A 55331-nucleotide genomic window follows, 5' to 3' on the forward strand; every position below is an offset into this window, starting at 1 on the left:
GACCACCGGCCCGGCGTCCCGGATGCTGGTCGGCCAGATAGAGATATCTGGGATCGCTGGTAAGCTCCCTGCTCATGGGGACGCTCCTCACCAAACGGCGCGCGGTCGACCTGTGCCGCGTGGCCACCTGCCTGTGTCGCCCCGTCATCTGACGGCGGGGCTGTCTCGGGCCGCTTAGCGGCCAAGGCACTCGGGGTACGCGTACCTAGTTCCCGGTGCACCCCACCAAACGCCCGGCAGCGGCGCCGTCGCACGAACCCGTGATCCGTTCCTAGCTATGGGTCCCGCGCGTGGTGCGACATCTTCACATCCCACGACCTCCGCGCGCTGGCTCACCATCCATCCTCACCAGGGAGTGATCTGATGAGTCGCGACACCGCACTCGTCTCGGCCGAGTGGGCCGAGAAGAACCTCGACGCCCCGGGCGTCGTCTTCGTCGAGGTCGACGAGGACACCTCGGCCTACGACTCCGGCCACATCGCCGGTGCCATCAAGCTGGACTGGAAGACCGACCTGCAGGACCCGGTCCGCCGGGACTTCGTCAACAAGACCCAGTTCGAGGCGCTGCTCTCCGAGCGGGGCATCAGCAACGACGACACCGTGATCCTCTACGGCGGCAACAACAACTGGTTCGCCGCCTACGCGTACTGGTACTTCAAGCTCTACGGCCACCGCGACGTCAAGCTGCTCGACGGCGGTCGCAAGAAGTGGGAGCTCGACGCCCGCCCGCTGGTCAAGGACACGGTGACCCGCCCGGCCACCGAGTACGCCGCCAGCGAGCCGGACACCAGCATCCGGGCCTTCCGTGACGAGGTCGTCGACGCCATCGGCACCAAGAACCTGGTCGACGTGCGCAGCCCCGACGAGTACGCCGGTCGCCTGCTCGCCCCCGCCCACCTGCCGCAGGAGCAGGCGCAGCGCGGCGGCCACATTCCGACCGCGATCAGCGTTCCGTGGTCGAAGGCGGCAAACGAGGACGGCACCTTCAAGTCCGACGACGAACTGCGCAAGATCTACGGCGAGGCCGGGCTGGACGACAGCAAGGAGACCATCGCCTACTGCCGGATCGGCGAGCGCTCCTCGCACACCTGGTTCGTTCTCCAGGAGCTGCTCGGCCACCGCAACGTGAAGAACTACGACGGATCGTGGACCGAGTACGGCTCGCTCGTCGGTGTGCCGGTGGCGCTCGGCGATGAGCCGGGGGAGGCCTGAGATGACCGCACCCACCGCCGCAAGCACCGCCGCCGGCTGCGCCGCCCCGGACCAGGCCGCCCCGCTGCCGGCCGGCCTCGACCTGGAGCGGGAGACCGTCATCACAGGTGTCGTCCGCTCCGCCGAGGGCGAGGCGGTGCCGGGCGCGTACGTCCGTCTGCTCGACTCGACGGGTGAGTTCACCGCCGAGGTGGTGACCTCGCCGGCTGGTCAGTTCCGCTTCTTCGCCGCGCCGGGCGCCTGGACGTTGCGGGCGCTCTCCCGCCAGGGCAACGGGGACACCACGGTGACCGCCGGTCGCGGCATCAACGAGGTGGCCGTCACCGTCACCGACTGACCCACGCTCTGATCGGCCTCGTGGCCCGCGTTCCCACAGGAGGAACGCGGGCCACGAGCCGTCTGCGGGTGGCCGGCGGTGGTGACCTGACCCCGCAACGTCGCTGATGTTGCTGCCTTGACGATGGCCGCAGTGTCCCCGGGACTGCGGGAAGTGCCGGGCGGGGCGCCGGCCCGGGAAGGGTCGGCGCCCCGTCGTGCGGGAGGGTCAGATGCCGGTGGCTCTGGTGCAGGTGGAGGCGGGCTGCAGGGCGAAGTCGAGGGCGCCGACGATGCCGGCCTCGACCCGGTGGCGCTGCACCTGCGGCACCCAGCCGTCCTTGGCCACGATCACCTCGTAGCGGCCCTTCGGCAGCCACCAGGCGTAGCGGCCGTTGGCATCGGCCGTCAGCGTGGTGCCGGTGCCGGCCGAGATCAGGTTCACCCGTACCGTCGCCGGGATGCCGACCGTCACACCGCCGCAGGTGGTTCCCGTGACGGTGCCCCGGATCTTGCCCCAGCTGGCCGGCGGCGACACGTTCATCTCCACCGCGACCGGGGTGACCGGGTAGGGGCTGTCCGAGGCGATGGCGACCTCGCCCGCGTACCGGCCGGGTTGGGCGACGCCCGCCGCCTCGGTGGCGGTCAGGGTGACTGTCACCGTCCTCGACGCGCCCGGCGCGAGGGTGAACGTGGTCGGGGACGTGTCCAGCCAGGGCAGGTCCGCCTCGGCTGCGCAGAGTTCCAGGCCACCGAGCCGCTCACTGTCCGCGCTGCCCACGAAGGACGTGGGCGAACCACCGATCTTGTACGCGCCGCAGGTGGCGGCCCCCCGGTACCGGCTGAACCGGACGTTGGGCAGGTCCCGCCAGGCCCCGGTGGCCGGATCGAAGCCGACGGTGCGGTTGGTGACCGCCGTCGATCCGTCGGTCACCCCGCCGGCCAGCACCAGCAGCCCGCCGGCCGCCGCGTACTGCGAGCCCCACAGCTCCAGCGGCAGTGCCGGCAGCGGACTCCAGTTGTCGGCAGCGGGGTCGTACCGGTAGGCGTCGGTGTACTCGGTGCTGCCCGTGCCGCCGGCACAGTAGACCGAAGCGCCGATGCCGCCGCAGGCCAGCCAGGACACCGGATGCGGGTAGGCGGCACCGGTGCTGAACGTGCCGGAGGCCGCGTCGAAGACCACCAGCCCGTCGCTGTCGGTGCAGGTGGCGTCCGCGCAGCCACCCACGAGGTAGACCTTCCCACCGACCACTGCCGCACCGGCCGCCGCGACCGGGGCCGGGTTTGTCACCCCCGGCAGGGTGCTCCAGGTGCCGGCGGCCGGGTCGAAGACGTCGACGGTGGCGACGGTGGCGTCGTCAGCGCCCCAACCGCCGATCACGTAGAGCTTGCCGCCGACCGCCGCCGCGGCGGGCTTGGACCGCACCGTCGGCAGGTCGGGCAGCGCGGTCCAGGCGCCGGGCCCAGGGTCGTACGCCCATGCCTTGCGCTCGGTGCCGGTGCCACCGCCGCCACCGACCGAGTAGATCTTTCCGTCCAGCCACGCGGCGGCGTTGTCGTAGATCGACGCCGGCAGCTTGGCGATCTCGCTCCACGCCTCGTCCTCGGCGGTGGCGACCTCCGGTGCCGCCCCGCCGTACGCGGTGCCGGTGCGGGCCTTGCTGATTCCCTTCACCTTCTGCTCCCGCAGTGGCGCACCGTCACGGCTGAGCAGTTCGAACCGGCCCGCGCGCTCCAACAGGTCCACGCTTGCCGGTGCGGTGCCGGTGTTGCGCACCGTCACCCGGGTGGTCCGGGTGCTGCCGTACGGCTGATGCGACTCGACAGTCGTCGGGCTGACCGTCAGCCGGCCGGCGGCGAGAGCGAAATCCGCCCGCTTGACCCGGTCGGCGGTGACCGTCACGTCCTTGGTGACCGGCGCGTACGGGGTGCGGGTGGCGGTGAACGGGTGGCTGCCGGTGAGCCCGGAGAAGAGCCAGTAGAAGCCGTCCGGCTCGGCCCTGTCCTCCGGGGTGGCCGCTGAGACGGCCCGGTCCTCGGGGCGGTCGTCGCTGACCACCGTCACACCGTTGAGCGGGTCACCGGTGTTGCGGTCGGTGGTGGTGCCGACCACCAGTCCACCGGGCACCGGCGAGCACTCACGGTTGACCACCGCCACGTCGTCCACCTGCCACCACCAGGCGAAGGTGCCCTTGAACCGGAAGCGGACGAGCGCGGACGCGGCGTTCGCGGCCGGGTCGAGCGGTACCTCCTCGACCCGGGGGCCACGCCGGCTGGCGGTCTGGTGCCAGACGTTGGTCCAGGTCGCCCCGCCGTCAGTGGAGACGTCGATGTCTGCGGTGTCGCTGATGCCGACGGCTCGCCAGTCGCTGCGGAACCGCAGCACCGGTGCCGCAGTGGTGGAGAGGTCGATCGGTGGGGCGATCAGGTCGGTGTCCTGCGTGTTGCCGGAGCCGAGGGCGTCGCTGTCGATGATGGCGAAGCCACCGGTGCCGCCGGTGAGGTTGCCCCGGGAGCGGGGATCGTTGAAGACCCAGCCGCCGGAGGCGGTGCGGTTCGTCACCGCCCACCCGGGCGGTGCGCTCGTCCCGTCGAAGCTCTGGGTGAGCAGCGGCGTGCCGAACTGTGCGGTGTATCCGGCGGCGGTGCAGGCGGCGTCGACGGGTACCGCCACGTTGAGCGTGGTGGCTTCGCCGCCCACGGCCACCTCGCGGGTGACGGTGCGGTAGCCCGGGTACCGGGCGGTCACGGTCAGTCGGTACGAGGTGTTGCCGGGCAGGGTGAAGGAGTAGCGGCCGGTGACCGGGTCGGTGAAGACCGGGTCGCCGGGCCGGCCGGTCACCTCGATCCTGGCGTACAACGGCCAGCCGTGACCGGAACCGTCGGTGACCTTGCCGCTCACCGTGACCGTCGGGGTGGCCAGCAGGGCGAAGTCGTGGCTGACGCTGCCGCCGTCGGGCACCGTGACGGTCGCCGACTGGTCGGCGTAGCCGTAGGCGCTGACCGAGAGCGTGGTCTCGCCGGCCGGCACGCTGAGCGTGTACCGCCCGTCGGCGCCGGTGGTGGTGCTGCGGGTGCCGTCGGTCACCGTCGCGCCGGACACCGGGTCGTCGTCACCGGAGTCGGTGACCACTCCGGTGACCCGGCCGACCGGTCCACGGGGTGCGTCCCGCACCGCCGCGTACGCGTCGAGCCGGCCCTCGCCGAAGACGTTGTTGTCGGCGGGGGTACCGCCACAGGTGGTGGCGTCGACGTCGCGGGCCGTACGGTCCAGCAACTCCTCGGTGGCGGCGATGTCGCCGCGCAGACCGGGTGCCGCCGCCCAGAGCAGCGCCACGGTGCCGGCCACGTGCGGGGCGGCCATCGAGGTGCCGCTGAACGAGGCGTAGCCACCGTTACGGACGCTGGACCGGATGCCGCTGCCGGGCGCGGCGATGTTCGGCTTCAGTGGGTCGGCGCCGGAGCCGCGCCCGGAGAACCCGGCGATCGTGTTGTTCACGTCGTACGCGCCGACCGCGTACGCGTTGGCATAGTCACCCGGTGAGCCGGCGCTGCCACAGGCCGGACCGTCGTTGCCGGAAGAGAAGACGGGAAACATCCCGGCGGCCCGCCAGGCGGCGACCGTCTGCTGGTACCAGGGGTCACCCCCGTCCCCGCCCCAGGAGTTGTTCACGATGTCCGGGCGGAGGTCGGGTCGGGGGTTCTGGCCGGCGGCGTCGGTGGGGGCGAGCACCCACTGCCCGGCGGCGAGCAGCGAGGCGTCCGAGCAGTTGTTCGACTCGCAGCCCTTGGCGGCGATCCACCTGGCGCCGGGGGCGACGCCGATCTGGTTACCGGCACCGTCGTCACCGACCATGGTGCCCATCGTGTGGGTGCCGTGGTCGTTGTTGTCGCAGGGCGCGGCGCTGGTGCACACCCCGGCCGGGTCGAACCAGTTGTACGCGTGGTCGAAGCTGCCGCCGCCGAGGTTGCCCCGGTAGGAGGCGACGAGGGCGGCGTGGTCGTAGCGCACGCCGCTGTCGATGTTGGCCACCACGACGCCCTCGCCGCGGGCACCGAACTCGTCCCACACCCGGGGTGCGCCGATGTTCGTCAGTCCCCATTCGACCGCGGCGGTGCGGGCCCGGGTCGCCTCGGTCGTGCTGGGCTGGATCAGCGGGTAGCTGCGGCTCGGCGTGATCCGAGCCACCTCCGGCCGGCGGGCGATCTCGTCGAGCAGTGCCTTGTCGCCCTCGACCCGGAGCGCGTTGGCGATCCAGTAAGCGGTGTGCGGCACCTTGCGCTCGTCGAGCAGCGTGCGCAGGTCCCGTTGGGTACGGGTGGCCGTGCCGGTGAGCAACCGGTGCACCTCACCGGCCCGGGCGTCGGGGTCGCGCAGCCGGCCGGCCTGCGCCAGCGGCGCGGTCTCGGCCAGATAGACCAGGAACGGTGCGGTCGACGTGGTGCCGAGCTGGTCCAGCAGCGCCGCATCGACGGCGGCCCGGTGCGGTGCCGGCGGTTGGGCCGGCGCGGCGATCGCGGGCTGGCCGGTGACGCCCAGCATGGCGGCGGTCAGCACCGCCACCGCCCGCCATCGTGGCGACCGGGTGGATGGTCGTGTGAACAATGTTCCTCCCCACGTCGTCGGTCCCGATCCGTTCGGGCCCGCACACCGCGCGCCGCGACGCGGCGGCGCGGAGCGGCCGGGGCGATGTGGGTGGCCGGTGGTGGTGCCTCCGCCCGCTGAAAGTCATGCTCTTGCGCGGACCGTCGGTGATCAATGGACGGCGTCGGTCAGTACTCGGTCAGTGACGAGGCGCGATCCTGACCGTTAGGCTGAAACCGGGCGTCATCGGTGACCGTCATTGGCGATCGGTGGAAGTCGCAGGTCAGGGGGGTGCGCTCGGGGGAGGCGTCGTGTCCGGTAAAGAGTTTCCGATAGTGGTATGCGTCAGCTCCGATGCCACTGTCCGGCAGCGGGTGGTGCAGCGGCTGGACGGTGTCGGGCCGGTGGTGATCTGCGCCGACCTCGCCCAACTGCGGGCGATGTTCCCCGCCCCACCGCCGGAACCGGGCGGGCCGGACGACGATCCCCCCGAACGCCTCCCGGAACGGCCGGCGACCTGGGGAGATCTGGTGGTCGACCGGACGGGGCACCTGGTCACCTGGCGCGGCGTGGCACTGGGGCTGACCCGTACCGAGCGGGAGCTGTTGGCCCGGCTGGTCAGTCCACCGGTCACGTTGTGGAGTTACGAGCGGCTGTTCGCCTCCGTCTGGGGCGGTGCCTACCTCGGCGACACCGCGATCCTGCACTCGGCGGTCAAGCGGCTGCGCCGCAAGCTGCGGGCACTGCCAGACGGGCCACAGGTGCAGACCGTGCGCGGCGTCGGCTACCGCCTGTGCGCACCGCCGGAGGTCGGCGACGGGCGTCCCGACGGACGGTTGCACCAGGCGTGACACGATGACCGGGTGAGCAGCGCCGTCCACACCGGGTACCCCCCACCGACCGGTCCCCGCCCACCGGCCACCGGCTCCCGGTGGCCCCGCTGGCTGATCGCGGCGACTGTGGTCTGGGCGGTGCTGCTGGCCGGCCTCACCTGGGTCTCGTCGGTGGAGGATCCGCCGACCGTCCGGGAACAACGCACCCTCACCCAGGCCGGGTCGGTGGTCGACGGTGCCATCGGTGAACTGGTCGCGGCAGCCGGCGGTGGTGTGCCGGCGTTGATCCCACCCGAGGTCGACAGGGGTTGTCGGATCAGCCCGCTGGCCGACGGTGCGACGTTGACCCGCGCGGTCGATCTCGCCGCGCCGGTGGGTGAGGAGCGGGCCCTGCTGGAGCAGGTCGCCGACCGGCTGCCGGCGCGGTGGCGGGCCGGTGTCCGGCTCACCCCCGACGGTCCCCGCCTGCGCGGTGACGCGGGCGAGTTCGTCACGGTCACCGGGCGGCCGGCGACTGACGGCCGGATCCGGTTCACCGTCGACACCGGGTGTCGTCCGGTGGGCGACGACTACGACGGGGCCGGGACCGCACCGGTCGGCCCCGAGATCGGCGCGCTGGCCGAGGCGGTGCGTGCCCTGAGTGGCCGGGCCGGCGACCCGGAGTCGGCGGTGAGCGCCCCCTGCCCCGGCGGCGGCGTGGCCCGTACCGTCCGGTCCGTCGTCGACCAGGTGGCGACGGCGCCGCAGGCCGCGCTCGCGCCGTTGGCCGGCGGCACGCCGGTGGTGGGAACCCCCGAGGTGTACGCCTACCGGCGCGACGGCGTCGCGGTGCTTGCCGACTTCCAGCCGGACCGGGTCGTGGTCTCCGCGACGACGGGCTGCACCGGCTGAGCCGTGCCGACTCGCTGGTGGAGCGGGCCGCCGCTCACCCCTGCCGGCTCGGCCCCTCGTCGCGGCTGCGGCCCAGCGCGTCCACCCGGCCCCACCGGCCGGGGATGTCCAGCAGTTCCACCCGACCCATCCCGGGCGGCACGTACGGGTCGATGATCAGGTGCTCGCCCTGCGGTTCGAGTCCGAGCATGACCCGCAGCAGCAGCAGCGGTGTGCCCGCCGACCAGGCCTGCGGGCTGCACGCCGTCGGGTACTCCACCGGGTAGTCGGTCAGGTCACGTTCGTAGCCGGCGAAAGCCTCCGGTAGCCGGCCGGCGAAGTAGCGGGACGCTGCCAACATCGACTCGCAGATCCGTCCCGCCTCCTCCCGGAGGCCGTACTTCCACAGACCCCAGGCGATTATCGAATTGTCGAACGGCCAGACGGTGCCGACGTGGTAGCCGATCGGGTTGTATCGGCCCTGGTCGTCGGCGAGGGTACGGACGCCCCAGCCGGAGAAGAGCCGGGGACCGAGCAGGTGTTCGGCGACCCGCCGGGCCCGGGATTCGTCGACGATGCCGCTCCAGAGCAGGTGCCCGTTGTTGCTGCTGAGCGCGTCGACCGGGCTGCCGTCGGAGTCCAGGGCCAGCGCGTAGTACTCCTTGTCCGGCAGCCAGAAGTCCCTGTTGAAACGCTCCTTCAGCTCGGCGGCCTCCCGTTCCAGCCGGTCGGCGTAGAGCGGGTCGTTCCAGTGCAACCGGGCCATCCGCGCGCCGCGCAACTTGGCGTCGTAGGCGTAGCCCTGCAACTCACAGGTGGCCCGGGGGAAGCTCGGTAGCCGGCCGTCGGAGTAGCAGATCGCGTCCCAGGAGTCCTTCCAGCACTGGTTCTCCAGGCCGACCTGGGGGCTGCGGGTCTGGTACCAGACGTACCCGGTGCCGAGCAGGTCGCCGTAGGTGTCGATCCAGGTCAGCGCGGCCCGCACCGAGGCCTCCAACCGTTTGACCAACGCGACGTCGCCGGTCCACCGCTCGTACTCGTCGAGCAGGATCACGAACAGGGCTGTCGAGTCCGCCGCGCCGTAGTAGGGCGTGTGGGGCTGCTCCTCGAAGCCGGCGGTCTCGCCGTAGCGCAACTCGTGCAGGATCTTGCCCGGCTCCTCGTCGCGGAAGTCGTCCACCCGGTGGCCCTGGAGCCCCGCCAGCATGGTCAACGTCGGTGGGATCAGCTCCGGCACGAACGGCAGCACCTGAAGCGAGGTGAAGATGCTGTCCCGGCCGAACAGGGTCATGAACCAGGGCAGGCCGGCGGCCATCAGGCGAACGCCGAGCGCGATCGACTCGTACCGCAGCGCGGCCAGGTCGTTCAGACTGCGCCGGTACGCCCCGGCCAGCGGCTCGCAGTCGCAACCCAGCTTCGGTGCCCGGGCGACGAACTCGGCGTGTTCGGTCTCGATGGCGGCCGTCGTCCGGCTGCCCGCGAAGGGCAGCAGGGCGCGGACGTCCTGACCACGGGCGCCGTAGATCACGGTGGTGACGGTCAACCGGGTGGTCCACTCGCCGTGCGGCCCGATCCGGATCGGAAACGTCATGCCCCGGCGGTCCACCTGGGCGGCGGCGCTGCTGTGGATCGTCGTCTCCCGGTGGAAGGCCTCCCGCCGGTAGCTCAGCCGCAACGAGTTGTCGCCCGGCGCTGCGGTGTTGTGCCCCTTCTTGCGCTGGGTGTCCTTGATCTCGAAGATGTCCGCGAAATCGGCGGCCATCTCCATCCGGACGGTGAAGCTCATCTCCTGCCCGGAGTGGTTGAGCACGGTCAACTCTTCGGACATGTCGCCGCTGACCGCCCGACTCCTGATCACCGAGACCTTCGCGTCCAGGAAATGGGTCGGTTCGCCGGGCACCAGGAAGTAACGGGTCCGGTGGGACTCGGTGTCGTCGATGGAGAGGGCGTGCAGCCGCTCACCGTCGATCAGCAGCAGCCAGGTGGACAGGAAACGGGTGTCGAAGGAGAACAGGCCGGTGGGGAAGTCCAGCGACGGCTCGACGTCCCCATGACGGTCGCTGACCAGGAAGGTGTTGCCGTCGAGGATGCTCACGAGTTCCTTCACCGGGTCCACCTGGCGTGCTCGCGGGCCACCTCGCGCGGGTCGCGGGTGCCGGGTGCGGACGGGAAGAAGCGGCGGAAGGCGAGGAACAGCACCACGTCTCCACGGAAGGTGCTCTCGTTGCGGAACGTCGTGGCGATGGCCTGCGCCCGTCCGGTGACCAGCCGGTCGAAGAGTTCCACGCCGCAGTACCAGGTCGCATCCCCCGGCTCCGCACCCTGGTCGACCTCGGCGGCGCCCGGCCGCATCCGGACCAGCCAGTGCTCGGTGCGGTGCCCTTCGGTCAGGTCGATCCGCAGCGTTCCCGCGGCCGGACCGCGCAGGACCTCCGGGGCGCGGGCCGGCAGGCTCGCGAAGAACTGCTGGGTGGCCTCGGTCACATCCGAATCGTAGGCATTCGCCCGCCTTGTCGGGCGAGTTCCGTCGCCTTCCCAGGTGCTGCCCGGTGTGGCCTTCCGGACACTGTCCGGTGAGTCAGTAGATGAGCGCCTGCGCGCCCTCGGCCATCGTCTCCTCGACGAAGACGGCCGCCCCGGCGATCCGTACCCCGGGGATCACGTCGCCGGAGTCGATGTCCCGCCGAGCGGCGCACTGGGTACAGGCCGTCACGGTGCCGCTGGCGAGGATCACGTGCAGCAGTTCGCCCAGCGGGGCCGAGTGCGGCAGCTCGAAATTCTGCGCCCGGCCGGGCAGCGCGAACCAGGTCGACTCCCCGGTCAGCCAGAGCGAGACGGGTACCCCGGCGGCGGCCGCGGTGGCCGCCACGGTGAAGGCCTGGGCGCACCGTTCCGGCGCGTCGGCGCCGGCGGTGGCCTTGACGACGAGAGTACGGGCCATGCCCGCCAGCATAGGATGACCCGGATGGTCACCGAGATCGGGTTCGTCAGCCTGCTGGTTGCTGGCCTGGGCGCGCTCGCCGGTGGCCTGGTCTACCTGGCTGTACGCATATCGAGAGGCAAGTGGTGATCCGGTGAGTGCGGTTCTGCGAGCCCCGCAGTCGCGAACGAAGGTGGCCCGGTGACTGACGACAACCCGTTGGCGCCGCCGCCCTGGCTGAACGCGCCGCCGGTCGAGGCGTACCCCTTCGAGGAGAGTCACGACCTGCGGGTCGGCCCGAAGCTGCACCCCACGCTCGACGGCCTGCTGCCGTACATCGGCGTGTGGCGCGGGCGGGGGCGAGGTGGCTTCCCCACCATCGAGGACTTCGACTTCGCCCAGGAGATCCGGATCAGTCACGACGGGCGGCCGTTCCTGCACTACGAGTCGCGGGCGTGGATTCTCGACGAGCAGAGCCGCCCGGTCCGGCCGGCCGGCCGCGAGGTCGGCTGGTGGCGGCCGGTGCTGGCCGGCGACCGGGCGACCGACGAGCTGGAGGCCCTGCTGACCACCCCGACCGGGGTGATGGAGCTGCACGTCGGCCGGCGCAAGGGCACCCAGGTGGAGTTCGTCACCGACGCGGTCGTGCGTACCTCCACCGCCAAGGAGGTCACCGCCGGGCACCGCCTCTTCGGCATCGTCGACGGTGCCCTGCTCTACGCGCAGGACATGGCCGCTGTCGGGCAGCCGCTCTCCCCGCACCTGTCGGCCCGACTCATCCGGGTCGCCGGCTGACCCGCTCCCGACCTGGGCCACCCGGCCAGGAGACCCGGAACGGGAGTCCCGGCCGCCAGTCCAGGGTCAGGGCAGCGGAAAGCCGAGCAGCTCCTGCAACGCCCTGGTACGCGGACTGCGGGGCAGCGGCTCACCGTCGAGGGTGTGCACCGCGACCAGGCCGCGTACCGACGAGGTGAGCCAGATTCCGTCGGCGTCGCGCAGGCCCGCCGGGGTGATCATGCGTTCGGCGGCCGCGCAGCCGACCTCGGCGGCGTGGGCGAGCAGCCAGGCGACTGTGGTGCCGGGCAGGATGCCGGTGCGTCGGGCGGGCACCGTGCAGAGCGTCTCCCCGGCCAGCCAGACGAGGTTGGCTGTCGGTCCTTCCAGTGCGTACCCGTCGGAGGAGATCCAGAGCACGTCGTCCACGCCGGCCCGGGCGGCCCAGCGTCGGGCGGCGCTGCTCGCCCCGTACGACGTGGACTTGATGCCCACCGGGAGCCAGTCCAGTTCCGGGCGGGCCTCGGCGGGCACCCCCAGGGAGAGGGTTGCCACGCTCACCCCGTCGTGCCGGGCCCGCCGCGCCGCGGGGGCGACCTCCGACAGGGTGGCGTAGACGGTGGGCGGACCGCCGTTCTCCGGCCCTCGGGTACAGACCAGCCGCAGCGCGCCCTCCACCTCGGCCGGCCAGCCGGCGGCGACCTCGTCCAACAGATCGACCAGGGCGGCGTCCGCCGGCAGGGTCAGTTCGACGGCCGCCGCGCCGGTCCGCAGCCGAGCCAGGTGCTCGCGCCTCAGCCAGGCCCGCCCGTCGCGCAGGTGCATGGTCTCGAAGAGCCCGTCACCTCGCAGTACGCCGAGATCATCGCCGCGCAGCACCGGCTCACCGGCCGGCAGTCGTCCCCGCCCCAGCACACCGATCCGCGAGGTCACCACGGGGGCCGAGCATAGTGCCGTGCTGGTCGCGCCGGGAGGTACGCGCACGGCCGAACTATGATCGGGGGGTGTCCGAATCATCCCTCGCGGAACTGCTCCGCGCCCGTGGGCTGCGGCTGACGGCGCAGCGACAGCTGATCCTCCAGGCGGTGCTGGATCTGGGGCACGCCACCCCCGAGCAGGTGCACACCGCAGTACGCGAGGTCGCCGCCGGGGTCAACATCACCACCATCTACCGCACGCTGGAGCTGCTGGAACGGCTCGGCCTGGTCACCCACACCCACCTCTCACACGGGTCGCCGACCTACCACGCCGCCGGCGAGGACCAGCACGTACACCTGGTCTGCCGCGAGTGCGGCGCGATCGACGAGATGGATCCGGAGCTGATGCGTCCGCTCTCCGACCAACTGGCCGGGGAACGGGGCTTCCGGGTGGACATCGGCCACGTCTCCTTCTTCGGCTTGTGCGCGCGGTGCGGAAACGGGGAACAGACATGATCGACATTGCGGGCGCGGTGGCCGTGGAGAGCATCGACGAGGCCAGCCGGGACCAGCCGGAGCCGGCACACGCCGCAGCCGGGGTACGGGGCGTGGCCGCGCACTACGGCGACCCGCTGCGCGAGCAGCGCCAGCTGAGCACCGAGGTCGGCCTGGTGGACCGTTCCCACCGGGGTGTCATCGCGGTGCCTGGTGCGGAGCGCATCTCCTGGCTGCACACCCTCACCACCCAGCACCTGGCCGAGCTGGGCCCCTGGCAGGGCACGGAACTGCTCGTGCTCTCGCCGCACGGCCATGTCGAGCAGCACGCCATGGTGGCCGAGGACGGTGACACCACCTGGCTCGACACCGAGCCGGGGGCGACCGGGGGGCTGCTGACCTACCTGGAGAAGATGCGGTTCTTCAGCCAGGTCGACCCGCGGGACGCCACCGCCGAGCACGCACTGCTGTCGCTTGTCGGCCCGAAGGCCGCGGAGGTGGTGGCCCTGCTCGACGTGCCGCCGCTCGCCGAGCCGGACGTGGTGGGGCTGCCCGGCCCGAAGTTCCGGTCGGGCGAGCTGCCGCCCCGCCCGACCGCCCGCTACGACGTGCAGCCGCTGCCGCAGGGTGGCTGGGCCCGGCGCGGTCCGCTCGGCGTGGACCTGCTGGTTCCCCGGCCCGCGATGGACCAGGTGGTCGCGCGGCTGCGCGACAACGGGGTTCCCCCGGTCGGGCTGTGGGCGTACGAGGCGGTGCGGGTGGCCGCCCGGCAGGCCCGGGTCGGCGTCGACACCGACCACCGGACGATTCCCGCCGAGGTGAACCTGATCGCCCCGGCCGTGCACCTGGACAAGGGCTGCTACCGGGGCCAGGAGACGGTCGCCCGGGTGCACAACATGGGCCGCCCGCCGCGCCGACTGGTGCTGCTGCACCTCGACGGGGTGGCCACCGACCAGCTGCCGGTCGCCGGTACCCCGGTGACCCTGGACGGCCGCACGGTCGGCTTCGTCGGCACCGCTGTGCTTCATCACGAGCTGGGCCAGGTCGCGCTCGCGGTGGTCAAGCGCTCGGTGTCCGACGATGCCGCACTCCGCGTCGGCGAGAGCGCCGCCGCCATCGACGCCTCGTAGGGCGTTTCCCGGATCCGGCCGACCAGTCGGCGAGGATCCGGGCCCCGCGCCCGGTCCCCTGATCCGGCGGTCGCCCGGTGTGGCTACCCCGCCGACCCCGCGGCTGGCCGGGGGCGCTCTAGGATCGCCGGCATGACAACAGGGACGTTGATCACGGTTGCCCCCACCGGCGCGGAGTCGGCGAAGACCGAGGTGCCGGCGCTGCCGGTCACCCTCGACGAGCTGCTGCTCACCGCCAAGGAGTGCGAAGCGCTGGGTGCCTCCGTGATCCACGTGCACATCCGGGACGACGAGGCACGGCCGACCCTGGACCAGGGCCGGCTCCGCGCCACCGTGGCGGCGCTCCGGGAGGGCACCGACCTGATCGTGCAGCTGTCCACCGGGGGCGCGGTCACCGACCCGGAGGCCGACCGGCTCGCCGTGCTCGACGCCGGGCCGGACATGGCCTCCTGCACCATGGGCACCGTCAACTTCGGCGACGAGGTCTTCCTCAACCGCTGGGAGTTCATCGTCGACCTGCACACCCGGATGCAGGAACGGGGCATCGTGCCGGAGTACGAGATCTTCGATCTCGGCCACCTCAGCGCGCTCCAGCGCCTGCTGGGCAGGTACGGCCTGCCGCACGGCGGCCACGTCCACGTCGACTTCGTGATGGGCGTACCGGGAGGCATGCCGGGCACCACCGCGACGCTCGTCGCGGCCCAGCAGATGCTCCGGGACCTGCCGGAGGGCACCACGTTCTCGGCGACAGGCATCGGCCGTACCAGCCTTCCGGTGCTGCTCGCCGCGCTCTCGGCCGGCGGTCACCTGCGCGTCGGTATGGAGGACACGGTCACGTACGCGAAGGGCCGTCCGGTGGAGTCGAACATGCAACTGGTCGCGCGCGCGGTCGGCTTCGCCCAGCTCGCACAGCGCCCACCGCTGAACACCGCCGAGGCCCGCGAGCTGCTCGGCCTGTAAGGCGCGAGTCGCCGCGCATTCTTTACACCCGGAGGTGGACTCCCTGCTCACCCCCGCGTGAGTGCGGCCGGACGCCTCGGTACCGTCCACGTCGTGGGAAAGACGTACGAGGGCGGCGTACCGCTCGCTGAGGTGGTCCGGTCCGGCTTCGTGGAGGGCGTGCACCGCGGATCGGTGGTGGTGCTCGACAGCACCGGCGCGCCGCTGGCCGCCGCCGGTGACGTCACCTCGCCTATCTTCCCCCGCTCGTCGAACAAGCCGATGCAGGCGGTCGGGATGCTCCGCGCCGGGTTGTCGCTTACCGAACCGGCCGATCTGGCCATCGTCGCGGCCAGCCACGCGGGGGAGGAGTTTCACCTGGCCCGGGTCGCCGGGCTGCTCGCGGGTGCCGGTCTCGACGGGGACGCCCTGCACTGCCCGCCGGAACTGCCGGTGGGCGATCAGGCGCGGACGGCGGTGCTGCGGGCCGGCGGCGGCCCGACCCGGATCCAGATGAACTGCTCCGGCAAGCACGCCGGCATGCTGCTGACCTGCCGGTCCGCCGGTTGGCCGCTGGACGGCTACTGGCGTGCCGACCACCCGCTCCAGCGGTCGCTGCGCGACACGGTGGAGGAGTTCACCGGCGAGGAGGCGGTGGCCGTCGGCGTGGACGGTTGCGGCGCCCCGGTGCTGTCCGCGTCGTTGACCGGACTTGCCACGGCGTTCCTGCGGTTGGTCGCCGCCGAGAGTGACACCGGGGCGGGAATGGTGGCCGGCGCGATGCGCGCCCACCCCGAGGTGGTCGGCGGTACGCAGGCGGACGACACCCGACTGATGCGTGGCGTACCCGGGCTGCTGGCGAAGATCGGCGCGGAGGGTGTCATCGCCACGGCGCTGCCCGGCGTCGGCGCCGTGGCGCTGAAGATCGACGACGGCGCCGGCCGCGCCCGGATGCCGGTCCTGGTCTCGGCGCTGCGCCGGCTCGGCCTCGACGCACCCGTGCTGGCGGAATTCGCCGAGGTGCCGATCTTCGGCGGCGGCCTCCCCGTCGGCGCCACCCGCCCCCTCTGGTAGCCGACCCCACCCACTCCCACTCCCTTCGCCCGACCGCACTGGTCACCCCCAGCGGCCGGGCTTACGCCCCTCGCCGCGCCGATCATGCAGTTCTGGCTCCCGCTATGTCCCGAAGAAGGCTTTTGTCATGTGCCACAACTGCATGATCGACGAGACAGGCGGGGGTGGCGTGGCTGAGGGGTGGGGAGGTGCCGGGTGGCGGTTGGTGGGCGGTGTCAGGGGAGGAAGGTGAGGAGGGGGGTGTTGATCTGGGTGGGGCGTTCGAGGGGGAGCAGGTGGGCGGCGTTCGGTACGTCGGGTAGGCGAACCGCCTGCGGGGCCTCGGCCGCGATGCGATCGGCCAGGTGGCGGATGTCGGGCACGTCCGCCGCCCCGGCCGCGACCAGTACGGGCATGGTCAGCTCGGTCAGTCGCCCGATGGCCGGCGGGTCGAGTTCGGCCACGTCCACGGCGCTGAGTGCCAACTCGGCGGCCAGCGCGCGTTCGTCCATCTCGGTGGCGAAGGCGACCAGCTCCGGGTCGACGTCGGTGGGCTCGCGTTCCGGGCCGACCACCCAGAACCGCACCTCACCCGCGGCCGTCGCGGCGAAGTCCTCCGGGTCGACGTCGCCGACCAGGTTCTCCCACAGCTCGTTCGTCTGCTCCGACCATTCGTGACCGGACACCGCGGTACCGAGCAGGGCGAGCGCGCTCACCCGGTGCGGGTGAGCGAGCGCGGTGTCGATCGCCACCGCCCCGCCGAAGGAGCAGCCGACCAGGGCCGCGCTGGCCAACCCGAGGGCGTCGAGCAGGCCGACCACGTCGTCGTGGTGGGCGAAGGCGCTCGGCGGCAACTCGGACTCCCCGTAACCGCGTAGGTCGACACTGATCACCCGGTGCCGGGTCGCGAGTGGTGCGATCTGGTCCCGCCACATACGGCGGTCGGCGATACCAGCGTGCAGCAGGACGACAGGCGACCCGGTGCCGGCCTCGTCGTACGCCAGTAGGGCTCCATTTACCTGGATCTTGGTCACCGCAGGACGGTACGACCGGGCGTCCGGGGTTCGCAAGCGGGTGGTGAGACGTTGCTAACTCCGGCTAGCACTTTGCTTGCAGCTGCTAGCAGCGCGGGCTAGCGTTGAGTCATGGCCACTCCCAAGGACCTTCCCGACGTCGGCGGGTTCATTCGTGACCTGCGGCGGAACGCGAAGATTTCGCTCCGGCAACTGGCCGAGCAGGCGGGGGTCAGCAACCCCTACCTCAGCCAGATCGAGCGCGGCCTGCGTCGGCCGAGCGCCGAGGTGCTCCAGCAACTCGCCAGCGCGCTGCGGGTCTCCACTCCGGCGATGTACCTGCGGGCCGGGCTGCTCGACGACAAGGAGGGTCAGGGTGTGCTGGCCGCCATCGCCGTCGATCCGGACCTGACGATGGCCCAGAAACAGTCCCTTACCCAGATCTACGAGACATTTCGCCGGGAGAACGCTCGACTGGCCGAAGCGACCGCGACCATGGGCGGCGCGAGCGGCGAGACCGGCACTTCGGCCGCGAGTGATGACACCGGCGGATCCGCCGCGAGCGTCGCGGCCGGCACCTCCGACGCGAATGACCTCACCGCCCCCGACGTGGCCAATCTTGCCGCTACCGGACCCACCACCGCGGCCGGCACCCCGACCGAGGCGGTGCTCGAGTCGGTCGCCGTTACCGAAGCGGGTCCCGCTCCCGCCCCGAACAGCACCCCAGCCAGGAAGGCCGCCCGCAAGGTGGTCCGCAAGACCGCAACCGCGGTCCAGGAGGAGAAGTAGTCATGACCCAGCCGAAGACCAATCGCATCCCTGCCCCGATCTACGCTGCGGCCGGCGCCGGTGAGCTGGCCCTCCAGCAGCTGCGCAAACTGCCCACCGTGGTGGGTGAACTGCGTGACCGTGTCGTCGCCGACGGCGGCCGGGTCGTCAACGAACTCGGCGGCAAGGCTGTCGTCACCGGCTTCGAGCTGCGCCAGAAGGCCAACGACACGCTGCGCAACGCCAACCGCACCGCCGAGTCGCTGCGGCAGAAGGCCGCCCCGACGGCCGACCTGAACCGGCTGCGTGAGCACGCCGACCTGGCCAAGCTCCGGGAGGCCGCGGATCTCAACAAGCTCCGCGAGACGGCCGACCTGAACAAGCTGCGCGAAGCAGCCGACCTGGACCGACTGCGTGAGGTGGCCACCCGCAACGCGGCAGTCGTCGTCGCCGGAGCCCAGGCCGCCCAGGAGCGGGCGCTTGCCGCGTACGGCGCGCTGGTGGCGCGGGGTGAGCGTGTCGTCGGCACCGGTGTGCTGGAGGCCGCCGACACGGTGAACGCCGACATCGAGGCGACCGAGGCCACCACGCCGACCGCGACCACCGAGCCGGCCGCGATCGCCGCGACGACCGGAACCACCGCGAAGACCGCAACCGCCGAGAAGGCCGCGACGGTCAAGAAGGCCGCGACCGCCGAGGTGCCCAGCCCGGCCGAGGTTGCCGAGATCGTGGAGGCCAAGCCGGCTGCCGCGAAGAAGGCCACCCGGGCGAAGTCGACCACCCGGCAGACCGCCGCCAAGCGGACCGACAGCCCGTCGGCGAAGCTGCCCCGGGGCACCAAGCGGAGCGAGTGAGTCACCAGCCGGCGATCCCGGGCCGTCCTGTCGCCACGGACCCGGGGTCGCCGGCATAAGCTTGCCGTCATGGCCAACGCCGCGCCGATCTTCGTCTTCGACGTCCGCTTCGTGATCGAGCTGATCCTGTTCGTCTTCGCACTGATCGTGCAGGGGGTGGCTCTCGTGCACGCCGTGACGCAGCGCTCCGATGCCTTCCCGGCCATCGGCACCCTGCCGAAGGGCGGCTGGATCGCGATCCTGGCGGTCACCCTGCTGCTCACCCTGCTCACCCGGTCCACCCTCAGCATCTTCGGGCTGATCGGTGTGGCGGCGGGTCTGATCTACCTGCTCGACGTCCGGGTCGGGCTACGCGACCTGGGCGACAACAGAGGGTCATGGTGAGAGCCTTCCGCTGGCCACCACCGCCGGACGGCGGGCCACGCACCTGGGGTCCCGGTCCGGGGGCTCCGCGCACCGGTCGGCCGCCGTTACCCGATCCGGAAACCGAGCTGGTCGCCACCCCGCACGGCGTACGGCTGGAGCGGCTGGTCACCGGCGTCGGTGACCCGGTCACCGTCTTCGCCCACGGGCTGGCCAACGGCATCGCCACCACCCGACCCTTCGGCAGCGGTGTCACCGGTCGCCGGGTCTTCTTCCAGTTCCGTGGCCACGGCCGTTCCGACGCGCCCGACGGCCCGTGGAGCTACCTCGACCTGGCCCGTGACCTGCGTGCGATCGCCGATCTCAGCGGCGCGACGCGCGCCTTCGGGGCGAGCCTGGGCGCCGGCGCGTTGTGCCGCCTGCTCGCCGAGAGCCCGGAGCGGTTCGAGCGGCTCGTCTTCTTCCTTCCCGCCGCGCTCGACCGGCCGCGCGGACCTGTCGCCCGGGCGCGGCTCACCGAACTGCTGTCTGCCGTGGAGAGCGGGGACGCCTCGGCGGCGGCGGAGGTCGTCTCCACCGAGCTGCCACCGGCCATACGCAACACCCCGGCCGGCTGGGCCTACCTGCGGCAACGGCTCGACCATCTGCTGCGCGACGGACTCGCCGCCGGGCTGGTCGACCTGCCGGAGCAGGCGCCGCTGCCCGACGCCAGTGTGCTCGCCCGAGTGACCGCGCCGGCGCTGGTGATCGCGGCCGAGGGTGACGACCTGCACCCGGTGGAGGTGGCCGAACAGCTCGCCGCCCTGCTGCCCCGGGCCACCCTGCACCGGTACGACCGTCCCGGTGTGCTCTGGACGGAGCGCGCCGATCTGCGCGGGCGGATCTCCGACTTCCTCAACGGGTAGCCTGCCCTGTCATGGGCGTCACACACCACGGCCGTACGCACCGACTCGACCTCGCCGACCCGACCCTGCGGGAGTGGGAGTGCACGGTCCTGCACGCCGACCCGGAGCAGGGCGTGGTGCTGGACCGTTCGGCCTTCTACCCGGGCGGTGGCGGCCAGCCACCGGACCACGGCGTACTGCTGTGGCAGGGGGTGCAGACCCGGATCGTCGGTACCCGCAAGGGCGATGACCTGTGGCTGATCCCGGCCGAGGGTGACCCGTTGCCACCCGCCGGCACCACTGTCACCGGTGCGGTGGAGGACGAGCGGCGTAGCCGGCTGATGCGTACCCACTCCGGGCTGCACGTGCTCTGCGGTGTGGTGTTCCGCGACTTCGGCGCGCTGGTCACCGGCGGCAACATGGAACCCGGCGAGGCTCGGATGGACTTCAACCTGCCTGAGGTGCCGGCCGACTTCAAGACCCGCATCGAGGAGCTGGTGAACGCCGAGGTGGCGGCGGACCGGTCGGTCGCCACCCGGGTGCTGCCGCGCGAGGAGGCGCTGGCCCTGCCGGACATCATCCGTACCCAGTCGAACCTGATCCCGCCGGACGAGGTGGAGGTGCGCATCGTCGACATCGTGGGGCTTGACGTGCAAGCCGACGGCGGCACCCACGTCGCGTCGACGGCGCAGATCGGCAAGGTGCGGGTGGTAAAGGTGGAGAGCAAGGGCCGAGCCAACCGCCGAGTCCGCATCCGCCTCGCCGACTGACAGTCGCGCCGAGGCACAGTCGCGCCCGACTGACGGCGTCGCCGCCACGGTTCCCGGATCGCTCACCGGCGGGGCCCGTTCACGGCGGGGCCCGGTCACGGCGGGGCCCGGTCACGGCGGGGCCCGGTCACGAGCAGGGTCTGGTCACGGGCGGGGCCCGGTCACGGGCTGCGGCGTCTTGGCGTATCCGGCGCGCGGGAAGGCCCGGGATGCCGCATGTCGCGGGCGGTTGCCGGTCGGGCGCGAGGGAGGGCCCGTCGTGAGGCGCGGGCAGGGGCGGGCGCAGGATCCCGCAACTCGCCGTATCCGGCGTGTGGGAGGGACCGGGATGCGGCATGTCGCGGCTCGCCGGGCGGCTGTCATAGATCGCTCGCCGGCTCGGCCGGCAGATTGCGCAGCGGGTCGTCGGGAAACCTGACTCCGGATGTCAGGTATTGCTGGCAACGTGGCAGTCATGACGACATCGCTGACAGGGCGGGTGGCGCTGGTCGCCGGGGCGACCCGGGGTGCCGGCCGGCAGATCGCCGTGCAACTCGGGGCGGTGGGGGCCACCGTGTACGCGACCGGCCGCAGCAGCCGCGCCGGCCGCTCCGAAATGGACCGCCCGGAAACCATCGAGGAAACTGCCGAACTGGTCACCGCGGCCGGCGGTACCGGCATCGCGGTCCGGACAGATCATCTGGTGCACGACGAGGTGCGGGCCCTTGTCGAGCGGATCGATGCCGAGCAGGGCCGGCTCGATGTGCTGGTCAACGACGTCTGGGGCGCGGACCCGCTGATCACCTGGGAGAAGCCGGTCTGGGAGCAGCCCCTCGACGCCGGATTCCGCACGCTGCGGCTGGCGGTCGAGACCCATGTGATCACCAGCCACTTCGCGCTGCCGCTGATGATCCGCCGGCCCGGTGGCCTGGTGGTGGAGATCGGGGACGGCACGAAGGCGTACAACGACCACAACTACCGGCTCTCGGTCTTCTACGACCTGGCCAAGACCTCGGTCAACCGGCTCGCCTTCAGCTGGGCGCACGAGCTGAAGGAGTACGACGGCACGGCGGTCGCGCTCAGCCCGGGCTGGCTTCGGTCGGAGGCGATGCTGGAGCACTTCGGCGTGACCGAGGCCAACTGGCGCGACGGCGCGGCCAAGGATCCGCATTTCCTCATCTCGGAAACCCCGGCGTTCGTCGGCCGAGCGGTCGCCGCGCTCGCCGCCGACCCGGATCGGGCGCGCTGGAGCGGCCAGTCCGTCTCCGCCGGGGAACTGGCAAAGGTGTACGGCTTCACCGACGTCGACGGCAGCCAACCGGATGCCTTCCGCTACATCAGCGAGGTGGTCGACGCCGGTCGCCCCGCCGACGTCACCGGCTACCGCTGATCGTCGGCCGCCGGCCGGCCGCCCTCACCGGTCGGCGGCTCACTGCGGGTGGTGTGGCGGGCGGCCGTCGTGGGCGCTGCGTCAGCCGGTGGCGGCGGCTGACCGTGGGTGGTGTGGCGGGCGGCCGTCGGGGGCACCGCCTCGGACAGCCGCGGCGGCTCACTGTGGGCGGCGTAGCGGGCGGCGGTCCGGGTTGCTGCCTCGGCCAGCATCGCCCGCAGCTCGGGCGGGTCGAGCACCTCCACCTCCGGGCCGAGCCCGAGCAGCTGGGCGTACGCCACCTCGACGGACTCGACGGGCAGCCGGATGGTCAGCCAGCCCTCCCCGTCGGGTCCGGTGGCGGCGGCGACCGCCTCGTCGTACCCGAACGGGGAGTCGACCAGGTGCCGGAGCCGGCGCAGGCCGACGGGGCTCAGCCGGAGCGTCACCTCGGCCCGCAGCATGCTCCGCAGGAACGACGCGGCCTGTCGCTGCCAGTGGGCGGCCAGGTCGAAGTCGGGCTCCCGGTCGAAGCCCTCGTCGTGCCGTTCGACGGCGGTGACCCGGTCCACCCGGTAGGTGCGGACGTCCTCGCCGACCCGACCGACGAGATACCAGGTCCCGTTCTTGAGGACCAGGCCGTACGGGCAGACCCGGCGGGTGACCTCGTGCTCTCCGCGCCGATAGTGGAGTGTCACGACCCGGTCCCGCCAGACCGCGTCGGCCAGCTCGGTCAGCCACTGCGGCGGGGCGTTCTGGTGGTGGTACCAGCCGGGCACGTCCAGGTGGAACCGCTGGCCGGTGCGGACCGGGGCGTCGCGCAGGCTCGGCGGCAGTGCGGCGAGCACCTTGAGCTGTGCCGCCGCCACCGCGTCGGTCAGCCCCATGTCACCGGCCGGTCCCGGCAGCCCGGCGAGGAACAGCGCCTCCGCCTCGTCGCGGGTCATCCCGGTCAGCCGGGTGCGGTAGCCACCGAGCAACCGGTAGCCGCCGGCCCGCCCCCGGTCGGCGTAGACCGGCACCCCGGCGGCGGAGAGCGCCAGCACGTCCCGATAGACAGTCCGCTCGGAAACCTCCAGCTCGCGGGCCAGCTCCGCCGCCGTCATCACCTCACGGGTCTGCAACAGCAGCAGCAGGGAGAGCAACCGTGACGCCCGCACCGACGCTCACCGTCCGCCAGGGGTCAACAACCCCCGGTCGTATGCGGTGGCCACCGCGGCGGCCCGGTCGTTGACCCCGAGTTTGGCGTAGACGTGCAGCAGGTGGGTCTTGACCGTGGCCTCGCTGATGAACAGACGCGCGGCGGCCTCGCGGTTCGACGAGCCACGGGCCACCAGGGTGAGCACCTCCAGTTCACGCTGGCTCAGCGGTTCCTCGGCCGGCTGGCGTGGCGTCCGTAGGCGACCCATCAGCCGGCCGGCCACGCTTGGCGAGAGCACCGACTCACCCCGGGCGGCGGCCCGTACCGCCCGGACCAGTTCGTCGCGGGGCGCGTCCTTGAGCAGGTAGCCGGTGGCGCCGGCCTCGATCGCCGGCAGCACGTCCGCGTCGGTGTCGTACGTGGTCAGCACCAGCACCTTCACCGGGCTGTCGGCCGCGACAAGGCGACCGATCGCGGTCACCCCGTCCATCCCCGGCATCCGCAGGTCCATCAGCACCACGTCGGGGCGGTGGCGGGCGGTCATCGTCAGTGCCTCGGCGCCGTCCGCCGCCTCGCCGACCACCTCGAACCCGGGGTCACCGGCGAACATGCCCCGCAGCCCGTCCCGCACCACTGGATGATCGTCGACGATGAGCAGCCGTACCGGATCGGTCATGCGGCGGCTCCGGGCAGGGCCGGCACCGAGGCCGAGACGGCGGTGCCGGCACCCGGCTCGGACTCGACGGCCAGCTGACCACCGACCCGGGTCACCCGCTGCCGCATCGCGGTCAGCCCGTAGCTTCCGTCGTGGTCAGGCGGTGTCGACCTGTCGGTGACGTCGAACCCCGAGCCGTCGTCGCGGACATCCAGGGTGACCACATCCGACATGTACGACAGGGTCAGTCCGACCCGGGACGCGGCGGCGTGCCGGGCCACGTTGCTCAACGCCTCCTGCGCGGCTCGCAGCAGCGTCACCTCGATCTCCGGATGCAGCGGGCGGGGCGTACCGGTGGTGCTGACGTTGGCCGCCACCCCGTGCAGAGTCGACCAGCGCTCACCCAGCTCGGCGAGGGCGTCGGGAAGGCGGGCCGTCTCCAGTGGCTCGGGGCGCAACGCCCGGACCGACCGGCGGGCTTCGGTGAGGCTCTCCCGGGCCAGCGTGAGGGCGTTGTTCACGTGCCGACGCCAGTCGGCCGAGCGGTCGCGGGTCTGCTCGGCCGCCTCCAGTTGAGTGATGATGCCGGTCAGCCCCTGCGCCAGGGTGTCGTGGATCTCCTGCGCCATCCGCTGCCGCTCGTCCAGCACACCGGCCTCGCGGGCCTGGGTGATGAGCTGGGCGTGCAGCCCTTCGTTCTCCCGTACCGTCTCGGCGAGTCGCTCGTTGGCCGCGGCGAGTTCCGCCACCAGGCGCTTGCGCTTCGCCTCCTCCCGTTCGCCCACGTAGCTCAGCCAGCTCACCGCGCCGGCCACCACCAGGTTGAACAGCACCAGCACCAGCCACAGCGAGAAGTGCGACCACGACCGTGGCAGGCCACCGCCCTGCGCGGTGCCGACAAGCACCGCGGTGCAGCCCATCCCGACGAACCGCCACGCTCCGCTGAGCAGGGCGAAGGCGTGCAGGAACCCGATCCAGGCGAAGAATCCGTACCACGGGCTGGCGCACACCAGGACAGCGGCGAAGGCGAGCAGTCCGACGTAGTAGCCGGCCATCAACCTGCGCCGCTCCTGCCACTGCGGGTGCAGGGTGTGGAACCAGGCGATCCAGGCGGCGGATGCGCCCGCGATGACAAGCGTGGGCACCAGCGGCAGGCCGCCGGGTGCCGGCGCGAAGGTGGCCAGCAGTGACCCCACGAGCAGTCCGCAGTAGGGCAGTACCCGGTGCAGACGCGCCTCCCGCGCCCGCCAGTCGGCCAGCCGAGCGTCGTCGCCGGTCCTGTCTCCGGCGAGGCCGACCGTCCGGTCGCCTTCGCAGCTGGTCATCCCGTCCCCGCTCACCGCTCGTTCACTCCCAGCGGAACAGCTTCGCCGCTGCGGCGCCGGCCGCCACGGCGATGACAGCCATTATCCCCAGATGCAGGGGCTGCGGTGCGGTGCCGGTCCAGGCATCGAGCAGGGCCTGGACGCCGGGCGGCGTGTAGGCGCCGATGTCGGCCAGGAAATCGGGCAGCAGGAACCGGGGCAGGTAGACCCCACCGAAGAACATGATCATCATGAATGCCGGTACCGCGAGCGCCTGGGCAGACTTGGCGGTGGGCGCGACCGCCGCCACCAGCAGCCCCACCGCGAGCAGGGCGGCCGTACCCAGAACGAGGGCCGCCGCGAACCCGAGCGGATGCTGCGGCAGCGGGGTGCCGAACGCCAGCCGGGCGACCACCGCGAGGAGCACCGCACTGGCCAGGATGCCCACCAGGGCCAGCACGAGCTGGGCGGCCAGCAGCGCCAGCGGACTCGCCGGTGTGGTGGCCAGCCGGCGGAGAATGCCGCGCTCCCGGTAGGTGGCCAGCACGGTGGGCAGCGCGTTCACCCCGACCATCGCCAGCGTGATCACCAGCAGCGACGGAGTGAAGTACGTGACGAAGGACTGGTTGTCGAAGTCCGGATTTGGCTCGCGCAGCGTGGGAATCAACCCGAGCACCACCAGGATCAGGGTGGGCAGGGCGACGGTGAGCACGAGCGTCGGGATGTCCCGCAGGTGCAGTTTCGCCTCAGTCTTGAGGATCTGGCCGAAGGCGTGCATCGTGTTCCCTTCAGTCGGCGAGCCGGCGCCCGGTCAGCTCGACGAACGCGTCGTCGAGCGTGGCCTGCTCCAGCCGTAGGTCGGCGGCGATGATCTGGTGGCGGGCGAGCACCGAGGTGACCGCGTGCAGCACGTCGTCGGTACCTGTCACCACGACCTGGCTGCCGCTGCGCGTCACGGCGGAGACCTGCGGCAGGTCGGTGAGCAGTCGGTCGTCGAGCGGTACGGACGGCCGGAACCGGATGCGCTGCTCGGGTACCACCGTCGAGACCAGCCCGGCCGGGGTGTCCAGGGCCACCACCCGCCCCTTGTCGATCACGGCGAGGCGGTCGCAGAGTCGCTCGGCTTCCTCCATGAAGTGGGTGACCAGCAGGATGGTCACGCCACGGTCCCGAACCCTCTCGATCAGATCCCAGGTGTCCCGGCGGGCCTGCGGGTCCAGCCCGGTGGTCAACTCGTCCAGGATGGCGACCCGCGGGTTGCCGACCAGCGCCAGCGCGACGGAGAGCCGCTGCTTCTGACCGCCGGAGAGCTTGTCGTACGGGGTGTTCCGCTTTCCGTCGAGGCCCAGCTCGTCGATGAGCTGCGCCGGGTCGGCCGGGTCACGGTAGAACGAGGCGTACAGCTCAAGCGCCTCGGCGACCCGGAGCCGGTCGGGAAGTTGGCTCTCCTGAAGCTGCACCCCGACCTGTTGCCGCAGCCGGGCGGCGTCCCGGCGCGGGTCGAGCCCGAGGACCGACACCCCGCCCCCGTCCGGGACGCGCAGCCCGGCGACACACTCCACAGTGGTGGTCTTGCCGGCGCCGTTCGGGCCGAGTACGCCGAAGATCTCGCCGGTCTCGACGTCGAACGACACGTCGTGCACCGCCACCGTCTCGCCGTACCGCTTGTGCAGGCTGGTCACCTCGATGACCGGCATGGCCACCGCCTCTCGCCGTCGGTTTCGGATACCCCTAAAGGGTCGCGAGAGGAGGCCGGCGGCGAATCGACCGGCCGTAGGTGATCTTCGTCGGCTCCGGTTGATTACCCCGATCCGTCAACCGGTGGATGCGGCGGCGAGTGACTACGCTCCTGGACGTGCACACATCCGGTATTCCCGGCACCGCCGTCGGCGCCGGCCGCCGCTTCGTCGGCGGAGCCGCGCTGCTGCTGCGGGGCGTCGGTCTGTACGTACGCAACCCAGGTCTGATGCTGCTGGGCGTCGTACCGGCGCTGATCTCCGGGGCGGTCTTCGTGACCGCGTACGCTCTTCTGGTCTTCTTCGTCGGTGACCTGGCCGCCGCGGCCACCCCCTTCGCCGACGACTGGCCCACGACGGCCCGCAGCGTGGTTCGGGTGATCGCCGGCCTGGCCTTCCTCGGCCTCGGCGGCCTGCTCACCGTCCTCACCTTCACCGCTGTCACCCTGGTCATCGGGGATCCCTTCTACGAGAAGATCTCCGAGCGGGTGGAACAGCGCTACGGCGGTACGCCGGACGCGATCGAGGTCCCGTTCTGGCCGTCGCTGCGTCGCAGCGCCGCCGACTCGCTCCGCCTGGTCGCCCTGGCGGCGTTGTTCGGCGTGCCGTTGTTCGCCGCCGGTTTCATTCCGCTCGTCGGCCAGACCGTGGTGCCGGTCATCGGCGCGGCGGTGGGCGGCTGGCTGCTCGCCGTGGAACTCGTCGGCGCGCCCTTCTCCCGGCGCGGCAAGCGACTGCCGGATCGGCGAGCGGCGCTGAAGGTGGACCGCGCCACCTCACTCGGCTTCGGAGTCGCGGTCTTCGTCTGCTTCCTGATCCCACTCGGTGCCGTACTGCTGATGCCGGCCGCGGTGGCTGGCGCGACCCTGCTGGCCCGCCGCTCACTCGGCCAACCCATCACGGAGGGCTGACATGGACATCGCCCTGGTAGCGGGAGACATCACCGCCGAGCGGGTGGACGTGGTGGTCAACGCCGCGAACTCGTCGTTGCTGGGCGGCGGGGGAGTCGACGGTGCGATCCACCGCCGGGGCGGGCCGGCGATCCTCGCCGAGTGCCGCGCGCTGCGCGCCTCCCGCTACGGGCGGGGCCTGCCGACCGGGCAGGCGGTGGCCACCACCGCAGGTGACCTGCCGGCCCGGTGGGTGGTGCACACGGTCGGCCCGGTCTGGTCGGCCACCGAGGACCGCTCCGCGCTGCTGCGCGGCTGTTACGCCAACAGCCTGGCCGTAGCGGACGAGTTGGGCGCGGCAACCGTCGCCTTCCCGCTGATCTCCGCCGGGGTCTACGGCTGGCCGGTCGAGGACGCCGTTCGTCAGGCCCTGTCGGTGCTGCGCGCGGCAGCGCCGACGAACGTCACCGAGGCGCGGCTGGTGCTGTTCGGCGCCGACACCCACGCGATCGCCGAACGGGTGTACGCGGAGGGCTAGGCCGGGCGCAGCTCGCGTACGCAGGACCACTGGGTGGCCACCGGCCGGTAGCCGAGCCGGTTGTTGACCGCCAGCATCGGCGCGTTGGCCGCGTCGTTGCCGGTGTAGGCGACGGTGATGCCGCGCGCCGCCGCCCGGTGCAGCGCGGCCAGCTTCACCAACCGGGCCAGCCCGCGTCCCCGGTGCTGCGGCACGGTGCCGGTGTAATCCGACCACATCCGCTCGCCGTCCCGTTTCACCAGGCTGATGGCCACCAACTCGCCGGCGACCTCGGCGCCCATGCTGGCCTCCCGGTCCAGCCCGACGTTGTCCCAGGTGGTGGCGAGCCAGTCGGCATAGCCGATCGCGCCGGACACGACATCGCCCGGCTCGTCGGCGCTGGCCAGCACGTCCACCCTGTGCACACGGCGAGGGTCGACGTCCGTCAGTGGAACAAGCCGGACGTCGTCGGGGGCTGCCGGCAGCGGTGGCAGTGCGTGCAGTTCCAGGGCCGAGAAGCGCTCCTGGCGACTCGGGGTGAAGCCGTGCCGTCGGGCGAACGGCAGCGCCTCCGGCAGCGCGCGCCCGTGCAGCCGGGTCAGGCCGAGTGGGGCGAGGTGCGTCACCGCCTCGGCCAGCAGCGCGCTGCCGATCCCACGACGCCGGTGATCGGGGTGTACATGCAGCAGCGACACCTCCCCGACAGCCTCGGCGGTGTGCTCGTTGCGGGACGCGCACACCCAGCCCACGATGTGCCCGTCGACCTCGGCGACGAAGCCGGTCCAGTGCAGACCTGGAGGTGGGGCGGCGATCAACTGCCGGGTGGACGCGACGCCCCGGACCAGGAAGGGGAACACGAACCTCCGCAGCGCCACCACTGCTGGCGCGTCGTCGGGGTGTGCGGCACGGATGAGCATGGGAGGTATAGCCGGATCAATCACGGGCCGCAGGCTAACCGGACCCGACCGACCTCCGCGCCCGCTTTTCCACCCCCACCCCCGCTCCGCCCGACTCGGCATCGAGGGGGTGGGTACGTTTCTTGTCGCTGAGGCAGCAACAAACGTACCCACGCTCAGCCCCGCCAGCCGGCGGCCGCCAGGGCTGCGCGGAGTTGGGCGGCGACGTCGTCGGGGCGGTGCCGGACGTCGAAGGCGGTGAACCGGAGGATGCGGTCGCCCTCGATCCAAACTCGGTTCTGCCGGCGCAGGTCCGCCGCCCAGTGTCGGGCGTCCATGTGGTGCGCACCGTCGATCTCCACGTGCAGTCGCCACTGCGGCCAGTAGGCGTCCAGATAGCGGATCCGTCCGTCGGCGTCCCGACGACGCTGCTGCGCGGTCGGTGCCGGGAGGTGGTGGCGCCGGCAGAGCCGGACCAGGTCGATCTCGGAGAGCGCCTCGGCGCCACCGGCGATGTCCTGCAATGTCTGTCGGATCAGGACCCGCCGCCGGGCCTGGGGCAGGCGGGCGAGGACCGCGCCGATCTCCGCCGGAGTCGCCCGCCGCTGCTGGCAGCCGGCCGCGAGAATCTGTTGCGCATCCTCGTCGGTACGCGCCCACTGCGCCGCATCCACAAGGGATCGCGCCATCGACGTGCGGTCGGGCCGCCCACGCTGTCGGTCCTCGGTCGGCAGTTGCCGGGACCGGCGTACCCGGGCCGCAGGAAGGCCGAGCGGCAGCCGACGCAGCAGGTCTGCCCGACGTCGGTGATGCGGGACCAGCACGTCGACGGTCTCGTAGCGCCAGTTGCCACGTAGCCCGCCCGCTGTCGCCGCCGCCAGCCCGGCGAGCACCGCACCCGGACCGGCCGCCAGCACCGCCACCCACCAGTGCTGCTCTCGACGGTACGGCTCATCGATCGAGGCGGCCCGCAGGATTCCCCGACACACCCTGCCCCACCGCCCTGTCGCCAGCAGGTGCCGGACTTTCGCCGGGGGCAGTTCGGCGGTGGCCTGCGCCCAGCTGACGATCCCCGACTGCTCGAACAGCAACCACTGCAACGCGTCGGCGCCGTCCCCAGGTATCCGCATCTGTCGATTGAATCTGAAGCTGGGTACGTTTCTTGTCGCCCGGGCGACAAGAAACGTACCCACGCACTCGCCGTACACCGCCGTCCCGCCTCAGGCGGACTCGCGGATGATCAGCTCGGTGGGCAGGATGAGGGCCGGCTCGACCTGTTCGCCGGCGGCGAGGCGGAGCAGCAGCCGGGTGCCCTGCCGGCCCAGCTCCACTATCGGTTGCCGGACGGTGGTCAGCGGCGGATCGGTGTACGCGGCGGTCTCGATGTCGTCGAAGCCGATCACCGCCACGTCCTCCGGCACCCGTCGTCCCGCCTCGCGCAGCGTACGCAGGGCGGCGTGCGCCATCAGGTCCGACGCGGCGAAGACGGCGTCCAGGTCGGGGTGGGCGTCGAGCAGTTCGCGCATCGCCGCCGCGCCGGACTCGCGGGTGAAGTCGCCCACCGCCACCATCTCGGGCAGCCCGGCGGCGACCACGGTGTCCCGGTAGCCGGCCAGCCGCTCGATGCCGGCGACCATGTCCTGCGGCCCGGCGATGGTGGCGATGCGACGTCGACCACTGTCGATCAGGTGCCGTACCGCGCGGGTGACCCCACCGACCTGGTCGACGTCGATGTACGGCACGTCCGCCCCGTCCAGCGGCCGGCCGCTGCACACCACCGGGATGCCCAGCGCGGCCAGCCGGGCGGGCAGCGGATCAGCCCCGTGCAGCGAGGCGAACAGCACCCCGTCGACGTGCCGCCCGGTGGTGTACCGGGCGACCCGTTCATGCCCGGCCGGCGATCCGGCAAGCATCAGCACCAACTGCTTGTCGGCGGCCTCCAACTCCTGTGCGGCGCCGCGGATGATGCCGGGGAAGACCTGGTCGTCGGAGAAGACCCGGGTGGCCTCCTCCGGCATCACCAGGGCGATCGAGTCGGTCCGCTGGGTGACGAGGGTGCGTGCGGCCAGGTTCGGCACGTACCCCAGCTCGGCGACCGCCTGGCGGACCGCCTCCTGGATCGGCTCGGCGACCGTGGTCGAACCGTTGACCACCCGGGAAACGGTGGCCCGGGACACCCCGGCCCGTCGTGCCACCGCTTCCAGAGTGGGCCGCTGCGCCCCCGTCATCGGAGAAACCACCACCTCGTCACAGCCCGTTCCGGGAGATCACCTCCTGGTACCACCGGGCGCTGGACTTCGGTGTACGCCGCTGAGTGAGGTAGTCGACGTGCACGATGCCGAATCGCTTACGGTACCCCTCGGCCCACTCGAAGTTGTCAAGCAATGACCATACGAGATAGCCGCGCAGGTCGACGCCCCGGGCGATGGCCTCGTGCGCGGCGCGCAGGTGGCCGTCGAGGTAGGCGATCCGGTCGGTGTCCTGAACCGGGCTGGTCACGTCCGTGGCGGACTTGTCCGGGAAGGCGGCGCCGTTCTCGGTGATCAGCAGTGGCACCGCCGGGTAGTCGGTGGCGATGCGTTCCAGCAGCCGGGTCAGTCCGGCCGGTTCGATCATCCAACCCATGTCGGTGAGCGGCCCCACCGGCGCCAGGAACTGCACCTTTCCCTCGGTGCCTGGGTACGCCCCGCCGCCACCGGCGCCGTCCGGCCGTCCGGCGACGTAGGTCGGCGCGTAGTAGTTGATGCCGAGCAGGTCGATCGGCGCTGCGATGATCTTCTCGTCGTCGTCCTGCACGAAGGCCGGCTCGACCATCCGCGCGACATGCTCGCGGACGTCGTCCGGGTACCCGCCGACCAGCAACGGATCGAGGAATATCCGGTTGTGCAGGCCGTCGACGAGGCGCGCGGCGGCCGCGTCGGCGGCGCTGTTCGGCTCGGCGGGGCGTACGTCTGCGGGATTGAGCGTGACCCCGACGCGGCCGGCGCCACCCGCGCGCAGCGCCTGGACGGCCAGGCCGTGCGCGAGCAGCAGATGATGTACGGCGGTGAATGCGGCACCCGGGTCCTGCACCCCGGGGGCGTGCACCCCGTTGCCGTAGCCGAGGTACGCCGAGCACCACGGCTCGTTGAGCGTGGTCCAGGTGCCGACCCGGTCGCCCAGGCGGGCGTACAACGCGGCGGCGTAGGTGGCGAAGTGCTCGGCGGTGTCCCGGCTGGTCCACCCGCCCCGATCCTGCAACGTCTGCGGCAGGTCCCAGTGGTAGAGGGTGATGATCGGGTCGATGCCCCGGCCCAGCAGCGCGTCCGTCAACCGGTCGTAGAAGTCCAGGCCGCGCGGGTTGACCGGGCCGCTGCCGTCGGGCTGGATGCGGGGCCAGGACACCGAGAAGCGGTACGCCTGCAACCCCAGCTCCGCCATCAGCGCGACGTCGTCGGCGTACCGGTGGTAGTGGTCGCAGGCGACGTCACCGGTGTGGCCGGCGTGCACCTTGCCGGGCGTACGGCTGAAGGTGTCCCAGATCGACTCGCCGCGCCCGTCGTCGCGGGCCGCCCCCTCGATCTGGTACGCCGCGGTGGCCGCACCCCAGAGAAAGTTGTCCGGAAATCTCAACTCAGTCACGCCTTGACCGCACCTTCCATGATCCCGCCGATGATCTGGCGGCCGAACAGGACGAATACCAGCAGCAGGGGCAGCGTGGCGATGGCCGTGCCGGTGAAGACCTGGGACATGTCCTGGTAGTAGCCGTCAGACAGGGCCCGCAACGATAGCTGCACGGTGGGATTCTCCGGGTCGTTGAGCACCGCGTACGGCCAGAGGAAGTCGTTCCAGGTGGTCATGAAGGTGAGCAGACCGAGCACGGCGGCGGCCGGCCGCAGTGCCGGCACCACCACGTTCCAGTAGATGCGGGCGGTACCGCAACCGTCCACCCGGGCCGCCTCGATCAGCTCGCTGCTGACCGCCTGCCCGGCGTACTGCCGCATCATGAACACCCCGAACCCGGTGACCAGCGCAGGCATGATCACGGCCGGCAGCCGGTCGTTCAGGTTCAGCTTCGTCATCAGCATGTACAGCGGGATGATGCCGAGCTGGGTGGGCACCATCATCGTCGCGATGATGATCATCAGCAGCGCGTTGCTGCCCCGGAACCGCAGCTTGGCGAAGGCGAACCCGGCCAGGGTGGAGAAGAGCACCACCGAGGCGGTGACCACCGTGGCGACGATCGCCGAATTGATCAGACCGGTCAGGAAGTAGGCGTCGGTGTTGGCGAACAACCGGGAGATGTTGGCGCCCAGGTTGCCGCCGGGGGTCACCGGCGGTGGCAGCTGACCCATCGCGTCGCTGGACCGGCTGGCCACCACGAACATCCAGTAGATCGGAAAGACCGACAGCACCCCGGCGGCGACAAGTGCGAAGTACGTGAGCGGGCTCGCCCGCCACAGCCTGCTCATCGCGCCACCTCGCTTCGCCCGGCGGCACGCTGAGGCACCACCGCACCGAGCCGAATGACTCGCTCGCTCATCGGGAGGCTCCCTTCCGCTTGCCGGTGTCCGGCCGGGCACCGGCACCGAGCCGGCGGATGATCAGTACGTTGATCGCCGCGACGATGGCGATCAGGGCGAAGAGCAGCCAGGCGACGGCGGATCCGTAGCCGAAGTTGTAGTAGGGCGCGAAGGCGTTCTCGAACATGTACATGGTCATCGTCTGCGACTCGCGCATCGGCCCACCGCGGATCGCGTTGGTGCCGGAGTGGAACAGCCGGGGTTCGGTGAACAGCTGGAGCCCGCCGATTGTGGAGATGATGACGCAGAAGATGATCGTCGGCTTGAGCAGCGGCACGGTGATGGTCCAGAACTGCCGGGCCCGGTTCGCGCCGTCGATCGCCGCCGCCTCGTAGAGGTCGCGGGGGATGGCCTGCATGGCGGCCAGGAAGATCAGCGCGTTGTAGCCGGTCCAGCGCCAGTCGACCATTGTCGAGATGGCGACCCAGGAGGCGAACCGGTTGGATTTCCATTCGATGCCGTCGACGCCGACCAGGTCGAGCAGCCAGTTGACCATGCCGAACTCACGGCCGAACAGCACCCCGAACACGATCGCCACGGCGGCCGTGGAGGTGACGTTCGGCACCAGCACCGCCATCCGCCAACCGGTACGCATGCGGAGCTGCCGGTTGAGCAGGTTCGCCAGCCAGAGCGCGGCGAGCAGCTGCGGGAGGGTGCTGAGCACGAAGATGCCGAGGGTGTTGACCACCGAGTGCCAGAAGTCGCTGTCGACAAGCAGCCGGGTGTAGTTCTCCGCGCCGATGAAGGTGGGGTCGCTGCCCAGCAGGTCCCAGTCGTGCAGGGAGACCCAGAAGGTGTACGCCAGCGGCCAGGCCCCGAAGATCGCGAAGATCACGAAGAACGGGGCGATGTAGAGGTAGGGCGAGTACTTCGCGTCGATCCGGCTCAGCCGGCCGGCCCGGGACGGGCGGGTGTTGCGCGGCGCCGGTGTGGCCGGCGGTCGCGCGTCGAGCTGCAACGCCATGACCCGTTGACTCCTTTCACGCCCCCGCCCCGCGCCGGTCCAGGGCGGGCCGCCGAACGCGTCGAGCGGACGCGGCGGACCCTGGACCGGCGGCGGGGGTGGGGCCGTCGGGCCGGTTACTTGGCGGCGGCCTTCTTGGCGTTGTTGATAGCGTCCTGCCATCCCTGCTCGGGGTTACGCTGCCCCAGCTCGACGGTGCGGACCGCGTTCTCCACCTCGGTGCGGACGGCCTGGTTCTTCGGGCCCATGTAGACCGGCTTCAGCGTCTTCGCGCCCTCACCGAAGATCCTGCCGACCGGCGCGTCGGAGAAGTACGCGTTCGTGGCCTCGGTGATGGCGGGGTCGTCGAGCGCCTGCGGCGAGGACGGCAGCGGACCTTTGGCCTTGAACGCGCCGATGTGCCCCTCGGCGCTGGTCAGGAACTTGGCCAGCTTGACCGCTTCGTCCTGGTGCTTGCTCTGCCGGGGCACGGCCAGGTGCGAGCCGCCCCAGTTGCCGCCGTTGCCGGGTACCCGGGCGATGTCCCACTTCCCCTTGGCCTCCGGCCCGGCGTTGCCCTCGATCACGCCGGTCATCCAGGCGGGGCAGGCGATGGTGGCGAACTTGGCCTGCTTGAAGGCGGAGACCCACTCCTCCGACCAGGAGCCGTACTTGCCCGACAGGCCGGCGTTGATGATGTTCATGGTGGTGTCCCAGGCCTGCTTCACCGCCGGGTTGCTGTCCACCACCAGGTTGTCGCTGGTGTCGTAGTAGTGGTAGCCCTGCGCGTTGCCGGCCGTCTGGAGCACGATCGTGTTGAAGGTGTTCGTGGCCGCGTCCAGGAACGAGGCACCGGTGTTGGCCGCCTTGAACTTCTCGCCGGTGGCGATGTAGTCCTCCCAGGTCGGCCAGAGTTCGGAGACCTTCTCCCGGTCGGTGGGCAGGCCGGCCTTCTCGAAGAGGTCGGTGCGGTAGCACATGGCCATGCCGCCGACGTCGGTGCCGAGCCCGATCAGTTTCTGGCCGTCGGCGGTGAGCCCCTGGTTCCACTTCCACTCCAGGAAGTTGCCCTTGAGGTCGGCGGCACCGTGGTCGAGCAGGTTGACGAAGTTGTCCGGGTTGGCCTTGTACTCGACCATCAGGCCCTCTTCGATGGCCACCACGTCGCCGGCGCCCTTGCCCGCGGCGAGCCACTGGGTCAGCTTCGGCGAGTACTCGTCGAGGTTGCCGCCGGTGCCCCGCTCGACGATCTTCACGTTCGGGTTGGCGTCCATGTACTGCTGGTAGAGCTGCTCGTAGCCGAACTGCCCGAAGACGTCGACGGTGAGCGTTATCTTGCCGTCCCCGGCAGCCTCGTCGCCGTCGCCGCCGCAGCCGCTGGTGACGAGCAGGACGCCGGTGGCGGCCAGAGCGACCGCCGCGAGGCGGTGACGCGGGAATGTGCCCATTGTCTGATGACCCCTCTCAGGTCGGGGTGGTGGTGGAATGGTTCTGAGAGCGCTCTCTCGTAGCCTGCGGTCCGCGCCGGACCGGTGTCAAGAGAGCGCTCTCTCGGGAGGGGTCACAGAATGGCCACGGGCGGCCTCCGCAGCAACGGCGGGCCGCCCGTGGGCACGTGGGAGATCAGCCGGTGCGGACCCCGTCGAGCAGGGTGCGGTCGCCCGCGACGGTCAGGGTGTCGAAGCTGACCCGCCCCCAGAGCGCCAGCAGCAGGTCGCTGGCGGTGCCGCTCACCTGCACCCGGGCGTGATGGTCGTCGTGGTCGAGGATGGTGCCGGTGTCGAGCAGGGCGACCCCCTCGCCGCGCAGCCGCAGGTACCACTCCTGGGCGGCGTCGGTGGCGGTCAGCCGGACCACGCCCTGCCACGGGCCGCCCGACCTGCGCCGGCCGGCCGGCAACCAGGTGTCAAGCACCTCGCTGACCCCGTCGGCCGCGAGCTTGGCCTCGATCGGCTCACCCGCGGCGATGGCGAGCTGGGCGTCCCAACGGTGCACCGCCGTCTCGTGGGCCATCCGGCGCGGCCAGAAGGCCGCCTTCTTCGGCTGGGGAGCCCAGTTCCACGCCGGGGCCTCCGGGTCGAGCGCGTCGAAGAGTGCCATCAGTTCGTCGTACGCCTGCTGCCACTGCTGGACGGCGGTGACGCCCGCAGCCGGATCGACCGGCTGTGACCGGCTCTGCTGCGGTGCCGCCGGATCACCCGAGCCGGCCACGTCGTGCACCCACCGGTAGATTCCGGCGAGATGGCGGGTCAGGTCGGTCACGGTCCAACCGGGGCAGGACAGCACAGGTGTCTCGGGTGGCGCCTCGGCCACCGCGGCCGCGAACGCCGGGCCCTCCGCCCGGAGCGCACCGATCCAGAAGTCCTTGGTGCCGTGCAATCTGCTCATCGCCATCCTCCCGGGGGTGACCGGGCCACCAGTGGGTGCCACGGCTACCCCTCAGCCTAGGGTGAGAGGCGTGTCTGACGTCTACGCCCAGCCGACAGCCGCCGCTCAACCCGCCAGCACGGGCGATCTGGCGCAATACACCACATTGTGCCTGGGTGGGCCGGCCGGCCGGGTCGTGACCGCCGGCAACGCCGACGAGATCGTCAGCCGGGTACGCGAGGCGGGCTCCGAGATCCTCCTGATCGCCGGCGGCAGCAACGTGGTGATCGGTGACGCCGGCTTCCCCGGCACGGTGGTCCTCGTCCGCTCCCGTGGGCTGCGGGTGCTGACCGAGGACGAGCAGACCGTGACGGTACGGGTGGAGGCCGGTGAGCCGTGGGACGACCTGGTCGCCGCGACGGTACGCAACGGCTGGTCGGGGCTGGAGTGCCTGTCCGGCATCCCCGGCTCGACAGGTGCCACCCCGATCCAGAACGTCGGGGCGTACGGGCAGGAGGTCGCCGAGACCATCACCGCCGTGCAGGTCTACGACCGGATGGCCGGGACCGTCGGGCAGGTCGACGCCGCCGACTGCGGCTTCGCCTACCGGTCCAGCATCTTCAAGTACAACGAGCGCTGGGTGGTGCTCTCGGTGGACTTCCGGCTGGCCCGCTCGCCGCTGTCCGGCCCGGTGCGCTACGCGGAGCTGGGCCGGGCGCTCGGCGTCGAGGTCGGTGACCGGGTGCCGCTGGCGCAGGCCCGGGCCACGGTGCTGGGACTACGCGCGGGCAAGGGCATGGTGCTCGACGCGGACGACCCGGACACCCGCTCCGTCGGCTCGTTCTTCACCAACCCGGTCCTCGACGCCACGGCGTACGCCGATCTGCGGCAGCGGGCCGCCGAGCTGGGTGAGCCGCCGGCGTGGCCGGGTGCCGGCGACATGGTCAAGGTCAGCGCCGCCTGGCTGATCGACAAGGCCGGCTTCGGCAAGGGGTATCCCGGCCCCGAGGGCACCGCCATCTCCACCAAGCACACCCTCGCCCTGACCAACCCCACCGGCACCGCCAGCACCCGGGCCCTGCTCGACCTGGCCCGGGAGATCCGCGACGGCGTCCAGAACCGGTTCGGCGTAACCCTCCACCCCGAACCCGTCCTCATCAACTGCACCCTCTAACCCCACCCACTTCACCCAGGTGGCAGGGGTGGGGGTCAGGTGGGGGAGATTGTGGGCCAGGGGACGGTGAGGCGGCCGTGGCGCCAGTGGCGGGGGCGGTCGAGAACCGGCCAGCCCTGGGCGCGGAGGGCCGACACGGCGTGCAGCCAGCGCTGGCGGGGGCCGAAGGGGGCGTAGCCGGCGGCGGCGCGCCAGGCGTCGTCCAGGGCCCGGATCAGGTCGTGGATCCGTTCACCCGGCACGTTGCGGTGGATCAGCGCCTTCGGTAGCCGCTCGGCCAGCTCGGCCGGAGTTTCCAGGGTGGTCAGCCGGGCGGCCAGGGTCAGCGAGCGCGGCCCGTCGGCATCGAGCAGCACCCACCCGCCGAGCCGCCCCAGCTCGTCGCAGGTCCCCTCCACCAGCAGCCCGCCCGGAGCCAGCCCGGCGCACAGTGTGGCCCACGCGCCGGCCACTTCGCTCTCGTCGTACTGACGCAGCACGTTCAACGCGCGGATCAGAGCGGGACGCAGGCCGGCCAGCTCGAAACCGCCGCGGGCGAAGGTGAGCCCGGGTGGATCGGCGGCGGGCTGTGCGTCGGCGACGCGTACCGGATCGATCTCCAGCCCGACCACCCGCACGTCGGCGCGGACGCGGGCGGCGAGTCGGGCGCGCAACTCCACAGCGGTCACCGGGGTCGCACCGTAGCCGAGGTCCACCACCAGCGGGTCCGGTGCGGCGCGTAGCGGCCCGGCGCAGGTCTCCACGATCCAGTTGTCCACCCGGCGGAGCCGGTTGGGATGGGTGGTCCCCCGAGTCACCGCACCGAGCGGTCGGTACGCCCGCGACGTCATTGTGGACCCCGGGCTCAGCCGGCCCGGTGCACCTTGTGCTGGGCGGCCTGGGCCAGCGGCCGGACCACGAGACGGTCCACGTTCACGTGCTGCGGTCGGGTGGCGCACCAGGCGATGCAGTCGGCGACGTCCTCGGCGAGCAGCGGCTCGGCGACCCCGGCGTAGACCTCCTCCGCCCGGTCGACGTCCCCGCCGAAGCGGGTCAACGAGAACTCGTCGGTCTTCACCATGCCCGGGTCGATCTCGATCACCCGGACCGGGCGCCCGCACAACTCCAGGCGTAGCGTGCCGGCGATCGCGGTCTGCGCGTGCTTCGCCGCGGTGTAGCCGCCCCCACCCTCGTACACGGTGAAGCCGGCGGTCGACGAGACGACGACGATCGTGCCCGCCCCGGAGGCCGCCAGCAGCGGCAGCAGCGCCTGGGTCACCCGCAGCGTGCCGAGCACGTTGACGTCGTACATCCACTGCCAGTCACCGATCGCGCCGGACTCCACCGGGTCCAGCCCACGTGCCCCACCCGCGTTGTTCACCAGCAGGGTCACCGGCCCGCCGGCCTGCTGCGCGGCCCGAGCCAGGTCGGCCACCGACTCGTCGGAAGTGACGTCGCAGCCCACCGCGGTCGCGGAACCGCCGGCGGCGGTGATCTCGGCGACCAGTTCGACAAGCCGGTCGGTACGCCGTGCCGCGGCGAGCACGTGGAAGCCCTCGCCGGCGAGCCGCCGGGCGGTGGCGGCGCCGATCCCGCTGGACGCTCCGGTGACGATCGCGACACGACTCATCCGGCCATTCTCGCTCCCCGTCGGCGGGCGGTGGGCGGCACGGTCGCCATGAGGTCGGTCACGCCCGGGGACCTGCCCGACGTATTTCCCGCCGCCGATCGGGAAGATGACATCCGGCGTGGAGTGTTGACGCAGAAGCGCCGGTCGTGCGGGACGGCATCAACCGTGGCAAAGGGAGCGGACGTGGCGGAAGAGCACACCGGTGTCGGTCGTCAGCGAGGTTCCCTGCCGTGGCCGCGACCCCGGCGGATCGCCACCCTGTCGGTACACACCTCACCGCTGCACCAGCCGGGCACCGGGGACGCGGGCGGCATGAACGTCTACATCCTGGAGGTCTCCCGGCGGTTGGCCGAGGCGAACGTCGAGGTCGAGATCTTCACCCGGGCCACCTCCGGTGACCTGCCACCGGTGGTGGAGGTGGCGCCCGGGGTGCACGTCCGGCACGTGATGGCCGGCCCGCTGGAGGGCCTGACCAAGGAGGAGCTGCCCGGTCAGCTCTGTGCGTTCACCGCGGGGGTGCTGCGCGCCGAGGCGGCCCGCCCGCCGGGCCACTACGACCTCATCCACTCCCACTACTGGCTCTCCGGGCAGGTCGGCTGGCTGGCCAAGGATCGCTGGGGGGTGCCGCTCGTGCACACCGCGCACACCCTGGCCAAGGTGAAGAACGCGCAGTTGGCCGCCGGTGACCGGCCGGAGCCCAAGGCGCGGGTGATCGGTGAGGAGCAGGTGGTCGCGGAGGCGGACCGGCTGGTCGCGAACACCCGGGTCGAGGCGCGGGACCTGATCGGCCGGTACGACGCCGAGCCCACCCGGGTCGCGGTGGTCGAGCCCGGCGTCGACCTGGAGCGGTTCCGTCCGGCCGCCGGCGACCGGGACGCCGCCACCATCGCCGCCCGGGTCCGGTTGGGCCTGCCGACCCGCGGCCACCTGGTCGCCTTCGTCGGGCGGATCCAGCCGCTGAAGGCACCCGACGTGCTCATCCGCGCGATCGCCGCCCTGCGCGCGCGGGATGCCGAGCTGGCCCGTGAGGTCGCGGTGGTGATCTGCGGCGGCCCCAGCGGCACCGGCCTGGACCGGCCCACCGCCCTGATCGAGCTGGCCGACTCGCTCGGCGTCGCCGACCGGGTGCACTTCCTGCCGCCGCGCACCGGAGCGGAACTGCCCCTGCTGTACCAGGCGGCCGACCTGGTCGCGGTGCCGTCGTACAACGAATCCTTCGGCCTGGTCGCGCTGGAGGCCCAGGCCTGCGGTACACCGGTGGTGGCCGCCGCCGTCGGCGGCTTGGTCACCGCGGTGCGCGACCAGGTCAGCGGGGTGCTGGTGCGCGGACACGATCCGGCGGACTGGGCGGGTACGCTGGCCCGCCTGCTGCCCGACCGGGCCCGACGGGCCGAGTTGTCCGTCGGTGCCGCCCGGCACGCCCGGGACTTCTCCTGGCACCGCACCGCCGCCGGCCTGCTCACCGTCTACGGTGAGGCGATCGCCGACCACCGGGCCGGCCTCACCGCCGAACTCACCGGCTCCCGCTGCTGAGCGCCGCACGGTCCCGGCCCACCAGGGGCGACGGTGACTGACCGGCAGCCGGGCAATGCTGTGGTGATCGTCGTAGAGTTGGCCGGATGAGCGACCTCGGGGCACTTATCGAGTCCGTCTGCGCGGAGCGGGAACTCGCCTGCGAGTCCACCGGCCCGGGGTCGTACGCGGTGACCCTGCCCGGCACGCACAAGCTCAAGACGATCTGCAACCTGATCGTCGGCGAGCACGCGCTGCGGATCGAGGCGTTCGTGATGCGCCAGCCGGACGAGCGGCGCGAGGAGCTGTGGGCCTGGTTGTTGCAGCGCAACGCCAAGATGTACGCCGTGTCGTTCTCCATCGACGCGGTCGGCGACGTCTACCTCACCGGCCGGGTCAACCCGGAAGGTGTCGACGCCGACGAGCTGGACCGGCTGTTCGGTGCGGTGCTGACCTACGCCGACGAGTCCTTCGACACGATGCTGGAGATCGGGTTCGGCAGCTCGATCCGCCGGGAGTGGGAGTGGCGGGTGAAGCGGGGCGAGTCCACCGCCAACCTGGCGGCCTTCGCGCACCTGTTCGAGCCCTCGGACGCCGCCCGGTCGGCTCCGCCGGCCGCCGGAGGTTCGGACGGCTCCTGACGGGTAAGCCGCTGCGCGCGGTGCGGCGTTGGGACCCGCCGCGCCGAGACGGCGAGTGTCGAGGAGCGTGAGCGTCCATGGCTCAGCGAAGCAGCTCGGGTCGCGGCGGGACCGCGACCAGGACCAGGCGGCAGGGTGGTAACCAGACCCCGAACACGCCACGGATCTCCGAGTCGGAGATCTCCCGGATGCGGGTGGACGACATTCGGGGACAACTGCGGCGGTACGGGGTCTCCGGCATCTCTGCCCTGCGTAAGCCGGAACTGGTGAAGACACTGGCGAAGGCGCTGCGGTCCGGCGGTGCCGGGCGCCGGAGCAGTGGTCCGGCCGGCCGGGCCAGCGCCACGAAGGCGTCCGGCACGAGACAGGCGGCATCCGGCCGGACCGCGCCGGGGCGGGCCAAGGCGGCACCGGCGAAACGGGCCGCTCCGGCCCGCAAGGCGACCGGTGCGGCGGGCAGGTCCACGGCCGGCACCGCCCGCAAGACGACAAGTGCGGCGCGCAGGTCCACGACGGGTGCCGCGGGTAGGAGCACGGCCGGGGCGAGGAAGTCGGCCCCGCGCAAGGCGACCACGAGCGGCAAGGCGGGCGGTGGGTCCAGCACTGCCGCCACTCGCGCCGGCAAGGCGGCGCCCACCCGGCGGACGGCCGAGGCTCGGCCGGCCCGCGGTGGCGCGGCGCGGACCGGGCGGTCGACTTCGCGGTCGGTCCGGTCGTCGCAGCTGATCTCCTCGCTCCAGGACCGGCCGGAGCGTCCCGGCCGCAGCCTGGTGACCACAAACCACGACGTCATCCGGCGGTGGGCCCGGGAGCGGGGCGCCAAGCCGGCGACCATCAGCGGTACCGAGCGCGAGGGCCGGGCCGGGGTGCTGACCTTCAACATTCCGGGTTACCGGGAGAGCAGTCGGATCCGCGAGATCACCTGGGACGAGTGGTTCCACACCTTCGACATGCGTCGGCTGAACCTGATCTACCAGGACCAGATGCGGGACGGACGGCAGAGCAACTTCTTCCGGACCGAATCACCCGATCGGGAAGACGGGTGAGAGGTTTGCGGGAATAGCCCCCGGGTACCCGCTGTTTGCCTTGACCGAGGGCCTGAAGCGCCGTCTCAGGAGATTCGGTAGCTGTGACGGGCGAGACAGTCGCTCAGGTTGAATCGCGAGGTCGGGCCGCACTAACTTTATTGCACCGCGTAACGCTCGGAACCGTTCGGGGGAGCGGCGGATCGATCAGATCTGTGCAGCCGGGCGCGGCGCGGGGGACGGGTGGACCAACACCGTTGGGGGACGGTGGCCCACCTGTTTGGACCGGCGGCCGAGCGGGCGTCGCTTACGGGGGTGAGTGTCGCCCGCCGCCGCCGGTCGTACGACGTGAAATGCCCGGCACGTTACGTGCCGGGCATTACGCGTGCGCTCAGGAGTGACCAGCCAACGACGGCTCGACCCGTTCGCCCTGGTGACGCAGGGCGGCCACGCGCCGTTCCCGGGACGGTCCGGCGAGCAGGTGCGCACCGGCGGCCAGCAGACCCAGCGCACCGACCAGCAGCCAGTGCCCGTCGCCCCACCGTTGCAGGCTGAAGCCGCCGATCGTCGGCGCAATGAACGACGCGGCAGGGAAGGCCAGGTAGAACACCGACTGGTAGCGGGCCCGCAGCGCCGGTGGTGCCAGGTCCGCGTTGATCTGGGCGTTGGGTGGCGCGGCCAGCATCGAGCCGACCGTCCAGATCACGCAGGCGCCCAGGTAGAACGCGAGGTCGTCGGCGATGGCGAGGGCACCGAAGCCGGCGGCGAGCAGCGCCGTCGACAGGGCCAGCACGTGCGCCTTCCGGTGGCGGTCGATGAGCCGGGGCACGAACAACTGCCCGAGCACGATCAGGACGCCGCCGAGGGCCACCACCGCGCCGTACGACGACGGCCCCAACCCGTCGGCACGCATGGCCAACGGCATGATCGTCGAGGCCTGCATGGTCAGCACGGCCAGCACGAAGGTCAGCCCGACGAAGACCAGGAAATGTCGATCGGTCAACGCGGTGTGCAGTCCGGGGCGACGCGACCGGCGGGTGTCGGTGGCCGGAGTCGCCGGACTCCGGCGGCGGGCCAGGGTCTCCGGGACCTTCCAGGCGATGAGCGCGGCGGTGGCCAACGTGGCGACGGCGTCGACCAGGAAGAGGGCCATGTAGCTCGCCTCGGCCAGCAGGCCGGCCAGCACTGAGGCGACCGCCATGCCGAGATTGAACGCCCAGAACTGGAGGTTGAAGGCGCGGGACCGGCGATGCTCCGGCACCACGTCGACGATCGCCGCGACGAAGGCCGGGCTCGGCATGGAGTGCGTCACCCCGACCAGCAGAGCGAGCGCCGCGATCACGCCGAGGTGTTGGCTGAGGGCCAGCGCGACCATCAGGGCGGCGGTGACCAGATGTGCCGCCACCAGGGTCGACCGTCGACCCCACCGGTCGGCCAGGACCCCGCCGAGCAGCACCCCGGCCGCCCCGCCCGCGCCGTACGCGCCCACCACCACGCCGGCCAGCGACTCGCTCGCGCCCCGGGCCGCGGTCAGGTAGAGCGACAGGAAGAGCATCGCGAACGCGCCGGCCCGGTTGATCAGTAGGCCGGCCCAGAGGTACCAGAAGGTCGCGGGCAGGCCGCCCGCGGTGTCGGTCAGCCAGCGACGAACCGCCCCCACCGGTGGCAGGTCGGGCTGCCGTTCGGCCGGTGCCCCGACCTCGCCAATCTGTTCGGACACCTAACAGATCTTGCCTGGGTCGACGGACGGGAGAGACGCCGGGTGGCGGGACTCACCCTCGGGAGGTGGCCACCGGCTCGGCCGCCTGCGGGGCGGCGGGCTGCGGTGCGGTCGACTGCACCGTGACGACGGGAGCGGCACCGGCGGTACGCAGGGCAATGGCACGCCGTTCCCGGGCCGGGCCGGAGAGCAGGTGGCCCACCGCCATCACCAGGCCGATCATCGCGCAGCCGAACCAGAGGGTGGCGTTGCCGGCCTGCTCCCGCACCAGTCCACCGAGGATCGGCGCCGCCGCGCCGGCCAGCTGCCAGGAGAGCGAGAAGACACCCTGGTAGCGGCCGCGCAGCTCGGCGGGGGAGAGCTCGGCGATGAGGGTCGCGTTGGACGGCGAGTTGAGCATCTCGCCGAGGGTCCAGATCAGCACCGTCAGCCCGTAGAACCAGGCGACGTCGGCGAACGCGGTCAGCCCGAAGCCCGCGCCCATCACCACCGCGGCCAGGGCGAGCACGTGCGACCGGCTGCGCCCCTTGATCAGCCGAGGCACGAAGAGCTGGCCGGCCACGATCAGGACACCGTTGAGCGCGATCACCGATCCGTACGTGGCGGGGCTCAGCCCGGAGTCGGCCATCGCGATCGGCAGCATCGAGATGTGCTGGAGGAAGACCAGTGCCCCGAGCAGGTTCAGAGCGACGAAACCGAGGTACACCCGGTCGCTCAGGATGGTCCGCAGGGCGCCGGCCGGGGCACCGCCACGGGGCATGTCGACGGTGACCGTCCGGGTCTCCCGCACCTTCACGAAGATGATCAGCGCGGTGACCACTGTGGTGGTCGCGTTGACCACGAAGAGCAGCAGGTAGCCGGCCTGGGCGGCGAAGCCGGCGAGCACCGCGGCGCAGGCGAAGCCGAGGTTTATCGCCCAGTAGTTGAGTGAGAAGGCGCGCAGCCGATCCCGCTCCGGCACCACGTCGATCATCATGGCGCCGAACGCGGGGCGGGCCGCCTCGGCGAAGAGGCCGAGGAGCAAAGCTCCCGCCGCGACCGTCCACAGGTCGCGGGCGAAGCCCAGGGCGAGCATCATCGTCGCGGCGCCGAGATGGGCGGTGAGCAGGGTCGGCCGGCGGCCCCACCGGTCGGTGAGGGTGCCACCGGCGGTGGTGCCGACCGCGCCACCGACGCCCCACGCGCCGAGCACCAGGCCGGCCTGTGAGGCGGAGAAGCCGCGTTCCTGGGTCAGGTAGATGGCGAGGAAGACCAGGACGAACGAGCCGAGCCGGTTGATCAGCGTGCCGGTCCAGAGGTACCAGAAGGTCCTCGGTAGCCCACCTGTGGTGTCCCGGAACCAACCCCGCATCGCGCGCACGCCGGCGCCCCCGTTTCCGTAATGCCTGGTGATCTATCGGATCCTTACCAACCTAGTGGCGTGCCGGAATCAAGGTCACCTGTATTTCCACGTGGTGGTCGTCACCACCCTTCCCGCGCGAGCCATTCCGGGTTGCGGCAGGATGATCGGCATGACAGCTAGCGAGGGGCCCACCGTCGGGACGCTGGTCCTGCTTCGGCACGGCGAGAGCGACTGGAACGCCAAGAACCTCTTCACCGGCTGGGTCGACGTCGACCTGACCGCGAAGGGGGAGAGCGAGGCGCGCCGCGGCGGCGAGCTGCTGCGCGAGCACGGCCTGCTGCCGGACGTGGTGCACACAAGTGTGATGCGCCGCGCCATCCGGACCGCCGAGTTGGCGTTGAACGCCGCCGACCGGCACTGGATCGCGGTGCGCCGGTCGTGGCGGCTCAACGAGCGCCACTACGGCGCGCTCCAGGGCAAGAACAAGAAGCAGACCCTTGAGGAGTACGGCGAGGAGCAGTTCATGCTCTGGCGCCGGTCGTACGACACCCCGCCGCCGCCGATCGCGGACGACGACGAGTGGTCGCAGGTGGGCGATCCGCGGTACGCGCTGCTGCCGACCGAGCTGATGCCACGTACCGAGTGCCTCAAGGATGTCGTCGAGCGGATGCTGCCGTACTGGTACGACTCGATCGTGCCGGACATCCTGGCCGGCCGTACGGTGCTGGTGGCCGCGCACGGCAATTCGTTGCGGGCGCTGGTCAAGCACCTGGACCAGATCAGCGACGAGGCGATCGCCAAGCTCAACATCCCTACCGGCATCCCGCTGCGCTACGACCTGGACCCGCTGCTGCGCCCCCAGACGCTTGGCGGCACCTACCTCGACCCGGAGGCCGCGAAGGCGGCTGCCGCCGCGGTGGCCAACCAGGGTCGCTGACCGCGACACCGTGCGAGGGGGCCCCGGGCTGGCCGGGGCCCCCTCGACGGGCTCAGGCGGGGGTGACGGGTTCGCCGGTGATCAGGTAGACGACGTGCTCGGCGCTGTTCACCGCGTGGTCGGCGAAACGCTCGTAGAAGCGACCGAGCAGGGTGGCGTCGATGGCGGTCTCCACGCCGTACGGCCAGTCCGCGCCGAGCAGCACCCCGAACAACCCCTTGTGCAGCTCGTCCATCGCGTCGTCGTCGCCGTCCAGTTCGGCCGCGAGATCGGCGTCCGGGTGAGCCAGCACCGAGGCGATCTTCTCGGCCATCCGGTCGGCGATGTTCGCCATGTCGGTGAAGACCGGGCGCAGCTCGGCCGGCACGGCGGGCGACGGGTGCCGGCGCAGCGCCGTCTTGGCGACGTGGTCGGCCAGGTCACCCATCCGTTCCAGGTCGGCCGCCACGTGCAGGGCGGTGATCATGGCGCGCAGGTCGGAGGCGACCGGGGCCTGGCGGGCGAGCAGGTCACAGACCCGCTCCTCGACCTGACGGTAGAGCCCGTCGATCTCGGCGTCCCGTTCGATCACGGACTCGGCTGCCCGGCGGTCGGCGGTGAGCAGGGCCCGGGTCGCCTGCCGCAGTGCCGCCCGAACTCCCTCGGCCATCTCGACCAGTAGTTGGCTGACGGCCTGAAGTTCGGCCCGGAACTCGTCGCGCATTCTCACGTCCTGTCCGTCGGTGCCGGCGATCCCGCCGGCGGGGATGTGCGCAGGTACGCCGCCAAAACTAGGGCTGCCGGGCGGACCGGAGGTGAACGCTGATGAACTACGCCGGACGCGCGGGTGAACTTTCCCGGAAGTGAGAGTGCTTCGTCCTGTTCTGGGCGATAGCCGGGTTAACAATGACCCTACGATCGCCGGGTGACGTGGGCGGTGACGGTGGGTGTGGCTGCGGCCCTGGTGGTCGGGGTGGCCGCCGGCCTGTGGTTGTCCCGCATGATCCCGACGGCGCGCCGGCCGACCGGGTCCACGGGGAGCAGGTGGGCCGGTTTCCGGTTCGGTAAGGGGAGGCTCGCGATCGTCGACGAAGTGCAGGTCGGGCTCGGCCGCCGCGCGATCGACTCGTTGCGCGCGGGGGTCGTGGTGCTCGACGCAGATGACGTGCCCGTACTGGTCAATCCGGCGGCGCGGGCGATGGGACTGCTGCGGACCGGTGGACGGCCGGGTTCGATCATGGCGCATCCGTTGATCCGTACCCTGGCGGGGCAGGTACGGCGCACCGGAGTACGACGCGAGATCGAGCTCGACCTGCCCCGAGGTCGCGACAACGCCGGTGAGAACCCGCTCGGCGTGCACCTGCGGGCGATGGGACTGGGCAACGGTTACATCGCGGTGGAAGCGGCCGACGTGACCGAGTCGCACCGGTTGGCCCGGGTCCGCCGGGACTTCGTGGCCAACGTCAGCCACGAACTGAAGACCCCGATCGGTGCGTTGCAGTTGCTCGCCGAGGCACTGTTGGATGCCACCGAGCCGGCCGACGAGGGGCACCCCGATCTCTCCGAGGACCTGGTCGCCGCCAGGCGGTTCGCCGAGCGCATCCAGCACGAGTCGACCCGGTTGGGACGGCTGGTGCAGGAGTTGCTGGAGCTGACCCGGCTCCAGGGCGCCGAACCACAGCCGGCACCAGAACCGGTCGCGGTGGACTGGGTGATCTCCGAGGTGCTCGATCGCACCCGGACCGCCGCCGCCGCCCGGCGGATCGAGGTGACCGTCGAAGCCGAGCGGGGACTGACCGTGTACGGCAGCGACAACCAGCTCGCCACGGCGGTGGCGAATCTGGTCGAGAACGCCCTCAACTACTCCGGCGAGGACACGACGGTACGCATCGTCGCCCGGGCCGCCGGAGAGCAGGTGGAGATCGCGGTCACCGACCAGGGCATCGGCATCGCGCCCACCGACGTCGACCGCATCTTCGAGCGGTTCTACCGCGCCGACCAGGCGCGCTCGCGGGCGACCGGCGGCACCGGCCTGGGGCTGGCGATCGTCAAGCACATCGCGAGCAACCATGGCGGCCGGGTGGATGTGGCGAGCACTCTTGGTGGTGGGTCGACGTTCACCCTCCGGCTGCCCGCCAGCCCGCCGGACGACCTGCTGGCGACACTGCCGACTGCTGGGATCGAGGCCGGTTCGGCCGAGCTCCGGCAGGTCTGACCGGATATGGATCAGGCCGGGCTCCGTCCGGTCGGACCGATGGAAAGGAAACGCCGTTGAGTCGCGTTCTGGTGGTCGAGGACGAGGAGTCGTTCTCAGACGCCCTGTCGTACATGCTCCGCAAGGAGGGGTTCGAGGTCTCGGTGGCTGCCACGGGGACGTCGGCTCTCACCGAGTTCGACCGGACCGGCGCCGACATCGTCCTGCTCGACCTGATGCTGCCGGAGATGTCCGGTACCGAGGTCTGCCGGCAGCTGCGCCAGCGCTCGCACGTACCGATCATCATGGTCACCGCTCGGGACAGCGAGATCGACAAGGTGGTAGGCCTGGAGATCGGCGCCGACGACTACGTGACCAAGCCGTACTCTCCCCGGGAACTGGTCGCCCGGATCCGCGCGGTGCTCCGCCGGCAGAGCCCGGAGGCACCCGAGTCGGGCGCGCCGACGCTTGCCGCCGGGCCGGTCCGGATGGACATCGAGCGGCATGTGGTGACCGTGGACGGGGGCGCGGTGCAGTTGCCGCTCAAGGAGTTCGAGCTGCTTGAGCTGCTGCTGCGCAACGCGGGTCGGGTGCTCACCCGGGGCCAGTTGATCGACCGGGTCTGGGGTGCCGACTACGTCGGCGACACGAAGACGCTGGACGTGCACGTCAAGCGGCTGCGCTCCAAGATCGAGCCGGAGCCCTCCACCCCGCGCCACATCGTCACGGTGCGCGGTCTCGGCTACAAGTTCGAGCCGTGATCCGACCGCACCCGCTTCTGACTGCCGTCGTTGATGACGATCTGTCACTATCCCGGCCCAGTTGCGTTGCGTAACGCCGCAGCCGCCCACCCAGTCTCCTACTCGGCTCCCTTGCTCTGCTTACCTATACGCACAACTCGCTGACCAGGGCTTGTGTGGTCGCTCTCGCGGCTGAAGGGCGCGACGCCGACCACGCAGAGCTACCTGTGCGTATAGGTAAGCAGAGCAAAGGTGGTAAGGGGGTTGGTTGGGTCGGATGCGGATCGTTGCCCTGTGTGATGGCTTGCTGTGGCGCCCGGCCGGGCCGGCCGGCAGCGGACTCCGCCTGACGCCGCGTCAGGCGCCGTCGGCGGGGTGGGGGGCGACGAGGCCCTGCCGGGTCCGCGCCGCGCACAGCTCGGCCAGTTTGGCGTACCCGGATTCGCCGATCAGCGCGGTCAGCTCCGGGGCGTACGACAGGTACATCGGGTCGGCCCCCACGTGCGCGTCGGTGGAGGAGGTGCACCACCAGTCGAGGTCGTGCCCGCCGGCACCCCAGCCGCGCCTGTCGAACTCGGCGAGCGTGGACACCAGCACCTTCGTGTTGTCCGGCCGCTTCACCCACTCCTGGTCGCGGCGGATCGGTAGCTGCCAGCACACGTCCGGCTTGTACTCCAGCGGATGCGCCCCGTCGCGCAGCGCCTGGGCGTGCAGCGCGCAGCCGCCCCCGCCCGGGAAGTCCGCGTCGTTGAGAAAGACGCAGGGGCCGTCCGCTCCCTGGGTGGCGGTGCGCCGTGCCGGGGTCTTGCCGTCCACGGTGTCGTTCTCGGTCCAGTTCTTGAACCCGCGCCGATAGTGTTGCCAGGTCTGCGGCGTCAGCCGCTTCACCGCCGCACGGACCCGCGACTCGTCGTCGGAGTCGGTGAAGAACGCACCGTGCGAGCAGCAGCCGTCGGCCGACCGGCCGGCGATGATGCCGTGGCAACCCCGGCCGAAGATGCAGGTCCACCGGGACAGCAGCCAGGTGAGGTCGGCCCGGATCAGGTGCCGCTCGTCCGCCGGGTCGACAAACTCGATCCACTCTCGGGGAAAGTCCAGCGGCACCTCCCGGCTGCGCGGGTCGGCCGGGTCGTCCACCAGCACACGGAGTTCGATCTGCCCTGTCACCCGGCCAGCGTACGCGTGGTGCGGCGGGCAGGTCGGCGAGTGGCGCGAACCGGGTGGGCCTAGGGTTCTCCCATGCGACTGGGTGTCCTCGACGTCGGTTCGAACACGGTGCATCTGCTGGTGGTCGACGCTCACCGTGGCGCGCACCCGTGGCCGGCGCACTCGGAAAAGGCGGTGCTGCGCCTCGCCGAGCAGATCGGCCCGGACGGCGCGCTCCGCGAGGTCGGCGCCGACGCCCTGGTCACGGCGGTGGACGCGGCGCGTACGGCGGCCGCCGCGCTGGAGGTGGACGACCTGATCGCCTTCGCCACCTCCGCGGTGCGGGACGCCACGAACGCGGCAGACGTCCTGGCCCGGGTGCGGGACTCCACAGGCGTACGGCTGGAGGTGCTCTCCGGCGCCGACGAGGCGCGGATGACGTTCCTCGCGGTCCGCCGGTGGTTCGGCTGGTCCGCCGGGCGGCTGCTGGTGCTGGACATCGGCGGCGGCTCGCTGGAGATCGCGGCCGGTGTCGACGAGGATCCGGACGTCGCGGTGTCGCTGCCCCTCGGGGCCGGTCGGTTGACCCGGGACCGGCTCGGCGTCGATCCGGAAAGCACCGTCCCGCCGGCACCCGAGACGGTGGAGGAGCTGCGACAGTACGTCGACGCCCACCTCGATCCGGTGGTCGAGCGGATGACCGAGGTGGGTTGGGAACGGCCGGTGGCGACCTCCAAGACGTTCCGTACGCTGGCCCGGCTCGCCGGTGCGGCCCCCAGCGGTGCCGGACTCTGGGCCCGACGCCGGCTCACCCGGTCCGGGCTGCGGCAGGTGCTCGGCTTCATCCGGCACATCCCACCCGCGCAGCTCGTCGAGTTGGAGGGGGTCAGCGCGGGGCGCTCCCACCAACTGCTGGCCGGTGCCGTGGTCGCCGAGGCGGTGATGCGTCGGCTCGGGGTGGACTCCCTGGACGTCTGTCCGTGGGCACTACGGGAGGGTGTGATCCTCAGCCGGCTGGATCGACTGGCGCCGGTGTGATCCCCGTCGTCCTCGCTGTCCGGTTTACGTACTCTCGTCATGGTGTCTCAACGCGCGGCGGCTACCCTCGGTGGTGTGACTTCCCGCGTCCCGGTGCTCCTGTCCAGTTCCTCGGTCTTCCCTGAGCGGACCGCGGCGGCGTTTCAGCTGGCCGCGACGCACGGCTACGACGGCCTCGAGGTGATGGTGTGGACCGACGCGGTCAGCCAGGACGCGGGCGCGCTGCGGGGACTGTCCGACCATTACGGGGTGCCGGTGCTCTCCGTGCACGCTCCCTGTCTGCTTGTCACCCAGCGGGTGTGGAGCCCTGATCCGTGGGAGCGGCTCCGTCGGGCCGCGGTGCTGGCCGAGACGCTGGAGGCACCGACGGTCGTGGTGCATCCGCCGTTCACCTGGCAACGGGAGTACGCGCGAGGCTTCGCCGAGGGGCTCGACCGGGTGGCCGGCGAGTTCGGCGGTCTGCGGTTCGCGGTGGAGAACATGTATCCGGTACGGATGGCCGGCCGCCAGTTCGTTCCGTACCTGCCCGGTTGGGATCCCACCGAGGCCGGATACGCCTCGTACACGCTCGACCTGTCGCACTGCGCGGCCTCGCACACCGACGCGCTGGCGATGGCCGACCGGATGGGCGACGGCCTTGCGCACGTGCATCTCGGTGACGGCACCGGCGAGGGACGCGACGAGCACCTGGTGCCGGGACGCGGCAACCAGCCCTGCGCCGAGCTGCTGCGCTCGCTCGCCGGGCGGGGCTTCACCGGCTCGGTGGCGGTGGAGGTGACCACCCGGGGTGCGAAGAGCCGGCAGGTTCGCGAGGCGGATCTGCGCGAGGCGCTGGCCTTCGCCCGTCAGCACCTGAACACGCCGTCCCCGGTCGACGCCTGACCGTCGCCGCCCCGCCCGATCGGGGGGCCGGTCAGGAAACCGGTGCCAGCGGGTCCGGCTGGCTGGGCACGGCGGCCCGCTTGCGGGCCCGGTGGGCGGCCACGTGCGAGCGGGTGGCGCAGCGTTCCGAGCAGAACCGCCGGCAGCAGTTGGACGAGGTGTCCAGGTAGACGTTGCCGCAGCGGTCGTCGGCGCAGACACCGAACCGGGCGCTGCCGTACTCGCACAGCCAGACCGACAGGCCCCACACCGCGCCGGCGAGATACTCCGAACTGACCGAGGCACCCCGGCTGGTCACGTGCATGTGCCAGTCGCTGGAGTCGTGTCCCGAGATGCGTGGCTGCACCGGGAACGTCTCCAGCAGGGAGTTCAGTTCGCTCACCGCCTGGGCGTCCCGCCCCGAGGTGCCGTACGCGAAGACGTCCCGCAGCCGCTTCTGTGCGCGCCGGAAGGTCGGCAGGTCCCGTTCCGCGACCTCGTCGCGCATCCACTCCTGGTCGTCGCAGAAGAGGGCGCGCAGGTCGTCGAGGTCGTCCAGTCGTGCGTTGACGAGGTCAACCCCGGTCCGGGCGTACGCGTCGAAGTCCACGCCCCAACCGTAGACGACTCATCCCGGGCGTGGCGCGTCGATGTAGTGCGGCAGGAACCGCGCGTAGCCGTCGGTGATCAGGCTGGCGCTCTCCCGCAGCCCGGCACCCGCGGACTCGCCGTCGACGATCCAGCTGCCCAGCACCATGCGGCTCCCGGCGAACTCGGGCAGTGCCCGGAACTCCTGGTAGCAGAAGCCCTCGTCGCCGTAGTCACCCGGATTGCTGATCTCCCCTCCGGGGGTGACGATCCGCACCGCCGCGCCCTCCCGTCCGAGCAGCGGCTTGGCGACGTACTCGGGCATTCCGCGCGGTGTGTCCAGGTACGCCGGCAGCAGCAGCTCGTGCCCCGGGTACAACTCCCAGAGCACCGCCAGCAGCGCCTTGTTGGACAGCAGCAGTTTCCAGGCCGGCTCGATCCAGGTGGTCGGCGTGCCCGGCCGCACCGCCAGCGGACCGTACGGCTCGGCGAGCATCCACTCCCACGGGTAGAGCTTGAAGCAGGTGGTGACCGGGCGGTCGGCGGTGTCGACGAAACGCCGGCCGTCCCAGCCGAGGTCCTGGATCGGCAGCAGCTCGACGTCCAGTCCCGCCTGGCGGGCGGTCTCGGCCAGGTAGCCGGCGGTCATGTGGTCCTCGCCGGTCTCCTCCTCGTTCGACCAGACCACGTGCACCCGCCGGTCGTGCAGCCCGGCGCCGATCTTCGCCCAGGCGCCGACGAGCCGCTCGTGCAGGCTGTTCCACTGGTCCAGTTCCGGCCGGGTGTGCTCCAGCCAGTACCACTGGATGATGCTCGCCTCGACGAGCGCGGTCGGGGTGTCGGCGTTGTACTCCAGCAGCTTCGGTGGCCAGCTGCCGTCGTACCAGAGGTCGAAGCGGCCGTAGAGGCTGGGCGGGGTTTCCCGCAAGGACCGGGCGACCGCCTCGGCGGCCCAGGCCGGGATGCCGAACTCGGCGTACCGGTTGCGCGCCACCACGTGCTCGGCGGCGGCCAGCGACATCCGGTGCAGTTCCTCGGTGGCCTCCTCCAGGCGCAGCACCTCGTCCAGTTCGAAGGCGTACGCCGCGGTCTCGTCCCAGTACGACATCAGCCCGCCGTCGGGCAGTTCCGTGTCCACGTAGACCAGGCCCTGCTCGCGGATCGTGGTGTCCCAGTCGGGCCGCGGTGTGGTCTGCTCGCGACGCACGCTCAGCCGCCGCAGGAGGCGAGATGGGTGCCGAAGCCGCCTCGCTCGGGCACGGCCGCGCCGGTCGGCTCGGGGGCCGCGCGACCGCTGCTGGTCTCGGCAGCGGGTACCGGCACCCGCATGGCCAGGGCCACTGTCTCGCCGCCACCGGTCGGGCCGAGGGCGCAGTCGTCATCGTCGTCGTCGGAGGTCATGTTGCAGCCGGAGAGGGCGAGCGCCAGGGCGGTGAGCGCGCCGAGCTGCACGGAGGCCGATCGGAGTCGGCGGCGGGGGCGTTGTTCCACGACATGGTTGTAACCGATGAACGCCATTCCGTCCGCCCCGGGCCGGGGGTGACGGGGACCGTACCTGCCGGTCGGGTGGGCGTTACGCTCGGCTCATGCTCCGTTCCGTCATCCTCGCCGCCTCCCGGTCATCCCGGGTCGAGCGGCTCGTCGCGACGGCCCCGTTCTCCCGGGACGTCGTCCGCCGGTTCGTCGCCGGCGCCAAGACCGACGACGCGTTGCGCGCGACCCGCGAACTCGTCGACGACGGTCTCGCGGTCACCCTCGACAATCTCGGCGA

Annotated in this window: 57 protein-coding genes and 1 pseudogene (2 of these 58 running past the window's edge); 30 read left to right on the top strand and 28 right to left on the bottom strand. The window is 71.6% G+C overall.

Translation table 11 applies throughout. From position 1 onward, the window contains the following. The 4 genes from AB0I71_RS13060 to AB0I71_RS13075 all read left to right on the top strand — a co-directional run. On the top strand, positions 1 to 2 hold a 2-nt sliver of the coding sequence (locus AB0I71_RS13060) for a DUF2993 domain-containing protein (protein WP_357584040.1). 784 nt of this gene lie to the left of the window's left edge; a 2-nt sliver of its 786-nt coding sequence is all that appears in the window; its start codon lies beyond the left edge, outside the window; the stop codon is cut by the window's left edge — 2 of its three bases fall inside, at positions 1 to 2. Between the two features lie 72 nt (positions 3 to 74). Then, on the top strand, positions 75 to 152 hold the full coding sequence (locus AB0I71_RS13065; protein WP_311202345.1) for an Ms5788A family Cys-rich leader peptide: 78 nt from the start codon (positions 75 to 77) through the stop codon (positions 150 to 152). Between the two features lie 211 nt (positions 153 to 363). After that, positions 364 to 1212, top strand: coding sequence for a sulfurtransferase (locus AB0I71_RS13070; RefSeq protein WP_357584042.1), 849 nt, complete (start codon positions 364 to 366; stop codon positions 1210 to 1212). 1 nt (position 1213) lies between these two features. Next, on the top strand, positions 1214 to 1549 hold the full coding sequence (locus AB0I71_RS13075) for a DUF1416 domain-containing protein (protein ID WP_357584044.1): 336 nt from the start codon (positions 1214 to 1216) through the stop codon (positions 1547 to 1549). Between the two features lie 207 nt (positions 1550 to 1756). Here the strand turns inward: AB0I71_RS13075 and AB0I71_RS13080 are convergent, their stop codons facing one another. Next, positions 1757 to 6070 (bottom strand): S8 family serine peptidase, encoded by a 4314-nt coding sequence (locus AB0I71_RS13080; protein WP_357584276.1) that lies wholly within the window; start codon positions 6068 to 6070, stop codon positions 1757 to 1759. A gap of 353 nt (positions 6071 to 6423) precedes the next feature. On the opposite strand from AB0I71_RS13080, the gene AB0I71_RS13085 reads away from it, so the two are divergent. Together AB0I71_RS13085 and AB0I71_RS13090 are read left to right on the top strand one after the other, a co-directional pair. Next, positions 6424 to 6963 (top strand): winged helix-turn-helix domain-containing protein, encoded by a 540-nt coding sequence (locus AB0I71_RS13085; RefSeq protein WP_357584046.1) that lies wholly within the window; start codon positions 6424 to 6426, stop codon positions 6961 to 6963. 12 nt (positions 6964 to 6975) lie between these two features. Further along, the gene (locus tag AB0I71_RS13090) at positions 6976 to 7836 is read left to right on the top strand and encodes a hypothetical protein (RefSeq protein ID WP_357584048.1); all 861 of its coding nucleotides are present in this window, start codon (positions 6976 to 6978) and stop codon (positions 7834 to 7836) included. A gap of 34 nt (positions 7837 to 7870) precedes the next feature. Here the strand turns inward: AB0I71_RS13090 and AB0I71_RS13095 are convergent, their stop codons facing one another. The 3 genes from AB0I71_RS13095 to AB0I71_RS13105 form a co-directional block, all read right to left on the bottom strand. Further along, positions 7871 to 9922: a glycogen debranching N-terminal domain-containing protein gene (locus AB0I71_RS13095; protein ID WP_357584050.1), complete on the bottom strand. Its 2052-nt coding sequence runs from the start codon at positions 9920 to 9922 to the stop codon at positions 7871 to 7873. Continuing rightward, on the bottom strand, positions 9919 to 10299 hold the full coding sequence (locus AB0I71_RS13100; RefSeq protein ID WP_357584052.1) for an SCP2 sterol-binding domain-containing protein: 381 nt from the start codon (positions 10297 to 10299) through the stop codon (positions 9919 to 9921). Before AB0I71_RS13100 ends, AB0I71_RS13095 begins: the two co-directional genes overlap by 4 nt. Positions 10300 to 10393: 94 nt before the next feature. Next, positions 10394 to 10768 (bottom strand): DsrE family protein, encoded by a 375-nt coding sequence (locus tag AB0I71_RS13105; RefSeq protein WP_357584054.1) that lies wholly within the window; start codon positions 10766 to 10768, stop codon positions 10394 to 10396. 12 nt (positions 10769 to 10780) lie between these two features. Here AB0I71_RS13105 and mtfM point away from each other — a divergent pair, with 12 nt between their 5' ends. Next, positions 10781 to 10885 carry a small membrane protein MtfM gene (mtfM, locus tag AB0I71_RS13110; RefSeq protein WP_046570768.1) on the top strand — a complete coding sequence of 35 codons (105 nt, stop codon included), beginning with the start codon at positions 10781 to 10783 and terminating at the stop codon, positions 10883 to 10885. A gap of 51 nt (positions 10886 to 10936) precedes the next feature. Continuing rightward, positions 10937 to 11530, top strand: a complete 594-nt coding sequence (locus tag AB0I71_RS13115; RefSeq protein WP_357584056.1) for an FABP family protein — start codon at positions 10937 to 10939, stop codon at positions 11528 to 11530. Between the two features lie 66 nt (positions 11531 to 11596). On the opposite strand, the gene AB0I71_RS13120 is transcribed toward AB0I71_RS13115, so the two are convergent. Next, on the bottom strand, positions 11597 to 12445 hold the full coding sequence (locus AB0I71_RS13120) for an aminotransferase class IV (protein ID WP_357584058.1): 849 nt from the start codon (positions 12443 to 12445) through the stop codon (positions 11597 to 11599). Positions 12446 to 12513: 68 nt separating this feature from the next. Between AB0I71_RS13120 and AB0I71_RS13125 the strand changes: the two genes are divergently transcribed. The 4 genes from AB0I71_RS13125 to AB0I71_RS13140 all read left to right on the top strand — a co-directional run bounded on the left by AB0I71_RS13125 (position 12514) and on the right by AB0I71_RS13140 (position 16064). Further along, positions 12514 to 12942: a Fur family transcriptional regulator gene (locus AB0I71_RS13125; RefSeq protein WP_164448517.1), complete on the top strand. Its 429-nt coding sequence runs from the start codon at positions 12514 to 12516 to the stop codon at positions 12940 to 12942. Then, positions 12939 to 14051: a folate-binding protein gene (locus AB0I71_RS13130; RefSeq protein WP_357584061.1), complete on the top strand. Its 1113-nt coding sequence runs from the start codon at positions 12939 to 12941 to the stop codon at positions 14049 to 14051. Before AB0I71_RS13125 ends, AB0I71_RS13130 begins: the two co-directional genes overlap by 4 nt. Positions 14052 to 14183: 132 nt before the next feature. Then, positions 14184 to 15011 (top strand): 3-keto-5-aminohexanoate cleavage protein, encoded by an 828-nt coding sequence (locus AB0I71_RS13135; protein ID WP_357584063.1) that lies wholly within the window; start codon positions 14184 to 14186, stop codon positions 15009 to 15011. A 93-nt stretch (positions 15012 to 15104) separates the two neighbouring features. Further along, positions 15105 to 16064: an asparaginase gene (locus tag AB0I71_RS13140; protein ID WP_357584065.1), complete on the top strand. Its 960-nt coding sequence runs from the start codon at positions 15105 to 15107 to the stop codon at positions 16062 to 16064. A 215-nt stretch (positions 16065 to 16279) separates the two neighbouring features. Here AB0I71_RS13140 and AB0I71_RS13145 read toward each other — a convergent pair whose 3' ends face one another. Further along, positions 16280 to 17077, bottom strand: a complete 798-nt coding sequence (locus tag AB0I71_RS13145) for an alpha/beta hydrolase (RefSeq protein ID WP_357584067.1) — start codon at positions 17075 to 17077, stop codon at positions 16280 to 16282. A 111-nt stretch (positions 17078 to 17188) separates the two neighbouring features. On the opposite strand from AB0I71_RS13145, the pseudogene AB0I71_RS13150 reads away from it, so the two are divergent. From AB0I71_RS13150 to AB0I71_RS13175, 6 genes and pseudogenes are all read left to right on the top strand, one after another. Next, positions 17189 to 17716, top strand: a pseudogene (locus tag AB0I71_RS13150) (helix-turn-helix transcriptional regulator); the annotation flags it as partial. Positions 17717 to 17847: 131 nt separating this feature from the next. Next, the gene (locus AB0I71_RS13155; protein ID WP_357584069.1) at positions 17848 to 18678 is read left to right on the top strand and encodes a hypothetical protein; all 831 of its coding nucleotides are present in this window, start codon (positions 17848 to 17850) and stop codon (positions 18676 to 18678) included. A gap of 69 nt (positions 18679 to 18747) precedes the next feature. Next, complete coding sequence (locus AB0I71_RS13160) at positions 18748 to 19062, top strand: DUF2516 family protein (protein WP_357584071.1); 315 nt, start codon at positions 18748 to 18750, stop codon at positions 19060 to 19062. Then, a complete protein-coding gene (locus tag AB0I71_RS13165; RefSeq protein ID WP_357584278.1) occupies positions 19059 to 19946 on the top strand; it encodes an alpha/beta hydrolase in 888 nt (295 codons plus the stop codon). The genes AB0I71_RS13160 and AB0I71_RS13165 overlap by 4 nt, the downstream gene beginning before the upstream one ends. Positions 19947 to 19957: 11 nt before the next feature. After that, entirely contained in the window at positions 19958 to 20695 is a 738-nt protein-coding gene (locus tag AB0I71_RS13170) for an alanyl-tRNA editing protein (protein WP_203999845.1), read from the top strand. A gap of 454 nt (positions 20696 to 21149) precedes the next feature. After that, the gene (locus AB0I71_RS13175; protein WP_357584073.1) at positions 21150 to 22064 is read left to right on the top strand and encodes an SDR family oxidoreductase; all 915 of its coding nucleotides are present in this window, start codon (positions 21150 to 21152) and stop codon (positions 22062 to 22064) included. Here the strand turns inward: AB0I71_RS13175 and AB0I71_RS13180 are convergent. The 5 genes from AB0I71_RS13180 to AB0I71_RS13200 are packed head-to-tail and all read right to left on the bottom strand — an operon-like array spanning position 22055 to position 26840. Next, positions 22055 to 23203, bottom strand: a complete 1149-nt coding sequence (locus AB0I71_RS13180) for a YafY family protein (protein ID WP_357584075.1) — start codon at positions 23201 to 23203, stop codon at positions 22055 to 22057. The two genes, AB0I71_RS13175 and AB0I71_RS13180, sit on opposite strands and share 10 nt — an antisense overlap. 6 nt (positions 23204 to 23209) lie before the next feature. Next, the gene (locus AB0I71_RS13185; protein ID WP_357584077.1) at positions 23210 to 23860 is read right to left on the bottom strand and encodes a response regulator transcription factor; all 651 of its coding nucleotides are present in this window, start codon (positions 23858 to 23860) and stop codon (positions 23210 to 23212) included. Beyond that, positions 23857 to 25164, bottom strand: a complete 1308-nt coding sequence (locus AB0I71_RS13190; protein WP_357584080.1) for a sensor histidine kinase — start codon at positions 25162 to 25164, stop codon at positions 23857 to 23859. Before AB0I71_RS13190 ends, AB0I71_RS13185 begins: the two co-directional genes overlap by 4 nt. 22 nt (positions 25165 to 25186) lie before the next feature. Beyond that, complete coding sequence (locus AB0I71_RS13195; protein ID WP_357584082.1) at positions 25187 to 25921, bottom strand: ABC transporter permease; 735 nt, start codon at positions 25919 to 25921, stop codon at positions 25187 to 25189. A gap of 10 nt (positions 25922 to 25931) precedes the next feature. Further along, positions 25932 to 26840, bottom strand: a complete 909-nt coding sequence (locus AB0I71_RS13200; RefSeq protein ID WP_357584084.1) for an ABC transporter ATP-binding protein — start codon at positions 26838 to 26840, stop codon at positions 25932 to 25934. Between the two features lie 173 nt (positions 26841 to 27013). On the opposite strand from AB0I71_RS13200, the gene AB0I71_RS13205 reads away from it, so the two are divergent. Both AB0I71_RS13205 and AB0I71_RS13210 read left to right on the top strand, forming a co-directional pair. Beyond that, positions 27014 to 27790 (top strand): EI24 domain-containing protein, encoded by a 777-nt coding sequence (locus AB0I71_RS13205; RefSeq protein WP_357584280.1) that lies wholly within the window; start codon positions 27014 to 27016, stop codon positions 27788 to 27790. A 1-nt stretch (position 27791) separates the two neighbouring features. After that, positions 27792 to 28307 carry an O-acetyl-ADP-ribose deacetylase gene (locus AB0I71_RS13210; RefSeq protein ID WP_357584086.1) on the top strand — a complete coding sequence of 172 codons (516 nt, stop codon included), beginning with the start codon at positions 27792 to 27794 and terminating at the stop codon, positions 28305 to 28307. On the opposite strand, the gene AB0I71_RS13215 is transcribed toward AB0I71_RS13210, so the two are convergent. The 8 genes from AB0I71_RS13215 to AB0I71_RS13250 form a co-directional block, all read right to left on the bottom strand. After that, on the bottom strand, positions 28304 to 29203 hold the full coding sequence (locus tag AB0I71_RS13215) for a GNAT family N-acetyltransferase (protein WP_357584282.1): 900 nt from the start codon (positions 29201 to 29203) through the stop codon (positions 28304 to 28306). The genes AB0I71_RS13210 and AB0I71_RS13215 overlap by 4 nt on opposite strands. 155 nt (positions 29204 to 29358) lie before the next feature. Then, positions 29359 to 30312, bottom strand: coding sequence for a DUF559 domain-containing protein (locus tag AB0I71_RS13220; protein WP_357584088.1), 954 nt, complete (start codon positions 30310 to 30312; stop codon positions 29359 to 29361). Positions 30313 to 30402: 90 nt separating this feature from the next. Beyond that, the gene (locus AB0I71_RS13225; protein WP_357584090.1) at positions 30403 to 31410 is read right to left on the bottom strand and encodes a LacI family DNA-binding transcriptional regulator; all 1008 of its coding nucleotides are present in this window, start codon (positions 31408 to 31410) and stop codon (positions 30403 to 30405) included. Positions 31411 to 31429: 19 nt separating this feature from the next. Beyond that, the gene (locus AB0I71_RS13230) at positions 31430 to 32803 is read right to left on the bottom strand and encodes a GH1 family beta-glucosidase (RefSeq protein WP_357584092.1); all 1374 of its coding nucleotides are present in this window, start codon (positions 32801 to 32803) and stop codon (positions 31430 to 31432) included. Beyond that, positions 32800 to 33633 carry a carbohydrate ABC transporter permease gene (locus AB0I71_RS13235; RefSeq protein WP_357584094.1) on the bottom strand — a complete coding sequence of 278 codons (834 nt, stop codon included), beginning with the start codon at positions 33631 to 33633 and terminating at the stop codon, positions 32800 to 32802. The genes AB0I71_RS13230 and AB0I71_RS13235 overlap by 4 nt, the downstream gene beginning before the upstream one ends. Positions 33634 to 33700: 67 nt before the next feature. Next, positions 33701 to 34708 (bottom strand): sugar ABC transporter permease, encoded by a 1008-nt coding sequence (locus AB0I71_RS13240; protein WP_357584096.1) that lies wholly within the window; start codon positions 34706 to 34708, stop codon positions 33701 to 33703. Positions 34709 to 34824: 116 nt separating this feature from the next. Further along, positions 34825 to 36135: an extracellular solute-binding protein gene (locus tag AB0I71_RS13245; RefSeq protein ID WP_357584098.1), complete on the bottom strand. Its 1311-nt coding sequence runs from the start codon at positions 36133 to 36135 to the stop codon at positions 34825 to 34827. Positions 36136 to 36310: 175 nt separating this feature from the next. Next, positions 36311 to 37075 (bottom strand): maleylpyruvate isomerase family mycothiol-dependent enzyme, encoded by a 765-nt coding sequence (locus AB0I71_RS13250; RefSeq protein ID WP_357584100.1) that lies wholly within the window; start codon positions 37073 to 37075, stop codon positions 36311 to 36313. A 70-nt stretch (positions 37076 to 37145) separates the two neighbouring features. Here AB0I71_RS13250 and AB0I71_RS13255 point away from each other — a divergent pair, with 70 nt between their 5' ends. Next, positions 37146 to 38228, top strand: coding sequence for a UDP-N-acetylmuramate dehydrogenase (locus AB0I71_RS13255; RefSeq protein WP_357584102.1), 1083 nt, complete (start codon positions 37146 to 37148; stop codon positions 38226 to 38228). A 35-nt stretch (positions 38229 to 38263) separates the two neighbouring features. Here the strand turns inward: AB0I71_RS13255 and AB0I71_RS13260 are convergent, their stop codons facing one another. Next, entirely contained in the window at positions 38264 to 39058 is a 795-nt protein-coding gene (locus tag AB0I71_RS13260; RefSeq protein WP_357584104.1) for a class I SAM-dependent methyltransferase, read from the bottom strand. Positions 39059 to 39072: 14 nt separating this feature from the next. Further along, positions 39073 to 39837, bottom strand: a complete 765-nt coding sequence (locus AB0I71_RS13265; protein WP_357584106.1) for an SDR family oxidoreductase — start codon at positions 39835 to 39837, stop codon at positions 39073 to 39075. A gap of 183 nt (positions 39838 to 40020) precedes the next feature. Here AB0I71_RS13265 and mshA point away from each other — a divergent pair, with 183 nt between their 5' ends. The 3 genes from mshA to AB0I71_RS13280 all read left to right on the top strand — a co-directional run bounded on the left by mshA (position 40021) and on the right by AB0I71_RS13280 (position 43036). After that, complete coding sequence (gene mshA / locus AB0I71_RS13270; protein WP_357584108.1) at positions 40021 to 41370, top strand: D-inositol-3-phosphate glycosyltransferase; 1350 nt, start codon at positions 40021 to 40023, stop codon at positions 41368 to 41370. A gap of 86 nt (positions 41371 to 41456) precedes the next feature. Further along, a complete protein-coding gene (locus tag AB0I71_RS13275; protein ID WP_203999918.1) occupies positions 41457 to 41990 on the top strand; it encodes a YbjN domain-containing protein in 534 nt (177 codons plus the stop codon). Between the two features lie 188 nt (positions 41991 to 42178). Then, complete coding sequence (locus AB0I71_RS13280; protein ID WP_357584284.1) at positions 42179 to 43036, top strand: hypothetical protein; 858 nt, start codon at positions 42179 to 42181, stop codon at positions 43034 to 43036. A 370-nt stretch (positions 43037 to 43406) separates the two neighbouring features. Here the strand turns inward: AB0I71_RS13280 and AB0I71_RS13285 are convergent, their stop codons facing one another. Then, positions 43407 to 44675, bottom strand: a complete 1269-nt coding sequence (locus tag AB0I71_RS13285; RefSeq protein WP_357584286.1) for an MFS transporter — start codon at positions 44673 to 44675, stop codon at positions 43407 to 43409. Between the two features lie 112 nt (positions 44676 to 44787). After that, positions 44788 to 46095 carry an MFS transporter gene (locus AB0I71_RS13290; RefSeq protein WP_357584111.1) on the bottom strand — a complete coding sequence of 436 codons (1308 nt, stop codon included), beginning with the start codon at positions 46093 to 46095 and terminating at the stop codon, positions 44788 to 44790. Between the two features lie 151 nt (positions 46096 to 46246). Here AB0I71_RS13290 and AB0I71_RS13295 point away from each other — a divergent pair, with 151 nt between their 5' ends. Then, a complete protein-coding gene (locus AB0I71_RS13295) occupies positions 46247 to 47014 on the top strand; it encodes a phosphoglyceromutase (protein ID WP_357584113.1) in 768 nt (255 codons plus the stop codon). Between the two features lie 52 nt (positions 47015 to 47066). On the opposite strand, the gene phoU is transcribed toward AB0I71_RS13295, so the two are convergent. Beyond that, complete coding sequence (phoU, locus tag AB0I71_RS13300; RefSeq protein WP_357584288.1) at positions 47067 to 47717, bottom strand: phosphate signaling complex protein PhoU; 651 nt, start codon at positions 47715 to 47717, stop codon at positions 47067 to 47069. Between the two features lie 276 nt (positions 47718 to 47993). Between phoU and AB0I71_RS13305 the strand changes: the two genes are divergently transcribed. Then, positions 47994 to 49208 carry an ATP-binding protein gene (locus tag AB0I71_RS13305; protein WP_357584290.1) on the top strand — a complete coding sequence of 405 codons (1215 nt, stop codon included), beginning with the start codon at positions 47994 to 47996 and terminating at the stop codon, positions 49206 to 49208. Between the two features lie 56 nt (positions 49209 to 49264). Next, positions 49265 to 49948, top strand: coding sequence for a response regulator transcription factor (locus AB0I71_RS13310; protein WP_093403456.1), 684 nt, complete (start codon positions 49265 to 49267; stop codon positions 49946 to 49948). Positions 49949 to 50284: 336 nt separating this feature from the next. On the opposite strand, the gene AB0I71_RS13315 is transcribed toward AB0I71_RS13310, so the two are convergent. Next, entirely contained in the window at positions 50285 to 51094 is an 810-nt protein-coding gene (locus AB0I71_RS13315) for a hypothetical protein (protein WP_357584115.1), read from the bottom strand. A gap of 72 nt (positions 51095 to 51166) precedes the next feature. Between AB0I71_RS13315 and AB0I71_RS13320 the strand changes: the two genes are divergently transcribed. Further along, complete coding sequence (locus AB0I71_RS13320) at positions 51167 to 52111, top strand: Ppx/GppA phosphatase family protein (RefSeq protein ID WP_357584117.1); 945 nt, start codon at positions 51167 to 51169, stop codon at positions 52109 to 52111. 75 nt (positions 52112 to 52186) lie between these two features. Further along, positions 52187 to 52993, top strand: coding sequence for a sugar phosphate isomerase/epimerase (locus AB0I71_RS13325; RefSeq protein WP_357584119.1), 807 nt, complete (start codon positions 52187 to 52189; stop codon positions 52991 to 52993). Between the two features lie 31 nt (positions 52994 to 53024). On the opposite strand, the gene AB0I71_RS13330 is transcribed toward AB0I71_RS13325, so the two are convergent. The 3 genes from AB0I71_RS13330 to AB0I71_RS13340 are packed head-to-tail and all read right to left on the bottom strand — an operon-like array spanning position 53025 to position 55078. Next, positions 53025 to 53582 carry a CGNR zinc finger domain-containing protein gene (locus tag AB0I71_RS13330; RefSeq protein ID WP_357584121.1) on the bottom strand — a complete coding sequence of 186 codons (558 nt, stop codon included), beginning with the start codon at positions 53580 to 53582 and terminating at the stop codon, positions 53025 to 53027. A gap of 18 nt (positions 53583 to 53600) precedes the next feature. Then, positions 53601 to 54767: a glutathionylspermidine synthase family protein gene (locus tag AB0I71_RS13335; RefSeq protein WP_357584123.1), complete on the bottom strand. Its 1167-nt coding sequence runs from the start codon at positions 54765 to 54767 to the stop codon at positions 53601 to 53603. Between the two features lie 2 nt (positions 54768 to 54769). After that, positions 54770 to 55078, bottom strand: coding sequence for a hypothetical protein (locus tag AB0I71_RS13340; RefSeq protein ID WP_357584125.1), 309 nt, complete (start codon positions 55076 to 55078; stop codon positions 54770 to 54772). A gap of 68 nt (positions 55079 to 55146) precedes the next feature. Between AB0I71_RS13340 and AB0I71_RS13345 the strand changes: the two genes are divergently transcribed. Continuing rightward, positions 55147 to 55331 carry the 5' portion of a proline dehydrogenase family protein gene (locus tag AB0I71_RS13345; RefSeq protein WP_357584127.1) on the top strand. The gene runs 736 nt beyond the window's last position, so only the first 185 of its 921 coding nucleotides appear in the window; it begins with the start codon at positions 55147 to 55149; its stop codon lies off the right edge, out of view.

The sequence above is a fragment of the Micromonospora sp. NPDC049891 genome (genome assembly GCF_040660295.1).
GTDB lineage: Bacteria > Actinomycetota > Actinomycetes > Mycobacteriales > Micromonosporaceae > Micromonospora.

What these genes read in the sequence shown, in the direction of transcription:
- AB0I71_RS13135 (WP_357584063.1), top strand. Translation starts at nt 14,184, where the DNA reads ATGACAACAGGGACGTTGATCACGGTTGCCCCCACCGGCGCGGAGTCG.
- AB0I71_RS13320 (WP_357584117.1), top strand. Translation starts at nt 51,167, where the DNA reads ATGCGACTGGGTGTCCTCGACGTCGGTTCGAACACGGTGCATCTGCTG.
- AB0I71_RS13265 (WP_357584106.1), bottom strand. Translation starts at nt 39,837, where the DNA reads ATGAGTCGTGTCGCGATCGTCACCGGAGCGTCCAGCGGGATCGGCGCC.
- AB0I71_RS13130 (WP_357584061.1), top strand. Translation starts at nt 12,939, where the DNA reads ATGATCGACATTGCGGGCGCGGTGGCCGTGGAGAGCATCGACGAGGCC.
- AB0I71_RS13170 (WP_203999845.1), top strand. Translation starts at nt 19,958, where the DNA reads ATGGGCGTCACACACCACGGCCGTACGCACCGACTCGACCTCGCCGAC.
- AB0I71_RS13155 (WP_357584069.1), top strand. Translation starts at nt 17,848, where the DNA reads ATGACCCAGCCGAAGACCAATCGCATCCCTGCCCCGATCTACGCTGCG.
- AB0I71_RS13340 (WP_357584125.1), bottom strand. Translation starts at nt 55,078, where the DNA reads ATGGCGTTCATCGGTTACAACCATGTCGTGGAACAACGCCCCCGCCGC.
- AB0I71_RS13160 (WP_357584071.1), top strand. Translation starts at nt 18,748, where the DNA reads ATGGCCAACGCCGCGCCGATCTTCGTCTTCGACGTCCGCTTCGTGATC.
- AB0I71_RS13235 (WP_357584094.1), bottom strand. Translation starts at nt 33,633, where the DNA reads ATGAGCAGGCTGTGGCGGGCGAGCCCGCTCACGTACTTCGCACTTGTC.
- AB0I71_RS13080 (WP_357584276.1), bottom strand. Translation starts at nt 6,070, where the DNA reads ATGCTGGGCGTCACCGGCCAGCCCGCGATCGCCGCGCCGGCCCAACCG.
- phoU (WP_357584288.1), bottom strand. Translation starts at nt 47,717, where the DNA reads ATGCGCGACGAGTTCCGGGCCGAACTTCAGGCCGTCAGCCAACTACTG.
- AB0I71_RS13220 (WP_357584088.1), bottom strand. Translation starts at nt 30,312, where the DNA reads ATGCGGATACCTGGGGACGGCGCCGACGCGTTGCAGTGGTTGCTGTTC.
- AB0I71_RS13305 (WP_357584290.1), top strand. Translation starts at nt 47,994, where the DNA reads ATGATCCCGACGGCGCGCCGGCCGACCGGGTCCACGGGGAGCAGGTGG.
- AB0I71_RS13190 (WP_357584080.1), bottom strand. Translation starts at nt 25,164, where the DNA reads ATGACCAGCTGCGAAGGCGACCGGACGGTCGGCCTCGCCGGAGACAGG.
- AB0I71_RS13240 (WP_357584096.1), bottom strand. Translation starts at nt 34,708, where the DNA reads ATGGCGTTGCAGCTCGACGCGCGACCGCCGGCCACACCGGCGCCGCGC.
- AB0I71_RS13175 (WP_357584073.1), top strand. Translation starts at nt 21,150, where the DNA reads ATGACGACATCGCTGACAGGGCGGGTGGCGCTGGTCGCCGGGGCGACC.
- AB0I71_RS13200 (WP_357584084.1), bottom strand. Translation starts at nt 26,840, where the DNA reads ATGCCGGTCATCGAGGTGACCAGCCTGCACAAGCGGTACGGCGAGACG.
- AB0I71_RS13275 (WP_203999918.1), top strand. Translation starts at nt 41,457, where the DNA reads ATGAGCGACCTCGGGGCACTTATCGAGTCCGTCTGCGCGGAGCGGGAA.
- AB0I71_RS13245 (WP_357584098.1), bottom strand. Translation starts at nt 36,135, where the DNA reads ATGGGCACATTCCCGCGTCACCGCCTCGCGGCGGTCGCTCTGGCCGCC.
- AB0I71_RS13195 (WP_357584082.1), bottom strand. Translation starts at nt 25,921, where the DNA reads ATGCACGCCTTCGGCCAGATCCTCAAGACTGAGGCGAAACTGCACCTG.
- AB0I71_RS13105 (WP_357584054.1), bottom strand. Translation starts at nt 10,768, where the DNA reads ATGCTGGCGGGCATGGCCCGTACTCTCGTCGTCAAGGCCACCGCCGGC.
- mtfM (WP_046570768.1), top strand. Translation starts at nt 10,781, where the DNA reads ATGGTCACCGAGATCGGGTTCGTCAGCCTGCTGGTTGCTGGCCTGGGC.
- AB0I71_RS13250 (WP_357584100.1), bottom strand. Translation starts at nt 37,075, where the DNA reads ATGAGCAGATTGCACGGCACCAAGGACTTCTGGATCGGTGCGCTCCGG.
- AB0I71_RS13070 (WP_357584042.1), top strand. Translation starts at nt 364, where the DNA reads ATGAGTCGCGACACCGCACTCGTCTCGGCCGAGTGGGCCGAGAAGAAC.
- AB0I71_RS13075 (WP_357584044.1), top strand. Translation starts at nt 1,214, where the DNA reads ATGACCGCACCCACCGCCGCAAGCACCGCCGCCGGCTGCGCCGCCCCG.
- AB0I71_RS13295 (WP_357584113.1), top strand. Translation starts at nt 46,247, where the DNA reads ATGACAGCTAGCGAGGGGCCCACCGTCGGGACGCTGGTCCTGCTTCGG.
- AB0I71_RS13185 (WP_357584077.1), bottom strand. Translation starts at nt 23,860, where the DNA reads ATGACCGATCCGGTACGGCTGCTCATCGTCGACGATCATCCAGTGGTG.
- AB0I71_RS13260 (WP_357584104.1), bottom strand. Translation starts at nt 39,058, where the DNA reads ATGACGTCGCGGGCGTACCGACCGCTCGGTGCGGTGACTCGGGGGACC.
- AB0I71_RS13210 (WP_357584086.1), top strand. Translation starts at nt 27,792, where the DNA reads ATGGACATCGCCCTGGTAGCGGGAGACATCACCGCCGAGCGGGTGGAC.
- AB0I71_RS13215 (WP_357584282.1), bottom strand. Translation starts at nt 29,203, where the DNA reads ATGCTCATCCGTGCCGCACACCCCGACGACGCGCCAGCAGTGGTGGCG.
- AB0I71_RS13065 (WP_311202345.1), top strand. Translation starts at nt 75, where the DNA reads ATGGGGACGCTCCTCACCAAACGGCGCGCGGTCGACCTGTGCCGCGTG.
- AB0I71_RS13225 (WP_357584090.1), bottom strand. Translation starts at nt 31,410, where the DNA reads ATGACGGGGGCGCAGCGGCCCACTCTGGAAGCGGTGGCACGACGGGCC.
- AB0I71_RS13280 (WP_357584284.1), top strand. Translation starts at nt 42,179, where the DNA reads ATGCGGGTGGACGACATTCGGGGACAACTGCGGCGGTACGGGGTCTCC.